At 31.3% G+C, this 57,671-nt stretch carries 54 protein-coding genes (1 of these 54 running past the window's edge); 35 read left to right on the top strand and 19 right to left on the bottom strand.

Going from position 1 to position 57,671, the window contains the following annotated elements:
- The 11 genes from B8978_RS15880 to B8978_RS15830 form a co-directional block, all read left to right on the top strand.
- Positions 1 to 635, top strand: the 3' portion of a protein-coding gene (locus B8978_RS15880; RefSeq protein ID WP_084117277.1) for a transporter substrate-binding domain-containing protein. Its footprint begins 181 nt before the window's first position; the window shows 635 of its 816 coding nt (coding positions 182–816); its start codon lies off the left edge, out of view; it ends in the stop codon at positions 633 to 635.
- A 30-nt stretch (positions 636 to 665) separates the two neighbouring features.
- Positions 666 to 1,352 carry an amino acid ABC transporter permease gene (locus B8978_RS15875; RefSeq protein WP_084117275.1) on the top strand — a complete coding sequence of 229 codons (687 nt, stop codon included), beginning with the start codon at positions 666 to 668 and terminating at the stop codon, positions 1,350 to 1,352.
- A 17-nt stretch (positions 1,353 to 1,369) separates the two neighbouring features.
- Entirely contained in the window at positions 1,370 to 2,080 is a 711-nt protein-coding gene (locus B8978_RS15870; protein ID WP_084117273.1) for an amino acid ABC transporter permease, read from the top strand.
- Positions 2,081 to 2,085: 5 nt separating this feature from the next.
- Complete coding sequence (locus B8978_RS15865; RefSeq protein ID WP_084117271.1) at positions 2,086 to 2,838, top strand: amino acid ABC transporter ATP-binding protein; 753 nt, start codon at positions 2,086 to 2,088, stop codon at positions 2,836 to 2,838.
- A gap of 27 nt (positions 2,839 to 2,865) precedes the next feature.
- On the top strand, positions 2,866 to 4,323 hold the full coding sequence (locus tag B8978_RS15860) for a nitrogenase component 1 (RefSeq protein WP_084117269.1): 1,458 nt from the start codon (positions 2,866 to 2,868) through the stop codon (positions 4,321 to 4,323).
- Positions 4,320 to 5,579, top strand: coding sequence for a nitrogenase component 1 (locus tag B8978_RS15855; protein ID WP_084117267.1), 1,260 nt, complete (start codon positions 4,320 to 4,322; stop codon positions 5,577 to 5,579). The genes B8978_RS15860 and B8978_RS15855 overlap by 4 nt, the downstream gene beginning before the upstream one ends.
- A 34-nt stretch (positions 5,580 to 5,613) precedes the next feature.
- Entirely contained in the window at positions 5,614 to 7,080 is a 1,467-nt protein-coding gene (locus B8978_RS15850) for a nitrogenase component 1 (RefSeq protein ID WP_084117265.1), read from the top strand.
- The gene (locus B8978_RS15845; protein ID WP_084117263.1) at positions 7,080 to 8,378 is read left to right on the top strand and encodes a nitrogenase component 1; all 1,299 of its coding nucleotides are present in this window, start codon (positions 7,080 to 7,082) and stop codon (positions 8,376 to 8,378) included. The genes B8978_RS15850 and B8978_RS15845 overlap by 1 nt, the downstream gene beginning before the upstream one ends.
- Before the next feature lie 45 nt (positions 8,379 to 8,423).
- Positions 8,424 to 9,323 (top strand): radical SAM protein, encoded by a 900-nt coding sequence (locus B8978_RS15840; RefSeq protein ID WP_084117261.1) that lies wholly within the window; start codon positions 8,424 to 8,426, stop codon positions 9,321 to 9,323.
- A gap of 63 nt (positions 9,324 to 9,386) precedes the next feature.
- A complete protein-coding gene (locus B8978_RS15835) occupies positions 9,387 to 9,557 on the top strand; it encodes a YezD family protein (protein ID WP_084117259.1) in 171 nt (56 codons plus the stop codon).
- Between the two features lie 187 nt (positions 9,558 to 9,744).
- Positions 9,745 to 10,065: a cupin domain-containing protein gene (locus B8978_RS15830; RefSeq protein ID WP_084117257.1), complete on the top strand. Its 321-nt coding sequence runs from the start codon at positions 9,745 to 9,747 to the stop codon at positions 10,063 to 10,065.
- A gap of 44 nt (positions 10,066 to 10,109) precedes the next feature.
- Here B8978_RS15830 and proC read toward each other — a convergent pair whose 3' ends face one another.
- Both proC and B8978_RS15820 read right to left on the bottom strand, forming a co-directional pair.
- Positions 10,110 to 10,916, bottom strand: a complete 807-nt coding sequence (gene proC / locus B8978_RS15825; protein ID WP_176212729.1) for a pyrroline-5-carboxylate reductase — start codon at positions 10,914 to 10,916, stop codon at positions 10,110 to 10,112.
- On the bottom strand, positions 10,906 to 11,619 hold the full coding sequence (locus B8978_RS15820) for an L-2-amino-thiazoline-4-carboxylic acid hydrolase (RefSeq protein ID WP_176212728.1): 714 nt from the start codon (positions 11,617 to 11,619) through the stop codon (positions 10,906 to 10,908). The genes proC and B8978_RS15820 overlap by 11 nt, the downstream gene beginning before the upstream one ends.
- Positions 11,620 to 11,916: 297 nt before the next feature.
- Here B8978_RS15820 and B8978_RS15815 point away from each other — a divergent pair, with 297 nt between their 5' ends.
- From B8978_RS15815 to B8978_RS15805, 3 genes are all read left to right on the top strand, one after another.
- The gene (locus tag B8978_RS15815; RefSeq protein ID WP_084117251.1) at positions 11,917 to 13,032 is read left to right on the top strand and encodes a YkvI family membrane protein; all 1,116 of its coding nucleotides are present in this window, start codon (positions 11,917 to 11,919) and stop codon (positions 13,030 to 13,032) included.
- Positions 13,033 to 13,152: 120 nt separating this feature from the next.
- Positions 13,153 to 15,351 (top strand): DNA topoisomerase III, encoded by a 2,199-nt coding sequence (locus B8978_RS15810; protein WP_084117249.1) that lies wholly within the window; start codon positions 13,153 to 13,155, stop codon positions 15,349 to 15,351.
- 149 nt (positions 15,352 to 15,500) lie between these two features.
- On the top strand, positions 15,501 to 16,376 hold the full coding sequence (locus B8978_RS15805; RefSeq protein WP_084117247.1) for a DUF2785 domain-containing protein: 876 nt from the start codon (positions 15,501 to 15,503) through the stop codon (positions 16,374 to 16,376).
- Positions 16,377 to 16,579: 203 nt separating this feature from the next.
- Here the strand turns inward: B8978_RS15805 and B8978_RS15800 are convergent, their stop codons facing one another.
- Complete coding sequence (locus B8978_RS15800; protein ID WP_084117245.1) at positions 16,580 to 17,608, bottom strand: ribonucleotide-diphosphate reductase subunit beta; 1,029 nt, start codon at positions 17,606 to 17,608, stop codon at positions 16,580 to 16,582.
- 21 nt (positions 17,609 to 17,629) lie between these two features.
- The gene (locus tag B8978_RS15795) at positions 17,630 to 19,921 is read right to left on the bottom strand and encodes a ribonucleoside-diphosphate reductase subunit alpha (protein WP_084117242.1); all 2,292 of its coding nucleotides are present in this window, start codon (positions 19,919 to 19,921) and stop codon (positions 17,630 to 17,632) included.
- 199 nt (positions 19,922 to 20,120) lie between these two features.
- Here B8978_RS15795 and B8978_RS15790 point away from each other — a divergent pair, with 199 nt between their 5' ends.
- The 3 genes from B8978_RS15790 to B8978_RS15780 all read left to right on the top strand — a co-directional run bounded on the left by B8978_RS15790 (position 20,121) and on the right by B8978_RS15780 (position 23,210).
- Positions 20,121 to 20,795, top strand: a complete 675-nt coding sequence (locus B8978_RS15790) for a response regulator transcription factor (RefSeq protein WP_084117240.1) — start codon at positions 20,121 to 20,123, stop codon at positions 20,793 to 20,795.
- A complete protein-coding gene (locus B8978_RS15785; protein ID WP_084117238.1) occupies positions 20,792 to 22,153 on the top strand; it encodes a HAMP domain-containing sensor histidine kinase in 1,362 nt (453 codons plus the stop codon). The genes B8978_RS15790 and B8978_RS15785 overlap by 4 nt, the downstream gene beginning before the upstream one ends.
- Positions 22,154 to 22,256: 103 nt before the next feature.
- Complete coding sequence (locus B8978_RS15780; protein ID WP_084117236.1) at positions 22,257 to 23,210, top strand: glycosyltransferase family 2 protein; 954 nt, start codon at positions 22,257 to 22,259, stop codon at positions 23,208 to 23,210.
- A 73-nt stretch (positions 23,211 to 23,283) separates the two neighbouring features.
- Here the strand turns inward: B8978_RS15780 and B8978_RS15775 are convergent, their stop codons facing one another.
- Both B8978_RS15775 and B8978_RS15770 read right to left on the bottom strand, forming a co-directional pair.
- On the bottom strand, positions 23,284 to 25,041 hold the full coding sequence (locus tag B8978_RS15775; protein ID WP_084117234.1) for a helicase-related protein: 1,758 nt from the start codon (positions 25,039 to 25,041) through the stop codon (positions 23,284 to 23,286).
- 21 nt (positions 25,042 to 25,062) lie between these two features.
- Positions 25,063 to 27,741 carry a sigma-54-dependent transcriptional regulator gene (locus B8978_RS15770; protein WP_084117221.1) on the bottom strand — a complete coding sequence of 893 codons (2,679 nt, stop codon included), beginning with the start codon at positions 27,739 to 27,741 and terminating at the stop codon, positions 25,063 to 25,065.
- Positions 27,742 to 28,009: 268 nt separating this feature from the next.
- Between B8978_RS15770 and B8978_RS15765 the strand changes: the two genes are divergently transcribed.
- The 5 genes from B8978_RS15765 (at position 28,010) to B8978_RS15745 (ending at position 32,019) form a co-directional block, all read left to right on the top strand.
- A complete protein-coding gene (locus B8978_RS15765; RefSeq protein WP_084117219.1) occupies positions 28,010 to 28,330 on the top strand; it encodes a PTS lactose/cellobiose transporter subunit IIA in 321 nt (106 codons plus the stop codon).
- Positions 28,331 to 28,350: 20 nt separating this feature from the next.
- Complete coding sequence (locus B8978_RS15760; RefSeq protein WP_084117217.1) at positions 28,351 to 28,659, top strand: PTS sugar transporter subunit IIB; 309 nt, start codon at positions 28,351 to 28,353, stop codon at positions 28,657 to 28,659.
- 39 nt (positions 28,660 to 28,698) lie between these two features.
- The gene (locus B8978_RS15755) at positions 28,699 to 30,099 is read left to right on the top strand and encodes a GH1 family beta-glucosidase (RefSeq protein ID WP_084117216.1); all 1,401 of its coding nucleotides are present in this window, start codon (positions 28,699 to 28,701) and stop codon (positions 30,097 to 30,099) included.
- A 140-nt stretch (positions 30,100 to 30,239) separates the two neighbouring features.
- Positions 30,240 to 31,622, top strand: a complete 1,383-nt coding sequence (locus B8978_RS15750) for a PTS sugar transporter subunit IIC (protein ID WP_084117214.1) — start codon at positions 30,240 to 30,242, stop codon at positions 31,620 to 31,622.
- Between the two features lie 112 nt (positions 31,623 to 31,734).
- Complete coding sequence (locus B8978_RS15745) at positions 31,735 to 32,019, top strand: hypothetical protein (protein WP_084117212.1); 285 nt, start codon at positions 31,735 to 31,737, stop codon at positions 32,017 to 32,019.
- 171 nt (positions 32,020 to 32,190) lie between these two features.
- Here the strand turns inward: B8978_RS15745 and aroQ are convergent, their stop codons facing one another.
- The 9 genes from aroQ to aroF all read right to left on the bottom strand — a co-directional run bounded on the left by aroQ (position 32,191) and on the right by aroF (position 41,045).
- Positions 32,191 to 32,625, bottom strand: a complete 435-nt coding sequence (aroQ, locus tag B8978_RS15740) for a type II 3-dehydroquinate dehydratase (protein WP_084117210.1) — start codon at positions 32,623 to 32,625, stop codon at positions 32,191 to 32,193.
- The gene (locus B8978_RS15735; RefSeq protein ID WP_084117208.1) at positions 32,622 to 33,131 is read right to left on the bottom strand and encodes a shikimate kinase; all 510 of its coding nucleotides are present in this window, start codon (positions 33,129 to 33,131) and stop codon (positions 32,622 to 32,624) included. Before B8978_RS15735 ends, aroQ begins: the two co-directional genes overlap by 4 nt.
- 596 nt (positions 33,132 to 33,727) lie before the next feature.
- A complete protein-coding gene (gene aroE / locus B8978_RS15730; protein WP_084117206.1) occupies positions 33,728 to 34,546 on the bottom strand; it encodes a shikimate dehydrogenase in 819 nt (272 codons plus the stop codon).
- A 12-nt stretch (positions 34,547 to 34,558) separates the two neighbouring features.
- Positions 34,559 to 35,722 carry a prephenate dehydratase gene (gene pheA / locus B8978_RS15725; protein ID WP_084117204.1) on the bottom strand — a complete coding sequence of 388 codons (1,164 nt, stop codon included), beginning with the start codon at positions 35,720 to 35,722 and terminating at the stop codon, positions 34,559 to 34,561.
- 20 nt (positions 35,723 to 35,742) lie between these two features.
- Entirely contained in the window at positions 35,743 to 36,825 is a 1,083-nt protein-coding gene (gene aroC / locus B8978_RS15720) for a chorismate synthase (RefSeq protein WP_084117202.1), read from the bottom strand.
- Positions 36,806 to 38,098 (bottom strand): 3-phosphoshikimate 1-carboxyvinyltransferase, encoded by a 1,293-nt coding sequence (aroA, locus tag B8978_RS15715; RefSeq protein ID WP_084117201.1) that lies wholly within the window; start codon positions 38,096 to 38,098, stop codon positions 36,806 to 36,808. Before aroA ends, aroC begins: the two co-directional genes overlap by 20 nt.
- A gap of 17 nt (positions 38,099 to 38,115) precedes the next feature.
- Positions 38,116 to 39,177, bottom strand: a complete 1,062-nt coding sequence (gene aroB, locus B8978_RS15710) for a 3-dehydroquinate synthase (RefSeq protein WP_084117199.1) — start codon at positions 39,175 to 39,177, stop codon at positions 38,116 to 38,118.
- A complete protein-coding gene (locus tag B8978_RS15705) occupies positions 39,170 to 39,970 on the bottom strand; it encodes a prephenate dehydrogenase (protein ID WP_084117197.1) in 801 nt (266 codons plus the stop codon). The genes aroB and B8978_RS15705 overlap by 8 nt, the downstream gene beginning before the upstream one ends.
- A 43-nt stretch (positions 39,971 to 40,013) precedes the next feature.
- The gene (aroF, locus tag B8978_RS15700) at positions 40,014 to 41,045 is read right to left on the bottom strand and encodes a 3-deoxy-7-phosphoheptulonate synthase (RefSeq protein ID WP_084117195.1); all 1,032 of its coding nucleotides are present in this window, start codon (positions 41,043 to 41,045) and stop codon (positions 40,014 to 40,016) included.
- A 535-nt stretch (positions 41,046 to 41,580) separates the two neighbouring features.
- Here aroF and B8978_RS15695 point away from each other — a divergent pair.
- The 7 genes from B8978_RS15695 to B8978_RS15665 all read left to right on the top strand — a co-directional run bounded on the left by B8978_RS15695 (position 41,581) and on the right by B8978_RS15665 (position 50,798).
- The gene (locus B8978_RS15695; protein ID WP_207651896.1) at positions 41,581 to 42,666 is read left to right on the top strand and encodes an ArsR/SmtB family transcription factor; all 1,086 of its coding nucleotides are present in this window, start codon (positions 41,581 to 41,583) and stop codon (positions 42,664 to 42,666) included.
- A 588-nt stretch (positions 42,667 to 43,254) separates the two neighbouring features.
- Complete coding sequence (locus B8978_RS15690) at positions 43,255 to 44,490, top strand: MFS transporter (RefSeq protein ID WP_084117191.1); 1,236 nt, start codon at positions 43,255 to 43,257, stop codon at positions 44,488 to 44,490.
- Between the two features lie 184 nt (positions 44,491 to 44,674).
- Positions 44,675 to 45,130 carry a MarR family winged helix-turn-helix transcriptional regulator gene (locus tag B8978_RS15685; RefSeq protein WP_084117189.1) on the top strand — a complete coding sequence of 152 codons (456 nt, stop codon included), beginning with the start codon at positions 44,675 to 44,677 and terminating at the stop codon, positions 45,128 to 45,130.
- A 19-nt stretch (positions 45,131 to 45,149) separates the two neighbouring features.
- Entirely contained in the window at positions 45,150 to 46,877 is a 1,728-nt protein-coding gene (locus tag B8978_RS15680; RefSeq protein ID WP_084117187.1) for an ABC transporter ATP-binding protein, read from the top strand.
- On the top strand, positions 46,874 to 48,856 hold the full coding sequence (locus B8978_RS15675; RefSeq protein ID WP_084117185.1) for an ABC transporter ATP-binding protein: 1,983 nt from the start codon (positions 46,874 to 46,876) through the stop codon (positions 48,854 to 48,856). Before B8978_RS15680 ends, B8978_RS15675 begins: the two co-directional genes overlap by 4 nt.
- A gap of 165 nt (positions 48,857 to 49,021) precedes the next feature.
- A complete protein-coding gene (locus tag B8978_RS15670; protein WP_084117183.1) occupies positions 49,022 to 49,558 on the top strand; it encodes a PadR family transcriptional regulator in 537 nt (178 codons plus the stop codon).
- The gene (locus tag B8978_RS15665; protein WP_084117182.1) at positions 49,551 to 50,798 is read left to right on the top strand and encodes an MFS transporter; all 1,248 of its coding nucleotides are present in this window, start codon (positions 49,551 to 49,553) and stop codon (positions 50,796 to 50,798) included. Before B8978_RS15670 ends, B8978_RS15665 begins: the two co-directional genes overlap by 8 nt.
- Before the next feature lie 17 nt (positions 50,799 to 50,815).
- On the opposite strand, the gene B8978_RS15660 is transcribed toward B8978_RS15665, so the two are convergent.
- Positions 50,816 to 51,682, bottom strand: a complete 867-nt coding sequence (locus B8978_RS15660) for an AraC family transcriptional regulator (RefSeq protein ID WP_084117180.1) — start codon at positions 51,680 to 51,682, stop codon at positions 50,816 to 50,818.
- Positions 51,683 to 51,881: 199 nt separating this feature from the next.
- Here B8978_RS15660 and B8978_RS15655 point away from each other — a divergent pair, with 199 nt between their 5' ends.
- Positions 51,882 to 52,508 carry a nitroreductase family protein gene (locus B8978_RS15655; protein WP_084117178.1) on the top strand — a complete coding sequence of 209 codons (627 nt, stop codon included), beginning with the start codon at positions 51,882 to 51,884 and terminating at the stop codon, positions 52,506 to 52,508.
- 647 nt (positions 52,509 to 53,155) lie between these two features.
- Entirely contained in the window at positions 53,156 to 53,845 is a 690-nt protein-coding gene (locus tag B8978_RS15650; protein ID WP_084117176.1) for a response regulator transcription factor, read from the top strand.
- Between the two features lie 88 nt (positions 53,846 to 53,933).
- On the opposite strand, the gene B8978_RS15645 is transcribed toward B8978_RS15650, so the two are convergent.
- Genes B8978_RS15645 through B8978_RS15635 form a run of 3 tightly spaced genes read right to left on the bottom strand, consistent with a single transcriptional unit; the run spans position 53,934 to position 54,996 of the window.
- Positions 53,934 to 54,506 (bottom strand): manganese catalase family protein, encoded by a 573-nt coding sequence (locus B8978_RS15645; RefSeq protein ID WP_084117174.1) that lies wholly within the window; start codon positions 54,504 to 54,506, stop codon positions 53,934 to 53,936.
- 10 nt (positions 54,507 to 54,516) lie between these two features.
- A complete protein-coding gene (locus B8978_RS15640) occupies positions 54,517 to 54,789 on the bottom strand; it encodes a spore coat protein CotJB (RefSeq protein WP_084117172.1) in 273 nt (90 codons plus the stop codon).
- A gap of 21 nt (positions 54,790 to 54,810) precedes the next feature.
- Positions 54,811 to 54,996: a spore coat associated protein CotJA gene (locus tag B8978_RS15635; protein WP_084117170.1), complete on the bottom strand. Its 186-nt coding sequence runs from the start codon at positions 54,994 to 54,996 to the stop codon at positions 54,811 to 54,813.
- Positions 54,997 to 55,345: 349 nt separating this feature from the next.
- Between B8978_RS15635 and B8978_RS15630 the strand changes: the two genes are divergently transcribed.
- The 4 genes from B8978_RS15630 to B8978_RS15615 form a co-directional block, all read left to right on the top strand.
- Positions 55,346 to 56,293, top strand: coding sequence for an NAD(P)/FAD-dependent oxidoreductase (locus B8978_RS15630; RefSeq protein ID WP_084117168.1), 948 nt, complete (start codon positions 55,346 to 55,348; stop codon positions 56,291 to 56,293).
- A 2-nt stretch (positions 56,294 to 56,295) separates the two neighbouring features.
- Positions 56,296 to 56,523: a glutaredoxin domain-containing protein gene (locus tag B8978_RS15625; RefSeq protein ID WP_084117167.1), complete on the top strand. Its 228-nt coding sequence runs from the start codon at positions 56,296 to 56,298 to the stop codon at positions 56,521 to 56,523.
- Between the two features lie 87 nt (positions 56,524 to 56,610).
- Positions 56,611 to 57,147 carry a peroxiredoxin gene (locus B8978_RS15620; RefSeq protein WP_084117165.1) on the top strand — a complete coding sequence of 179 codons (537 nt, stop codon included), beginning with the start codon at positions 56,611 to 56,613 and terminating at the stop codon, positions 57,145 to 57,147.
- Between the two features lie 431 nt (positions 57,148 to 57,578).
- Positions 57,579 to 57,671: rubredoxin (locus B8978_RS15615; RefSeq protein WP_139796068.1), on the top strand; the 93-nt coding region annotated here is incomplete at its 3' end.

Raw genomic sequence — 57,671 nt, 5'->3', positions numbered from 1 at the left:
CAGGTTATGAAATTAATGTCTTGAAGGAAGTAAACAAAAGATTACCACAATATAAATTTCAATTTCAACCAATGGATTTTACAAATGTATTACTAAGTTTACAATCTGGAAAAGTTGACGTTGGAGCACATCAGTTTGAAAAAAACCCTGAAAGAGAACAAAAATTTCTTTTCTCAAATGAGAGTTATACAACGTTTATTTTGAGAATAACTGACTTAAAGAATAGAACAGACATTAATTCAATTGATGATTTAAAAGGAAAAAAGGTTCAAGTAGGTAAAGGAAGTAATGATGCATATACTTTAGAACAATATAACAAAACTCATGGAGACGCAATTAAACTTGTATATTCATCAGCAGATATAGCAACGACAATAAAAAGTCTTGAAGCTGGTGATATAGATGCTTTTATATCAGTTACAAGATTAGTTGAACAATATAATAAAACTTTTGGAGATAAACTTAAAACAGTTGGAAGTCCAATTTCATCTTCAAGTACTTATTATTTATATAGAAAATCGGATACAACACTACAAAAAGATATAGATAAAGCATTAAAAGCTATGAAGGCAGATGGAACACTAGAGAAAATTTCAAAAGAAACATTGGGTGGAGATTATACACATAATGATTAACAATTAATAAAACGAAAGGAGGAATGTATAGTGACTCAGTATTTTGATGGTAAATTGGTATTTGAATATTTACCACAACTGTTATCAAGACTTCATATTACATTATTGCTTGTTTTCACAGCAACTATAGTTGGAATGATTTTGGGATCAGTATTAGCATTAATTCGTTTGCATAAGATTTTAATATTAAATCAAATTGTAGCAATATACATCTCCTTTATAAGAGGAACACCTATAATTGTTCAGATGTTTATAGTTTATTACGGACTGCCAGCTATACTTATGAATTTTGGAATCAACATAAACAGGTGGGATAAGCTTATATTTGTAATAATAACTTATGGATTAAACACTGCAGCCTTTATGTCAGAAATCATTAGATCAGCAATAACAAGTGTACCAATAGGACAATCCGAAGCGGCATATTCAGTAGGGCTTACTAAAATTCAAACTTTCTATAGGATTGTAGGACCACAAGCTTTAAAAACTGCATTACCAAGTATATCAACTACTATTGTAGGACTTCTTCAAGATTCTGCTATAGCATTCTCGTTAGGAATAGTTGATGTTATGGGTGAGGTTCAAGTTTTAGGTGCAAGAACCTATCATACTATTGAAGGATATGTAGCAGCAGGAATTATATTTTTCATATTAGGAGTAATTGTTGAAAAAGTCAGCGGGCTAATTGAAAGAAAGTCTTTGCTTAGTAAATTATAAATTAGGTAGGTGTTTAGATGGGTAGTCAATTTGATACAAATTTTATGGTTACAGTTGCACTCAAAGCGGCAATAAAGTATATACCAATAACATTAGAACTAGCATTAGTACCATTTATTGTAGGTACAATTTTAGGAACAATAATTGCACTTGTAAGATTGTATAATATAAAGTTTATTTCAAGGATATTGCAAGTTTTTGTGGTGATTGTAAAGGGTGTTCCTGTAGTACTACAACTTCTAATTGTATACTTTGCAGTACTTCAATGCTTTGATAGTATTGCTAAAGGCCTACATTTGGCAATACGTGCAAAAAACATAAATTCAGTTTATATAGGATTAATTGCATTAAGCTTTTTCGCAACAGCGTATATTTCAGAGGCTATACGTGGGGCACTTATAGCAGTAAAAGAAGGCCAATATGAAGCAGGTTATTCTGTTGGACTTACAAAAGCCCAAACACTAATAAGAATTATATTACCACAAGCTTTGCCAGTTGCAATGCCCATGTTATGTAGCAATTTAATAGGGCTTGTAAAGGGATCTTCTCTAGTGTTTATGATTTCAGTAACCGACCTTTTGAATGGAGCTCTAATAACAGCCAATTCAAACTACAAATTTCTTGAAGCTTATGTAGCAGCAGCAATTGTGTATTGGGTTATGTGTATAATAATTGAAAAAATATTTTATTCGCTAGAAAAAAGGTTTTATGCATTCAATAGGGGGTGATTTTGTTGATAGAAATTAGGTCAATATATAAAAAATTTGGTAAAAACGAAATTTTAAAAGGTGTGGATTTAAAAGTAGAAAAGGGTGAAGTTATTGTAATACTTGGACCTAGTGGTTCAGGAAAAACTACATTATTAAGATGTATTAATTTTTTAGAGAAGGCAGATGATGGAGAATTAATAATAGGAGAAGATAAAATCCATTTTCAACACGTCACTAAAAAGGACATATTTAATGTGAGAAAAAAAACAGCAATGGTGTTCCAAAATTATAACCTTTTTAATAATAAAACAGCCATTGAGAATGTAATGGAAGGTCTAGTAATAGCAAGAAAGGTTCCAAAGAAGGAGGCAGAACAAATAAGTAAAAAAGTACTTGATAAAGTTGGACTTTCAGATAAATATGATTTTTATCCGTGTCAGCTTTCAGGGGGTCAGCAGCAACGTGTTGGGATAGCAAGAGCACTTGCACTTAATCCAGAAGTGATTTTATTTGATGAACCAACTTCAGCATTAGATCCAGAACTTGTAGGAGATGTGCTTGAGGTTATGAAAAAGGTTGCTGAAGAGGGCATAACAATGATTGTTGTTACTCATGAAATGTCCTTTGCTTATGACATAGCCACTAGAGTTATATTCATGGAAGGTGGAGTTGTAGTAGAGGAAGGAACACCAAAAGAAATATTTACAAATGCTAAGGAGGAGAGAACAAGAACGTTCTTAAAGAGAATAGTTCCTGAATGGAGTTATACAATATAACTCAGATTAAACAGAAGGGGTGATAAAATGGCAGGCATTATAGCAAAAAATCGTGAAGATAGACCCTATGCACTTACAGATGGCGGTGGGTGCAGTAGTAATCTTTCTAATAAATTTAAAAAAAGATGTTTAAAAAACGCAGATAGAACTTTTGCTCAGGCAACGCAATGCCAGGAAACAAACAGCATTGCAGCACTTCTATCTATGGAAGATGCCGCTTTTGTTGTACATGCGCCAAATGGTTGTGTAGGCTGTGTTTCATTTATGAATGATAATTTTAAAGTTGGACAATTTCATAGAAAGATTGAAAAAATAAGAAACGCTAGATACATTGTCACTAATGTAGATGAAAAAGATGTGGTATTAGGAGGAGAAAAGAAGGTTAAAGAAGCTGTTTTAGAGCTTGAAAACAGATATAAACCAAATATAATATTTATATTTACTTCATGTGCTTCTGGAATTATTGGAGATGATGTTGACTCTGTTGCAAATATAGTTCAAAAAGAAGTTAATGCAATTGTTGTTCCAATTCATTGTGAAGGTTTCAAATCAAGAGTTCCAGCTACAGGTTTTGACACGGTATTTAAAGCAATTGAAAAATATATAATCAAAGGAGAAAAACCAAAGAAGGAAAAAGGATTAATAAATGTTTTTGCAACTACATCCATTGGTTATAAAGATCAACTTGAAATGGAAAATTTACTTGCAGTTTTAGGTTTGCATGTTAATTATATACCTTTTTATTCAAGTGTGGAAAAACTAAAGAGGATACCTGCAGCTGAATATTCTGTGGCAGTATGCCAAGTATTTGCAGATGAATTTATGGAACATCTTAAAGAATATTATGATATACCATATTCAAAAACAGGAATGCCAATAGGAATACGGAGTACAGACGAATGGTTTTTAAGTGTTGCAAGATTAGTTGGAAAAGAAGACATAGCTTTAAAATATATAGAGAAAGAGCATGAGAGAGTACTTCCTCAAATTGCAAAGATAAGAGACCACATTGGAGGAAAAAGAGTATTCATATGTGCAGGTACTGGTAGGGGTATTGCGGCAGCAACTTTAATAGAAGATTTTGGCATGAAGCTTGTTGGCATACAAACACCTACTTATGAAGAGGCATTAATTGAAAACTTTGAGCAGCTTGAAGAAATTCATGGTGGAGATTTTATTATTGATATTGCAAACATGCAACCTTTTGAACAATCTAACTTAGTGAATAAATTGAAGCCAGAATTATTTATTGGAATGTCAACTTGGGTTTCAAAATTAGGAGTACCTTCTACACACATTTTGGAATCGAAAAGACCAACTTTTGGATACAATGGACTGCTATATTTAGGGCGAAAAATAGAAAATGCGGTTGAAAATCCAAGCTTTAATATAAAACTTGCAAAACATAAAAAACTTCCATATAAAAACTCGTGGTATTCAGAAAATGCTTTTAAATATTTCAAGGAAGTAGGGAATGAAGAATGAGCAAATGTATAGAAAACCCAAGAACTTCCTGTGCACTTGGAGGAGCCCTTGCAGTGGCGACCGGAGTGGAGAGGGTTATACCTATTTTTCATGCGGGACCTGGCTGTGGACTACAAGTGTCAATAGGTCAAAAAACTGGGTATATAGGAGGAATAGGATGTCCTAGCACAAATATGTTTGAAAAAGAAGTTGTGTTCGGAGGAATTCAAAGGCTCAGAGAAACAATTGAGGGCTCTTTAGAAGTAATGGATGGAGATTTATATGTGGTTTTAACTGGTTGTACTTCTGGAATCATAGGAGATGATGTTGATAGTGTTGTTAATGAATTCAAGAGAAAAGGTGTGCCTATATTAAATGTTCAAACATCTGGATTTAAAGGAGATACCTACTATGGATATGAGATTACTTTAGATGCACTAGTAAATGCTTTAACTGAGACTTCACCAAAAAAAGAAAAAACAATTAATCTTTTTGGAATAGTTCCACATCAGGACATCTTTTGGCAAGGTAATTTTGAAGAACTAACAAGAATATTGAACAAATTGGGGATAAAAGTTAATACATTTTTTACTGAACATCAAGGAATTGAAACTATAAAAAAATCTTCTGAAGCAGCACTTAATGTTGTTTTGTCACCTTGGCTTTTAAAAGATTTAGCAGAAACTTATCAGAATAAATTTGATGTGGATACCTATAGATATCCTGGGCTACCTATAGGACCAACGGCTACCTCAAAATTTATAAGAGAGTTATCAGAAAAGCTAAATTTAGATAGAAATGATGTAGAAAAAGTAATTGAAGAGGAAGAGGACTATGTTTATAGCCATTTTGAGAGAAATATAGGTGTAGTTTCAAATTATAGATTTATCATAGTAGGAGATGCAAACACAGTAATAGGAGTAACAAAATTTTTAGCTAATGACTACAGTCAAGTACCATTACTTGCAGTAATAACAGATGATATTCCTAAAGTTTATCATGCAAAAATAGAAGAAGTTGCAAATTTAGAATATGGAAGAAAACCTAAGGTTGTTTTTGAAACTGATAAATGGAAAATAAGTGAATTAATAAGAGAATTTGAAGATGAAGCTACACTCCTTATGGGAAGTAGTTTTGAAAAAGAAATAGGAAATGAATTGGACATATTCACTACGCTAGTAAGTTATCCAAATACAGAAACGTTTATTATTAACAAGGGTTACGCTGGTTATAGAGGATGTTTAACATTTCTTGAAGATTTATATAATAACAATTAACAAAAAATGAAAAGAAATAAAGGAGGATTTTCAAATGGCATTTAATTTAAATGGATCAAATGTTCCAACGAGAGAAGCTAGACTAGGTTCTATAACAGGTTACAATGGCAACATTCATGATCTTGTAAAGAAATCGCAGTGTGGAGGACTTAAAAATAGAGACAGATGTTTTAGCCAGTCAAGCTCCTGTAATGCTGGATGTGCACTAGGTCAACTTTCTGGAATAAGAGATATAGCAATAATAAACCATGCACCATCAGGATGTACGGCTATAGCACCAGGAGTAACTGTATCAAATGATCAACTTGCAAAAAAAAGAGGAGTAACTAATGCTACTGTGTTTATAGGCACAGATATGAATGAGAAGGATACAGTATTTGGTGCAACAACAAGTCTTAGAGAAATAATATTAGAAACTTACAAAAGGTATAAACCTAAAGCGATATTTATAGGAACATCTTGTGTAACAGGCATAATTGGTGAAGATGTTGATAGCGTTGTTGATGAATTAAAAGCAGAACTTCCAATACCTATAGCGCCTGTACACTGTGAAGGATTTAGATCTAGAATATGGGCCTCTGGCTTTGATGAATCCGATCATGCAGTGCTTTCAAGTATTGTTAAACCAGCAAAAACCAAAAGAAACATTATAAATTTTAAAAATTTTTTTGAAAGTGCCAGGGAGGACATAATTGAAATATTTAAAAATTTTGATGTAGAGCCACTTTTCTTGTATCAAAATTCAACAGTAGAAGAATTGTCAAGGCTTTCAGAATCACTAGCTACAGTTTGCATATGTGGTACTTTAGGAACATATCTAGGAAATGGATTAGAAGAGAAATTTGGAGTACCTTATGTAAGAACAATAAATCCATTAGGAGTAACAGGTTTTGAAACTTGGCTTAGGCAAATTGGCGAGGTAATAGATAAAAAACAGCAAGTTGAAGATTATATAGCAAGAGAAAGAGCAGAGTATCTTCCTAAAATTGAAGAAGTCAAAAAAGAACTGAAGGGACTTCGTGCAGTACTTGGAATGGGACCAGGATACACTTTTGAAGTAACAAGAGTTCTTCAAGAACTTGGAGTTGAGGTAGTATGGGCAGCAGCATGGCATTATGATAAGAAGTATGATAATGCAAAGGTTCCACCAGCATTAGACTATCTATTGGAAAACTCACCAAATAACTTTAAATTAAGTATAGCGGATCAACAAAATTTTGAAATACTTAATATACTTAATGAATATAAACCAGATATATATTTTTCAAGACATCCAGGAACTACAGTATGGGCCATAAAGCAGGGGATACCAGCACTATATGTTGCAGATGAATATATGATTTTTGGGTATAAAGGTACATTAAATTTTGCACACTCACTCCTTGATACAATAAAAAATAGAAGTTTTGAAAAAAATCTTGCTGCAAGAGTAAAACTTCCGTATACAGACTGGTGGTACAAACAACAAAATGGAAAATTCCTAAGAGAGGAGCAAAAATAATGACAAAAATATTAGACCAACCAAGATATAAATGCGCAATGACAGCAATGCAAACAGTTCAAGCAATTACTAGGGCTATACCAATATTACATTCAGGTCCTGGTTGTGCAGAAAAGTTAAATGGTAGTGTAGGAAGTTCTGGATATTTTTCACCACATATATATCCATGTACAAATATAAGTGAAAAAGAAGTTGTGTTTGGAGGTGAAAAGAGATTAAAAGAGACTATAGAAAATTCCCTTAAGGTTATAGACGCTGACTTATATGTAGTATTGACTAGTTGTACGTCTGAAATTATAGGTGATGATGCATTTGAAGTAGTTCGTTCTTTTAAAGATTCAGACAAACCTGTAATATATGCATCAACTCCAGGGTTTAAAGGCAACAACTATAATGGACATGACTGGGTAATAAAAGCAATTATTGAACAGTATCTAAAACCTTCTGATGAAAAAATCACAGGACTTGTAAACATATGGTCAGGTCCTCCAATGCATGATCCCTTTTGGCTTGGAAATCTAAGAGCACTAGAAAAACTTGTGGAAGAGTTAGGACTAATACCCAATACAATATTTGGTCAAGGGAGAGGACTTGAAAACATAGATAAAATTCCAAAAGCAGATTTTAACTTATTAGTATCACCATGGGTTGGAATTGAAACTGTTAAACTTCTAGAAAAAAAATTTGGTACACCTTATTTACATTATCCTACTATACCAATAGGAGCATTTGAGACAACTAAATTTTTAAGGGAAGTAGGAAAGTTTGCGGGAATAGATGATGAAAAAACTCAGAAGATAATTGATAAACATGAGGATGAATATTACTACTATATTGAAAGGTTTGCAGATGTTTTTCTAGAGACACGTGTAATGTCAAAAAGATTTGTAGTTGTTTCGGATGCACAATATTCCCTTGCAGTTACAAAATTCTTAGTAAATGATTTAGGACTTTTTCCATCAAAACAGTATATAACTGATGATACGCCAAATGAATATAGAGATTGGATAAGAAATCAATTTAAAACTTTGAACTATGGTATAGAAGCAGAGGTGGAATTTTCAACGGATGGATATTTGATTCATGAGGAAATTAAGAATGCAGATTTCTTTGGCTATCCACTTATTTTAGGAAGTTCATGGGAGAAACAAGTTGCTAAAGAGACTAATGCTCACTATCTTACAATTTCATGGCCTATAGTTGAAAGACTAGTTATAAATGGTTCATATGTAGGATATGCTGGTGGTCTTAAGCTTTTAGAGGATATATATTCAGTAGTACTTACAAGATTTAATTAAGGCGCATTCAAAAAATATGTCTAAGTATAGGAAAGGGTGGTAAATATGTCTAGCAATACAATCAAAGTAAATAAGGATGATAAATTTAAGAAATTGTCCAATATACATCCATGCCTTGGGGGAGAGGCTCACACAAAATATGGCAGAGTTCATTTACCTGTAAGTCCAACTTGTAATATACAATGTAAGTTTTGCAAAAGAGATTGTAATGAGGATGAGGATAGACCAGGAGTTGCAAATGGAATTCTACATCCAAAAGATGCAGTAGCAACGGTTAAAAAAGCACTTGAACTTTGTCCAGAAATAACGGTTGTTGGAATAGCGGGTCCTGGTGATACTTTAGCAACAGGATATGCTATAGAAACCTTTAGACTTGTACATGAAGCATATCCAGATTTAGTTGAATGCCTTAGTACAAATGGACTTTTACTTGAACGTTATGCTGACGATCTCTATGAAGCTGGAGTTAGCACAATAACTGTAACTGTTAACGCTGTAGACCCTAAAATTCAAAGCCAAATAATTTCAAATGTAATATTAGATGGTAAAGTATATTTTGGGGAAGAAGCAGCAAAAATCCTTATAGATGCACAATTAAGGGGAATAAAAAAGATAAGTGAACTAGGTGTAATAGTAAAAGTTAATACGGTGCTTGTACCGGGAATAAATGATAAACACATAGAAGAAACAGCAAAAACTGTTAAAGAAGCAGGCGCAACACTGTATAATATTATACCACTGATTCCGCAACATGATCTTAGTCATGTTCCTGCACCTACTTGCCAGCAGCTTGATAATGCAAGACTTGAAGCAGAAAAATATCTAGAGGTATTTAGACATTGCAAACATTGCCGTGCCGATGCCTGCGGAATACCAGGGAAAAAAGATTTATCAAGTTTACTTTATGGAAAACGAAATGATCTTGAAACTTTTTCACACGGTTAAATCTTTATAAGACATAGGACTAATACTTAGAATTGACATAGTAATTTAATTGAGGAGGAAGATATGGTTGAAGATATAAACAGAACTTATAAAAAAAAGGACACTGTTTCACAATGTGATATAGAAAAAATATTGCAACTAGTAAAGACCATAAAGTATGGCTCAATAACACTGGTCATTCAGGATGGCGTCCTTATTCAAATAGAAACTAGTGAGAAAATAAGGCTTAAATAAAAAAGAAAATGTTAAGGAGCTGTTTATAGTGAATTGTAAAATTCCAATAAACAGCTCTATTAGCATTTATATTGGATTCCACATTTTAAATTAAAAAATGTGTTTTTTTATAATTTATGTAGTTATTTCTTTTAGAATAATTTAAAATAAAATTATATAGATATTAAAACAAAGGAGAGTTTTAATTATGATAGTTAAAAAAAGTGAAACTAGGATTGTCACTGGACCAGAAGGTTTTGAAAGGATATTTTTTGCAGGTGGGAAAAAGCTTATGTCTACGCAGGTAAATATGAAGAATGGAGTTGTCGGGCCAAGCCATTCACATCCACATGAACAAGTAAACTACATTTTGTCAGGTAGCTTAGAAGTAACTATAGCAGGTGAAAAAACAGTATTAAATGCTGGTGATTCTTATTATGTTGAACCTAATATAGAACATGGAGCAATAGCTCTCTTAGATACAGTGATGTTTGAGACCTTTACACCAGAGAGGGAAGATCTTTTATAATAAAAATAAAGAAAAATGGAGGTAATAGGAATACCTCCGTTTTTTTATTCTAATTCATTTGTCCTGTTAAGTGCACTTTTTACGCTAGACATAACTATGCCATGAAAACCAGCTTCACTTAAGTAGTGAAGACCATCGATAGTTATTCCTGCAGGTGAAGTCATGGAGTCTGTAATTTGATACGGATGTTTTCCTGTTTCTTTGATTGTAAGAGCAGAAGCAATAATGTTTTCAAGGGCAATAGAAGTTGCATCCTTACGTGAAAATCCAGATTGGACGCCAGCATCAATAAGACCAGCAATAAAGTACATAACATATGCAGGACCAGCACAGCTATAAGCAGTAAAGGCATTAAACATATTTTCCTGAAGGAACATAGTTTGGCCAAGAGAACTTAAAATAGTTTGAACTATAGCTTTATCTTCCTTACTAACTTTATCGTTTGTACTTACAGCACTATAGCCATGTTGTACATCAATCATTGTATTTGGCATAACTCTAACTAATTTATGATTAGCTCCAAATAGTTCTTTTAACTTTTCTAGCTTTATTCCAGCACATATTGAAATAATAGTAGTATTTTCAGAAATGCTGTCTTTTAAGCTTTCTGTAACCTTAAAAATATCTTGAGGTCTAACAGCAATAAAGAGTACATCTGCATTTTTAGCGGCATCAGCAGCTGTTGTGGAATAATGTACTTTATAAGTATTATAAAGATACTCTAATCTTTCCTCCAAAATGTCATAAACCTTTATGTTGTCACTTGATAATACACTTGTTGAAATTAAGCCACGGATTATGCCTTCCGCCATGTTTCCGCCACCAATAAATGAAATTTTATTATTTAGCATAAAAATATTCCTCCCCAAATTCACTTTCCAATACATCTAAATATTCATGGCCAAATAGCTTTACATAGTCATCTAAAACTTTAGAAATTATTAAATTTCCATCACTGGACAGTTCATTTCTTATTGTTTTGCTAAAGGAATATAGAAGATGTGCTGTATGAAAGTTAAAGTCTCTAGTACAGCTAGCTCCTAAATCTTTTTTCTTATTAGCAAGATCTTTTGCAGCTTTTTCAGTTAATGGAGTTTGCCAATGAAATTCACAATGATCATCACCAAAGCTTAAGTTACTAGTGGCACTCATGTGAAAATTACTGTTGAAGCCATTAAACACAGCGTCATCTATATTGATGCAATAATTTCTTCCATATTCTAAAAGGTCATGCTTTTTCCAAGCAGCACACCAAGGACATTTTGTAACGCCATTTATGAATTCGGGATTAGTGCTAATAAGGCACATTTCCATTTCACCTTTTTGGGGGGCCCATTCACCGTAGGCTTGGCTATTTACAAAATTAAGTGAATCTCCATTTTCTACGGCTCTTTCAGCCATTCTATTTCCACGTTCATGTCCATATATATCTACTGCTTTATAAATTAAACCAGATCCATTTTCTTTAAAGGTTTCAATAGTATGTTTTGAGAATAAAGCAAAGAGTGTTGCGTGATGCTCAATAGAACAGTATATAGGTTCATTTATACTCATGTAATCATACTCCCTTTCATAATTTACTAAAGTTAATAACATTGTATAGCAAAGAAGACTAAATTTCTAGTTATATAGTAAGGAGATAAGCATATTAAAGTCATAAAAAGTACACGTGAAAAAATATAAAATAATAATATTTGTCTAAATATAAAAATATGAGTAGAAATTTGTTGACAAAAGAAATAAGCTAATTTATAATCAAAAACAAATCTGATTACTAGGAAAAGTATAACGCAAAGAAATTAAATTGTAAATATAGCTTAGTAAAAAAGCTAAATAAAAGGAGTGATAAAGTTGGAAAAGGCATCAATTAATATCAAAAAAGTAGTACTATTGGCAGGAGCCTTGTGTGCATATTGGATTGGATCTGGTTTTGCAACAGGACAGGAAGTTTTACAATTTTTCGGAGCAAGTGGAACTAAAGGTATACTTGCAGCAATTATATTTCTAATTATAATGAGTTATCTAACTTATACACTATTTGGAATTGGACAAAAAAAGAAGTTTGAAAATCCATATAACGTATTTGAATACTATTGTGGAAAAATTATAGGACAAGTTTATATATGGTATAGCGTTGTGTTAGTATATGCTATATGTGTAGTAATGTTAGCTGGTGGTGGAGCGACAATAAATCAATACTATGGTGTTCCAACATATGTAGGGACAGGTATTATAGCAGTTTTGGCATTAGGTACAACACTACTTGGAGTGGAAAAGCTTATTGATATAATAGGGGTTATAGGACCGGTGAAAATTTTATTTGTAGCTATTGTAGGTATAGCAGGTGTTGCTACAATTTTTGCACATCCAGGTACATTAACAAATGCAAGTAAGCTTATGCCAACACTAGGCTTTAAAGCAGCTTCATCAAATTGGGCATGGTCAGGAGCACTATATGCATTTTTGGCATTGATGGTTAGTATACCTTTCCAAGTTGACTGCGGAGCATCTGCAGGAAGTGAAAAAGAAGCAAGAATAGCAGGACTTACAGGTACTGTTGCCTTTACCGTTGCAATAATATTTTTAACTATAGCTGAAGTTGTTTATGATAAGTTAATAGCAGGACAACAAGTTCCAACACTTACAATTGCAAAGCACATATCACCAGCTTTAGGATTAATTTTTTCAGTACTTATAGTTGTAAGTATATATTCAGCTGTGGCATCATTTCTTTTAGTTACAGTAAGAAAATTTGCAAAGGATAGAACTAAGAAGTTTAATATTATTGCTATAATATTAACAGTTGTTGCTACATTATTTGGTGGGATAATTCCTTTTGATAAGTTAGTAAATATACTATATCCATTAGCAGGATATTCAGCTATAGTATTTGCTGGCTTTATTGTTGTAAAGGGCATTAGAGAAAAAATTTCTAAGACTGATGATATGTTAGATGAGGCTAGCTAGCATTAAGCGAAAAACCAATAATATGATTGACTTCATTTAGCTAGACTAAATGAAGTTTTTTTATGTCCAACTGAGAAGTATGCTATAATCTATTTAGGTTAGCTTGAAAGGAGAGTTTCTATGACTAAATCATTAGTTCTAGCAGAAAAACCTTCAGTTGGAAGAGACATTGCTAGAGTTTTAAAATGCACTAAAAAGGGAAATGGATATATAGAGGGTGAAAAATATATAGTAACATGGGCACTAGGACACCTTGTAACACTAGCGAACCCAGAAGCTTATGATGATAAGTATAAGGCATGGAGAATGGAAGATTTACCGATGCTTCCAAAGTTTTTGAAACTTGTAGTTATAAAGCAAAGTGGTAAACAGTTTAATTCTGTAAAAGAACAATTAAACAGAAAAGATGTAAACGAGGTTATAATAGCGACTGATGCTGGGCGTGAAGGAGAATTAGTTGCTAGATGGATAATAGAAAAGGCACATATAAAAAAGCCGTTAAAGAGACTTTGGATATCTTCTGTTACAGATAAAGCTATTTTAGATGGATTTAAAAATCTTAGAAGTGGCAAGGAATATGAAAATCTATATGCTTCAGCGGTATCACGTTCAGAAGCAGATTGGTTTGTAGGGTTAAATGTAACAAGAGCTTTAACATGTAAATATAACGCACAACTTTCGGCAGGGAGAGTACAGACACCAACACTTGCAATGATTGTTGAAAGAGAAGAAGAAATAAAAGGGTTTAAGCCTAAAACTTTTTATAGTATTTCAGGAATTGCTAAGGGCGTTAAACTTCAATGGCAAAAAAAAGATGGAAACATAAATACATTTAATGAAGAAGAAGCTAAATCTGTAGCGAATAAGATAAGTGGAAAGATGGGCGAAGTAACAGATGTACATGAAAGTGATAAGAAAAGTTACGCACCAGGACTTTATGATTTAACAGAACTTCAAAGAGATGCAAATAGAATGTTTGGATATTCACCCAAACAGACCTTGTCTATAATGCAAAGACTTTATGAAAACCATAAGCTTTTAACATATCCAAGAACAGATTCAAGATTTATTCCTAGGGATGTTGTTGGAACCCTTGGTGAAAGACTTAAGGCAATATCTATAGGACAGTACAGCAAATTTGCGTCAGAAATACTTAGAAGTGGCATAAAAACAAATAAAAGTTTTGTAGATGACACTAAGATTTCAGATCATCATGCTATAATTCCAACAGAGCAAAGGGTTAGCTTAGGGGCACTTAGTGGTGAGGAATTAAAAATTTATGATTTAGTTATAAAGAGATTTCTAAGTGTTATGTTGCCACCTTTTGAATTTATGCAAACAACAATAAAGGCAGAGATTAGCGGTGAGACATTTATAGCACATGGAAAAGTAATTAAGTCAAAGGGCTGGAAAGCTGTTTATGATAGAGGCGAAAGCTTTGAGGACAATGAAGATTCAAATGAAGGAATTAAAGAACAGACTTTGCCGAAACTTAATAGAGGAGATAGCATAAGTTTAACTGGAGTTAATGTTCATAGTGGACAGACAAAACCACCAGCAAGATTTAATGAAGCAACGTTATTATCAGCCATGGAGAAACCACAAAAATATATAAATATAAAAAGTGAATATGCTAAAACGTTAGGAGAAACAGGTGGACTTGGAACTGTTGCTACAAGAGCTGATATAATAGAAAAACTTTATAAAACCTTCTATATTGAAAAAAAGGGTAAGGATATACACCCAACTTCAAAAGGAAAACAAGTTATAGAACTAGTTCCAGAGGATTTAAAATCACCAATACTTACGGCTAAATGGGAAAAAGATCTTGAAGCAATAAGTAAGGGGAGATTAAACAGTAAAACTTTTATTGGAAACATGAGAGATTATGCCACAAAGCTTGTAGATGACGTAAAGGGAAGTAAGGATAAGTTTAAACATGACAATCTTACGGGTAAAAAGTGTCCACAGTGTGGAAAATATATGCTTGAGGTCAGCAGTAAAAATGGAAAAATGCTTGTATGTCAAGACAGAGAATGTGGGCATAGGGAAAGTTTAAGTAGATTTACAAATGTAAGATGTCCTGAATGTCATAAGAAGTTAGAACTTCGTGGAGAAGGAGATGGCAGAATATACATTTGTACAACATGTAACTTTAGAGAAAAATATTCTTCCTTTGAAAAGAGATTTAAAGATAAAGGCAGTAAGTTAAATAAAAAAGATGTATCAAATTATATGAAAAAAATGAAAAAGGAAAATGATGAACCAATAAATTCAGCATTAGCAGAAGCATTAGCTAAGCTTAAATTAGATAAATAAATATATATATAGCCACCCAATAGGATAATTATATTGGGTGGCTATATATTTTAATGTGGATTATTTACACTAAAAGGGAGTACAATACATTTGTAAAGCTTTATGGAAAAACATGACGAGCTACAATTCAATAAAAAAGGAGAGAGTGTATGACTAAAGAGAAAGAAGAACTGATATTAAATTTAGAGAGGATTAAGCATAACCAGTATAAGCTTAATGAGGGCGAAAAGGCAATTGATTTTGCAAAATGTATGCTTAAATACATAGGAGATATTAATCCGGAATTAAGAGATGACTTGATTTATTTTACATTTTGCAATTGGATTTATGAAAAAGATTACTTTAATAATAAAGAACTTATTAATATACTAGATATAATATTAGATGAAAATCATTTGTTTTTTCATATAGGAAATGAATATGATAATACGGTATTTACAAGAACATTTTCAGTACTTATTGTAGATTTATTATTAGGGAAAGAAAGGCAAAAATCATTTTTAAATACGGAAAAATTTATAAAAATTAAAAATAGCTTAATTAAGTACTATAATGAAGAAAATGATTTGCGTGGTTATTTGGATAATATGGGATGGGCCCATGGAGCAGCTCATGGAGCTGATGCGATGCTCGAACTGGCAATAAGTAAAAAAACTGACGAAGTGGTCTTATTAGATATTCTAAAAGCATTAGAGAGAGTTTTATATAATGGAAAGTATTTTTTAAGTAATGAAGAAGATGAACGCATGACTAGAGTTGTTTTTGTGATACTAATAAAAGGTTTACTAGCTAAAGATAGGTTAATTCATTGGATTGAAGGGCTATCAAAGTGTATTGAGTCAGAGTATAGCCGTGAACAATATATTACAAGGGTTAACACAAAAAACTTTATTAGGTGTCTATATTTTTCATTAATGCATCTAAAAAATACAGATGATATTACCGATGTCCTATTCAAAGTAGAAGAAAGATTAAATAAATTTATTAAAACAGATAAACAGATATTAAAAGAGCTAGATTTATAAACGAGGAATATTAATTATGTATAGACATGAGAATAAAGCAACAGAAATATTAATACCACAGGTTACTCCTAAAGGCACAACCTGTGGTTAAAATACATATTTGAGTTATCTTTAAATAATAAGATGTATAAATTAAGTTTACTATTTTTCTGACGTAGTAGGAAAAATTTCCTTTTTCAATTCAACAAACTAATACAACTACTTTACTCTAAATCTTCAAAATCAAAAGCAGCAGATTTTGTGTAATTTGTAACTTTTGCTTCAAAGAAATCTGTCTTTGTACTGTTTAATCTTGAAAAAGCATCAATCCACTCCATTGGATGATTCATGTTGTCCTTATATATAGGCTCAATGCCAATAGCCATAAGTCTTAGATTTGCTAGGTACTTGATATAGCTATCAATTAGAGCATCGTTAAGTCCTAAAATTTCATTTCCAGTTACATACGTGCCCCAATTAATTTCATGTTCAACACCTATTTTCATCATTGATATAAATTCTTTTTCAAGCTTGTCATCAAATAATTTTTCATTTTCTTTTTTTAATTCTTTTATTATATTTTGAAAAAGTACCAGATGTGTTATTTCATCTCTATTTATATATTTAAAAATTGTACTTGTAGCTGTCATTTTTCCTTGTCTTGCAAGAGTGTAAAAAAAGCTAAAACCTGAATAAAAATAAATTCCCTCAAGAATATAATTTGCCATGATAACCTTAAAGAAATTTTCGTCAGTTGGCTCATCGCTAAACTGCTGATAAATTCCAGCAATATATTTATTTCTTTCTAAAAGATGCTCATCATCTCGCCATTCATCATATATCTTGTCACGAGTAACGGGATTTGTTACTGTATCTAAAATGTAGGAATAACTTTGAGCATGAATTTCTTCTTGAAAAGTTTGAACACTTAAAAGTGAAGAAACCTCTGAAGCAGTAATATATCTAGATATATTAGGTAAATTTTCAGATTGCACTGAATCAAGAAAGTTTAAAAAGGATATTATCTTATCAAAAGCTCTTCTCTCACCATCGGCAAGATAAGGAAACTGTTTTATATCCTCATTTAAGGCAATTTCTTCAGGAATCCAAAAATTATTAAGCATTGTTCTGTACATATCACTTGCCCAACTATATTTTATTCTGTTCCATTCTCTTAAGTTTGTGGTATTTCCGTTAATCATTGATTCAGTGCCGCGGACACCTGACTCATTAAATATTTTCTTTTTTAGCATATAATAATACTCCTTTATATATTAACTTGAACAGCTTGTGCATTCATCGACTTCTAAGGATCTATTCCGTATGTAATAAATAGTCTTTACTCCTTTTTTCCAGGATTCAACATACATATCAAGGATATCTTTTGCTTTAACTTCAGGTGTAATATATAAATTAAAGGACTGAGCTTGGTCTATGTGTCTTTGACGCACAGCACAAGCTTTTATGCTCCATTGTTGATCGATAGTATGAGCTTCTTTATAAAACCATTGATTATCAAAGTTTAAATCAGGTGCAGTTTTAGGAGTAAAGCTGCCTTTCTTTTCTTCAATGAAAAATTTTTTAAATACAGGGTCAATGCCAGCAGTTGTATTTGCAATGTTGGATGTACTGCCAGTTGGAGCCACAGCCATAATATATCCATTTCTTATACCATATTTTTTTACATCTTCTTTTAACTTAAGCCATCTATCAGAAGTATAATTCCTTCTATCAAAATATTTGCCACTCTGCCATTCTGAGCCTTTAAATGCAGGATAAGCGCCTCTTTCCTTTGCAAGTTCAATGGAGGCCTTTATAGCTTGATATGCAATTTCTTCAAAGAGTTCATCCGCAGAGGTTAGGTGTTCTTCACTTTCCCATCTGATTTTATTGTTTGCTAGATATTGATGATATCCACTAGTTCCAAGTCCAACCGCTCTGTATTTATTACTTGTGATTTCAGATTCTTTAACTGGAAGGCTGTTTAAGGTAATTACATTGTCAAGCATTCTAATTTGAAAAGGTATTATGTCTTTAAGCTCTTCTTTTTTAATCTTTCCTAAATTGGTAGAGTTTAGATTACAAGTAACCATATCTCCAGCTTTAACTTTTGTAATAACTTCATCATCACCACCATCAGATAAGATGACTTCTTCTAACAATTCACTTTCACTCATATTTTGAGCAATCTCATGGCATAAGTTTGAAGAATATATCATTCCTTTATGCTTATTTGGATTAGCACTATTTACAGTGTCCCTGAAGAATATAAAGGGTGTTCCAGTTTCAACAGCACTTTTCATGACTTTTTTCATTATATCGAGGGCTTTTATTGTTTCTCTTGAGATGTTTTCATTTGCCTCACATTCAAGATATCTTTTTGTAAAGGCTTTGTCATCGCCGTCGTCAAAAAAGTTTTCCAAACTATAGCCCATAAATTTTTTAACCATGTAGGGATCAAAAAGAGACCAAGTTTTTCTAGCTATAAGCCTTTCCATAAATAAGTTTGGAATGCTTAAAGCAGGAAATATATCGTGAGCTTTTCTTCTATCATCACCATTGTTCGTTCTAAGATCAAGGAAGTCATATAAATCTTTGTGCCAAATATCTAAAGTGATAGATGCACTGCCTTTTCGTTTTCCAAGTTGATCTACAGCAACTGCTGTATCATTGTACAAACGAACCCAAGGAATGACACCGCCAGAAGCATTTTTGTGACCACGAATCTCACTATTTAAAGCTCTTATTTTACCAGCATATATACCAAGGGCACCTCCGTGTTTTGAAACTTGTGCAAATTTTTGATTCACATCATAAATTGACCAAAGATTATCACCTACTACAGATATAAAGCAACTGCTAAGCTGAAAAAATGGAGTCCCAGCATTGCCTAAAGTTGGTGTTGCAACAGTAGCTTTAAGTTCACTTAATATGTCATAGAATTTTTTAGCGTAATAGAGCTTTTTATCTCCTTCTGGAATCGCTAGATGCATTGCTATGGTCATAAATCTTTCTTGTGGAAGTTCTAAAATTTCATCACTATAACCTTTTATAAGATATCGATCATTTAAGAGCTTTAAACCTTCATAATTAAAAAGATTATCTCTTGCTGGCTGTATATATAATCCAAGTTCCATTATGTCTTTTTCTGTATAGTTTTCTAATAAGTAGCTGCCATATAAATTTTTTTCTGTAAGAGTCTTTACTAGAGAAAAATAATTACCATAACCAAAATAATCATAATCTCTATTTATTCTTGCTTCCTTATATAAATCATATATTAAAAGTCTTGCAGCTACATATTGCCAATTAGAGTTAGCCTTTTTTATAGTATTTCCGGTAATATCACTTTCGGTTTGAATTATTTTTTCAATAGCAGTTTGAATTAAAATTTTCTGAATTTCTTTTGTAGTCATTCCATCTCTAAATTGAATTCTAGAATCCATTTCTAATTCCAGTGGATCACAATCGTTAATCCCGTTACAAGCAAAGCTTACCATCTTTTTTGTTTTTTCAACGTAAAGAGGTTCGAATTCCCCGTTTCTTTTTTTTATTCTAATATTCATAATACACACATCCTTAACACTCTACTAATGCGTTTTGCAGATAATTAATATTTTTTAATAATTACTTTTAATTATATAGCATTTTCATGTTAATAGCAACATTTCACATACTTTTCACATTATTGGTTTACAATATTTTAAAAATAATGTGGTAAAATATAAGTTATTGGATTAACAATATAACATTGAGGTGATAAGTTTGGACAAAATAATTTATCTAGTTGAAGATGAACGAAGTTTAAATATTTTGCTTGAAAAATATCTTATGAGGGAAGGTTATAAAGTAACAACTTTTCATGATGGTAATTCTGCTAAGGACAGGATAAAGGATATGCCTGACCTGTGGATATTAGATATAATGCTGCCGGGTATAGATGGCTATGAGTTGATTAAAAGCATAAAACAAAACAATAAAGATACTCCAGTTATATTTATGTCAGCAAGAAATGAAGAACTAGATAGAGTAGTTGGGTTAGAACTTGGAAGTGATGATTATTTGTCTAAACCTTTTTTACCAAGAGAATTAGTAATAAGAACAAATAAGCTTATGGAGAGAGTATACGGTGATACTGACAGTGATGAGAGAGATATAAGTGTTGGAGAATACATAATTAGTGAAAAGCAGAGATTAGTGTTTTTCAAAGGTGATGAGGTTCAGCTTACAAATAAAGAATTTGAGTTGTTAAGTTATCTTGCTGAAAACAAAAACAACTTGATTTCTAGAGAACAAATTTTAGTAAATGTATGGGGAAATGATTATTTTGGATCTGACAGAGTTGTAGATGATACAATACGAAGACTTAGAAAAAAAGTAAATAAGTTATCAATTGAAACTGTATATGGATATGGATATAAGTTGGTTATTAGGTTATGAAAATGCTTAAAATAAAATCGTTAACAATGAGAATATGGATGACCTTTACAATAATGATTTTAATAATAATATGTTGCATAACATTTTTATATTTATTCGCATTTAGAGCTTTTGATGAAAGTGCAAAAATACAGGATTTAAAAACATATCATGAGATGTTAATTAAAAATAACAATTTTAATCAACCTTTAAGATTCGATAAATTTAGAAATTTAATGGGGAGTGAAAATTTTGTTGTAAACATACAAGAAGGCAAATCTGAAATTAAAGATGTTAATAAACCAGTAGAAGGTCCACAACCTAGAAATAATGAAGAAAAAACATGGATGACCGGCTATGTAAAGGGCGTTACATCTGAAAAACAATTTAAAGAGTATCATAATAATATGAAATTTTTATTTATAATAAGTCCTATAAAGTCTGATACAGGACAGAAATCTTATTTTATAACATATATGCCCTATATGGCAGATAACGGAATTTTATACCAGATTATTATATTTGGAATTGCATTCATAATAATAGGTTTTTTTACAGCAAAAATTGTAGCGTCGTATATTTCAAAACCACTTAAAGAACTTGAAAATTATACAAAGAGAATAGCTAGTAAAGATTGGAATAAATCAATTGAAATTAAAAGTGATGATGAAATTGGTAGCCTTGCTAAGTGCATGAATAGTATGCAGAAAGAACTAAAACATGCTGAGGAAAATGAAAAGATGTTTCTTCAAAGCATATCACATGATTTAAAGACACCGGTTATGGTAATTATGAGCCATGCAGAAGCTATTATTGATGGAGTATATATAGATTCTGTTGAAAAGACGGCGGAAATAATAAAAGATGAAGCTATAAGTCTTGAAAAAAAGATAAGACAGATGTTATATTTAAATACACTTGATTATGTGCTAGAGAATAATATTGAAAATCAGGGTATAGATTTAAATAGTGTTCTTGGCAAAATGGTAGACAGATTTGAAGTTTTTAATTTTGATATAAAACTAGAGTTAAGTGAAAACAATGTTGTTGTGTTTGGTAATGAAGAAAAGATAAAAATATCTATTGAGAATATACTAGACAATGCTCTTAGGTATGCAAAAGACAAGATAATATTAAGGCTTAAAAAAGAGGATGATTTTGCCATCTTAGAAATTTACAATGATGGAAGTAATATTGAAAACAAAAGCATAGAACGCATATTTGATAATTTGTATAAGGATAAAACGGGAAATTTTGGCCTTGGACTTGCAATATCTAAAAAAATAATTGATTTTTATGGTGGAGAAATAAAAGCCGTAAATAGAGAAGTAGGTGTAAGTTTTATAATAAGATATCCTATTAAAAGCAATCAGCAGTGATGTTGACTGCTTTTTTATCACATAAAATTCACATAGACATTCTACATTGTAACTATAATTATTTATTATAATTATTTTAATAACATTAATTGAGGTGAATTTTATGGAAAACAATATAGTTTATAGCGTTGTAGTACCTTTATACAATGAGGAACTTGTTATTTTTGAAAGTTATAAAAGACTTAAAGAGGTTATGGATAAAACTGGAGAGAAATATGAAATTGTATTCGTAAATGATGGTAGCATAGATGCAACAAGAAAAAAAGCGGAACTTATTTGTAATAAAGATCGAGGAGTTAAGCTAATAAATTTTTCTAGAAACTTTGGACATCAAGCAGCAATAACGGCTGGTATGGATGTGGCCGTTGGGGACGCAATTGTGGTAATAGATGCGGATCTTCAGGATCCTCCAGAAGTTATTTTAGAAATGATTGAAAAGTGGAAACAAGGTTATGAGGTTGTATATGGTAAAAGGATTAAAAGAGAAGGTGAAAGTTTTTTAAAAAAGTTCACAGCAAAAACATATTATAGAATATTAAAAAGCATGACAAGTGTAGATGTACCTGTTGATGTTGGTGATTTTAGACTAATTGATAAAAAAGTGTGCGCTGCATTAGCATCACTTCCAGAAAAAAATAGATATGTACGAGGGCTTGTAAGTTGGGTTGGATTTAAACAAACCTACGTTGAGTTTGTTAGGCATGAAAGGTTTGCAGGTGAAACAAAATATCCACTAGGTAAAATGATTAAGTTAGCAATGGATGGAATAACATCTCTATCACATAGGCCACTTATATTTGTAAACTACATTGGTACGGCGTGTTCTCTTATTGGGTTAATTTCCACTATTGTAATAATTATGAGAAACATAATATACCAACATAACATTTTAGATTTATCTTTAATTTTATCATTGAACACTTTCATGTTTGGTTTAGTATTTATTAGTCTTGGAATTATGGGGCAGTATATTGGAAGAATTTTTGATGAGGCAAAAGATAGACCTATGTATATAATAGACAACATAATAAGTTATAGAGATGTAGATATAAAATAAAGTTAAACTAACACTCGTGTTGGTGATTTGACACCATCTGAGTGCTAGTTATATTAAGAAACATTTAACTTAATCAGATGCTTCTTAATATATTGTTTATGCTTTCACTTACGTTAAGTCTCTCTTCAGTTACAAAATTATTATCAAAGTCTAACTCAAAACACCTAGAAAATGAATAATATAAATTGATTTTTTGATAGTAGGTTTCAAGCTCATATAAGCTCTTTAAAAAGCATTTAGGTTTTGATAAATAAAGTCTCTTAGTCAAAAATACCTCATCAATGTAATTCAAAAATGCATCTAATAAATCCTTATTAGATATGTCAAATGGCACACTTAAAAGCTTCCATTGAATGCGCTCATCTAATTTATAGTCCCTGATGCTATCAAGTACCATTAGATATTCAGTTATGTCCATTTTTTTATAAAAATGAACCTTTTCAGCCTTAGTACTCCATAGAGCAAGTTTTTCTCTAAGAGATAATTCTTGAACCATTAAAATTTCATCACTTGGTCCCACAACAGCCTGTTCTATCTCTCTATCATTAACTTTCAAGTTTTCACTTATAAAATCCTGTACGTTGTTAAAGGTAGCCACGTAACCAATATCATAAATTCCTTTCCTACCAGCTCTGCCAGCTATCTGTTTTACTTCTCCTGAATTTAAATACCTAATTTCATTGCCGTCAAATTTTTTTATATCCATAAATATAATTCTTTTTATTGGAAGATTAACCCCCATACCTATGGCATCAGTAGTAATCAATATTTTATTTGTTCCATTTATGAATTGTTCATACTGTTTTTTTCTAACTTCAGGAGGCAAATCTCCATAAATTATACTGGCCTTTATGCCAAGTTCTGAATAATAAGATGCAAGACGCAATACATTTTTTTTAGAAAATGTAACAAGTGCATCACCTTCCGAAGCGTTACTGTATGAGAAAGTTTTGTAGTCCATTTTAAGTGGGATATTACGTCTGTATTCTTTAATTTCATATTCATCGGCACAATCATCAAGTATTTTCTTTAAAATTTTAATGGAGTTAATGGAACCACAAACATGGATCTCACTGCATTTTATACCTAAAACAGCTTTTGTCCAAGCCGCACCTCTTTGATCATCATCAATCATTTGAATTTCATCTATAACAGCAACATCATAATATTTATTTATGTTTAATTTTTCTATGGTACATGATATATGGTTTGCACCTTCCACAATAATTTCTTCTTCACCAGTTAATAAGCTACACTTAATACCCTCATTGTTTAGCTTTTCATAGTTTTCTAAAGCTAGTATTCTAAGAGGAGAAAGATAAATACCATTTGAGGCCATTTTAAGCTTTTCCATAGCATTATAAGTTTTTCCGGTATTGGTTTCACCAAGATGAAGTACAAATTTTCTTTTTAAACTTCTTGTAGCTTTATATTCATTTTTAGGATTTGAAGGAAAAACTTTATCAAATTCATTTGATATAATATCTGGAATATGTTCAGTGATTAATACACTTATAATCCCAGATTTCATGTAACTACTGTAATTATGCTCAATTACATCTTCAAAAATAAAGTTGGTACTATTTTGAAGATTATAATTCTTCAGTAGCACTCTTGAAACATCATTAAATAGAGATATATAATCCTCATAAACAGGCTGAAAATCTCTTAAATTTTCATTTTCTAATTCTTTTAACTGCTTAAGTTTTTTTCTTATTGCAGCTTCATGTTCCCAAAGAGAACCCGGCTTAGTATGTTTAACCACTTCCATAGTTTGACTAAACTGATTTTTTATCTTTCTAAAATTTCTTTCTATTGTAGCGGGTTTCATATTTAGGCCTCCAAATCAAAATTAATTTTGAGAATTACGATGAGAGAAAAAATTCATTATATAACATATTTCATTATCGTCTACATCAATAAAATACTTATTGTATATAAATATTAAATTTTCTTTTATAATATTATATATAATGATATTTTCTTGTATAAATTCAGTTTTGCCAGGATATTCAATTGAAATGTTCCCCTTTTTTAGTCTACTGATTGCAAAGGCTAAGTGTAGTGTTATCCCAATTAGAGTATCGTCCTCTAATTTAATCTTTAATTTACTTTCAGTATGACTTATAAATTGAGATATGTCTTCATACAATTCGTTACCATCAATATTATCAATGTTTTCTTTTATGATAGAAGACATTTTAAGTATAACCGATTTTGTATCAACACATTCTTGTAATTTATCCATGACTTTCATACTTAGCACATCATACATATTATACTGCTTAATGTCTACATCTATAGGGAAAGAGGTAATGATAAATAGTATTTCTTTTTTCTTTTGTATTTTAATCAGTTGTTCTTTAAAATATTTTTTATCTAAACAGTTTAACGGAATTATTTCGAATAATTCTTTGTCATATTTAAGATTATTCTTTAAAAAACTTTTTAATGCTAAAGACCCACCTTCACCTGTGAGACATGCAGTAATTATTACTATTTTATTTTTATCTGTAACGCTTTCCTGCAGTTTATTATTTACATAGACATAAGAGTTTATTGATGACACATCATCATATATGTCATCGATTGAAAGACCAAGTAAAGCCTTTCGTGTTGCTTCTATTACGTGCAAGGTAGATACAAGTGGAAAAACTTTTACAGGAACTTTAAACTCACTCTCAATTATTTCACCAAAAGTAGTTAGTGAACCCATATCAACTAAAAGTATATAACCACTTGTGGTAAAATTTTTTCTTACTATAGTTCTTAAATTCTCAAGTACTACTGATGGCTTAACTTCAATTGGTGAATTAATGCCAATAGCAAATTTTTCACCAAGCAAGTCATTGGCAACATCAGCCATAGAGGTTGCAGTTGATTTTCCATGAGCAATAAGGATAACATTAACTTTATCTATACCTTTTTGAGAATATTTGTCATCATCTACTAAAAATAAGGTTAAATATCCAGCTTCATCTTCTGGAATCTCATGGTGAATATGGTTTTCAATCTGATCTTTAGCGTGTAGTGCTATAGCATATTCAGCTGGATAAAGGGTTTTTATTTTATTAAGCTGCGGATTTACAATTGTTTTATTATTGTATACTCTTGTAATCAAAGTATTGATATGGAGTGCTAAAGCAGTATAAACATTATTGTTTAAATTTCTTTTTAGAGAAGTAACTATTTGATAAACTACTTTATCTACAAAGTCTAGTATGTCCTCACCTAATATATTTAAAAGGTTCTTTCTGTTTATTTCCTCAGATACACCAGTTATATATTTTTCAAAATACTTAGTTATATCTTTTTCTAAAATATTTTCAATATCAATATCAGGAATGCCCTTATATTTTAACTTATCCAATTTTTGTTCTATAATGTCATAGATACTATCATTTTCTCTATCAGAATGTTGCTGATTATTTTCATCATTAGTGCTAAATTTAAAGTATTCTATTTCCTCACTAACTAGCTTATTCCATAATATTCTATGCTCTTTTTCTTTATAAAGCCCTTCTTTAATATATAGTGGTAAACTATTGCTGTTTATTCGAACATCTGTCTTTATATTTGTTAATAATTCTGAGTAAGCCTTAGCACAAACAAGTTGAATGTCACTTTTAAGTTGGCCAATATTATTTGTACAATCATATGATAAAAAAGCTCTCATTGTATTTAAGGATACATGAATAACCCTATTTAATTTCTCACTTTCATATTTAAAAAAGCTTCGAATTAGATATAGTCTTTCTTCTAAAGTTCTTTCACTAAGAGAAGGAAGAGTGATACACATAGGTATTCTTCTTGTGAAGGTTTTCAAAAGGGATGAATTTGGATTTTCAGTAGTTGCAGATATTATTAGAACATCAGATTTTCTTAATTCATCATCTCCCATTCTTCTAAAGGTACCAGTATCAAGGAATACGAAAAGAGCTTCTTGGCCTTCAGGTGGAAGCCTATGTACCTCATCTAAAAATAATATACCACCGTTTGATTTTTCAATTAAACCAACCTTATCAGAATCTGCACCAGTGTAAGTTCCCTTCTTAACCCCAAAAAGTTGGGAAGTTAGGAGCTGAGAGTTATTTGTGTAATCGGCACAATTAAAGGTTATAAAGGGAGAATCTTTTGATTTAATATTCATTTCAATGGCATAGTCATGCATAAGTGAAGCAAACATGGACTTACCTACACCAGTGCCTCCAAGTATTAAACAGTTCATGCCTTTAGGTGGATAAAGTATGGCTGCTTTTAATTGTTCTACAGCCTGTCTTAGACTAATATTATTTTTTACAAACTCATCTAATTTTGTTTTATTTATAGTAGTGTTTATAGTGTTTGAAACAAAAAACAAAACAGGCCTTCCCGATGTTTTGTAAATTTTACCTTCTTTACAAAGAGTATTAAGCTCATGACTAACATTTGAACGACTTATATTTAAAATAGAGGCTAAATTTTGGGCATCAATTCCATTATTATCGGGTAATTCCAGTAATTTCTCATATATTAGTTCTTTTCTGTTCATTATGGACCTCCTATTGTTTATTAAATGTTAATAAAAACATTATATAGTATAAAAAATAATAATGCTATTATATGTTAAAATCATTGTGTTTGAACACTAAAATGTTTACATAGAAACACTACGTTATAAATTGAAACACTATAATAATTTAAAAAAATATAGGGTGAAATACAAGATTTAAACCATTAATAGTGTTTTGGCACGGTAATTGCTTATAATATTAGTGTAAGGAGAAAATAAATGACAATGGGAAAAGGAGGAGTACAAAATGGATATTGAACAGATAGTTATGAACATAATTATATATTCAGGTGAAGCTAGAGCTTATCTATATGAAGCCCTTAATTGTGCAAAAACAGAAAAATATGATGAAATAGATGGCTTAATAGCAAAAGCAAATGAATCAATTGGTAAAGCACATGATATACAAACTAAAATGCTTCAACAAGAAGCGGAGGGTAAACCTTTAAATGTATCAATATTATTTGTGCATTCACAAGATCACTTGATGACGACGATATCAGAAAAAAATATGATTTTGGAAATTATAGATTTAAGAAAGGTAGTTAATTCTTTATCAAATAAATAAAAAATAAAGGAGAGATTAGTATGACTAGAATTTTATTATTTTGTAATGCAGGTATGTCAACTAGTATGTTAGTTTCAAAAATGAGAAAAGAGGCTGCAAGTAAAGGCATTGACGCTACTATTAATGCATATCCAGAAGGACAGATGGCTAAATATATAGGTGAGGCTGATGTAGTATTATTGGGACCTCAAATTAGATACGTATTACCAAAGGCAAAGATTTTATGTGACAAGAATTCTGTACCAATAGAAATGATAAATACCGCAGATTATGGAATGATGAATGGTGCTAAAGTATTGGAGCAAGCATTAAAACTCGCTAGCAAATAACCAAAACATAAATTAACTAATGTGAAGAGGAGGTTCTATATGAAATTTCCAAAAGATTTTTTCTTCGGCGCAGCTTCTGCATCATATCAAGTAGAGGGTGCATGGAACGAAGATGGCAAAGGTGTTACTAATTGGGATGTATTTTCAAAAATCCCGGGTAAAACTTTTGAAGGTACTAATGGTGATGTTGCTATAGATCATTATCACAGGTATAAGGAAGACATAAAACTTATGGCAGAGATGGGACTAGATTCCTATAGATTTTCTATTTCATGGGCAAGGATAATACCTGATGGCCGTGGAGAGGTAAATGAAAAAGGAATTGAATTCTACAACAACTTAATCGATGAATGCTTAAAATATGGCATTGTTCCTTTTGCAACATTATACCATTGGGATATGCCACAAATTTTAGAAGAGGAAGGAGGTTGGTTAAATAAGAATACAATTGATGCTTTTGTAAAATATGCTAAAGTATGTTTTGAAGCATTTGGGGACAGGATTAAACATTGGATTACATTTAATGAAACAATCGTATTTTGTGGTCATGGATATCTAGAAGGATCACATCCACCAGGAATAAAAAATGATCCTAAAAAATATTTCATGGCAACACACAACGTGGTAACTGCTCATGCTAGGTCTGTTGAGACTTATAAAAAGTTAAGACAATTTGGCGAGATAGGAATTACTCATGTATTTTCACCAGCATTCCCAGTAGATAACAAGGAAGAAAACGTATTCGCTGCTTACCATGCAAACCAGTATGAAATAGCATGGTATTATGATCCAGTACTGAAAGGCACTTATCCTGAATATGTGGTGAAACAACTTAAAGAGCAAGGAATAGTTCCTGATTGGACTGATGAAGAACTAGCAGTAATAAAATCTGCTGCTCCTAAAAATGACTTTATAGGTTTGAACTATTATCAGCCTAGAAGAGTTATTAAAAACAATGATGTTGGAGAAAGTTCGAAGCAAACTAGAGATGGAGCACCTGGAAGTGCATCTTTCGATGGTGTATATAGGACCGTTACAATGCCTGATAAGAATTATACAAAATGGGGATGGGAAATAGCACCTGATGCATTTTTAGAAGGGGTAAGATTATTAAAGTCAGATTATGGTGATATTAAACTTTATGTTACCGAAAATGGCTTAGGTGATGCAGACCCAATAATAGAAGGCGAAGATGTAGATGTTGCTAGAATAAAATTCATAGAAACACATTTAAAAGCAATTAAGAAAGCAATTTCAGAAGGAATTAATCTAAAAGGATATTATGCATGGTCTGCAATTGATTTATTAAGTTGGCTAAATGGATATAAAAAACAATATGGCTTCATCTATGTGGATCAAAAGGATAACCTAAAAAGGAAGAAAAAGCTCTCATTCTATTGGTACAAGAAGATTATTGAAGAGAGAGGCGAAAATATTTAACTTTGTAGGAAGGATTACTCAATGTGAATTTCGCAATAATAGATATATTTCACGAAATATAGGGATTCTTTTTTCAATCAGTTAATGTATGTCTTAGGGTTTTTAGGCAAATAAACATATATTTAAGGGGGAATTATAAAATGAGTAGTAAAGTTGATTCGTTTCAAGAGAAAATCTTACCACCAGTGATGAAATTCGCTAATTCCAAAGTTATTATGGCAATTTCACAGGGCTTTATGATAACTATGCCATTTTCACTTATTGGTTCCATATTCTTATTGTTAGCCAACTTCCCAATACCAGCATGGAATTCTTGGATGACAGGTTTATTTGGTGCGGGTTGGGCAGCTCCACTTAACCAAGTTTCAGATGCAACGTTCAATATATTGGCAATTATAGCTGTATTTGGAGTAGCCTCACAATACGCAAAAAATGAGGGATGTGATTCACTCTCAGCAGGAATGCTTGGAATTGTAGCTTTTCTAGTTGTATCACCTACTTACTTAGCTATTAATGTTGGCGATAAAGTGGGCGGAGTTGTAATGAAACATGCCGATAAGCTTTCAGGAGTTATTCCTACTGGATGGACTGGTGGAAAGGGCATGATTGCGGCTATATTAGTTGGATTATTTACAGGATATGTTTATTCATGGTTTATTACGAGAGATATAAGAATTAAGATGCCAGACAGTGTACCAGAAGGTGTTTCAAATGCATTTTCTACACTTATTCCTGCTGCAGTAATTCTGACAGCTGCAGCATTAGTTTATATCTTCTTCGGTGTTGTTACTGGAGGTACTGCAATTGAATGGGTTTACAAAGTACTAGAAATTCCTATGCAAGGACTTACAGATTCACTTGGTGGAGCAATTGCTATACCATTTATAATTTCTTTCTTCTGGTGGTTCGGTGTTCATGGCGCAGTTCTTGTTAGTGGTGTTATGGGTGCAATATACCAGGCAAATGCTCTTGGAAATCAAGATGTTGTTAAAACTGGTGCAAAATTAATAGCATCTGGAGCAGGAAGAAATGCTCACATAATTGCTCAACAATTCCAAGATAATTTTCTTACCATGGGTGGTTCAGGTATAACAATAGGACTTGTTTTAGCAATGTTCTTCTTCGCTAAGTCAAAACGTCTAAAAACATTAGGTAATTTGGCATTAGTTCCAGGTTTATTTAATATAAACGAACCAGTGCTCTTTGGTTTTGCCATAGTACTTAATCCGTTTATGTTTGTACCATTTTTAATAGTTCCAATAATTTCTGGTTTACTTACCTACTTTGCAATATATAGTGGTTTAGTACCATGTTTTACAGCAGTACAGGCAATATGGACTACTCCACCAATAATATCAGGACTTATAGTTGCAGGTTGGAGAGGCGCAGTACTACAGATTGTTATAATTTTAATTGCAACAGCAATATACTTACCGTTCTTTAAAATTCAAGATGCTCAGTATCTTAAAGAAGAACGTGAGAGTGAATTAGCTATTGAAAGTGATGATAATTTACAAGTTTAAAATAGGGTGATTTATCTTTGAAATAATTTTCATAAACTAATGTAACGCATATGGATTGATGAAAATCAAATCTATATGCGCTTCATTAGTTAAAAATTTTGGAGGTGCAAAAGTGAAAACATTTAAACTAAAAGTTACAGGTACAGGAATTGATGATTTTAACATTGAATATAGTTATTCAACAAATTTTGGCTTTAATTTTGATACTTGTAAATATGAAGGTAGTGAGCAGGAAAGATATGATAAGTTTCTTGTTGATTTAAAAACTAATGGTGAATCTGGACCAGTTAATATAAAAGTTAATATGACCACTCAAAATACTGGGAGAGGTTTTAAGAAAAATGATATTTTAGAAATTAAAGATGTTAAAGCCTTTATTGAAAGACTGGCACGATGATATAGCAGTTCCCAAATAACTGTGAACATATAAGGAATAATTTCTGATTATGGCAGAAATTCAATTTAAGAACAAAAGGAAGGTAAAGAGATTTGTGTGACAAATCTCTTTACCTTCCTAATTTTTCGACTTTTCTGAGTCAGCAGAAAAATCTTCACTAACTTGTCACTTTTAACTCTTAACTGCTTCTATAAGTGCCATCATTGCCATAATATATCCATAAAAACCAAATCCACAAATTTGGCCAACACAAGCAGGGGCAGTTACAGATTTTCTTCTAAATTCTTCTCTTTTATGAATATTACTAATATGTACTTCAATAGTTTTAATAGATACAGATTTTAATGCATCAAAAATGGCGTAACTGTAGTGTGTATATGCGCCAGGATTTATAACAATTCCATCATATTTTTCATATGCATCTTGGATAAAATTAATGATTTCTCCCTCAAGGTTACTTTGAACAATAGTTACTTCTACATTCAAGGGTTTAGCTTCATTTTTTATATACTCACAAAGAGCATTATAATCCTTAGAGCCATACACAGCCTTTTCTCTAATTCCTAAAAAATTTATATTTGGTCCGTTTATAACTAATATTTTCATAAAAAATCACTTCTTTCTAAAAGTATATCCTTAATTTTAGAAACACTGTCATTAATGTTTTTATCATTTAAGATTTCATAATCGCAGTATGTTTTATATAATTTATATCTTTCATTATATAGGGTATAGACCTTTTTCGTCCCATCTTTTAAGAGTGGACGACTATCAGTAGCTATATCAGAAATTATATTTTCAATGGGTCTGTTTATGAAAAAAATCAACCCATTTTTACGTAAGGCTTTCATGTTATAAGGAGATTTAACAACACCGCCACCTGTTGAGATGATAACTCCGGTTTGCAAAGAAATTTCTTCAATAGCTTTAGTTTCAATAGTTCTAAAGTGTTCTTCGCCCAGTTCAAATATTTCAGGAATACTTTTATTCTCAGTTTTCTCTATAAAATTGTCTACATCATATAATTTAAGTTTCAATTCTTTAGAGAGTAGATCACCTAAGGTTGTTTTACCAGAACCAGGCATTCCAATTAGTACTAAGTTTTTATTCATATACTAACCATCCTTCTTTGTACATAATAGTGAGAAATTGCGAAGTACGGGCGAATGGTTTTCACCAATGCTTCGCGGTGAAAAGGCGAAGGGTCGCTAAAGCGAGGTGAAGGGTTTGACATGCGCTTTGCTGGTCAAAGGTGATGGGTTTTCCGTTGGAAAAAGCTAAGGAGGATTTTTTTCCGCGATGCTACGAAAAATCTTTGAACTTAAGTCTATAATCTAAAGTATTTTGTCCCTCATTTTTTGACCGAAGGTCGATAGTTTTCAATGAATAAATATTTGTTAGCGTATTAAACTATCATATTAACACCAGAGGCTATGCCTAAAAGCAAAACCTACGGTTAAAATATATAGTAGCGTTATCTATAAATATTAAGACATTTAAATTGATTATTTTTCTGACGTAGGAGGAAAAATTTCCTTAGCCTTTATGGATTTATCCATAAACACTTCACCTTTTATCCGCGCCTAGCAGGGATAAAACCCATCACCTCGCCATCTGGCGACCCTTCACCTTTTAACGTGCGAAGCAATCGTTAAAACCATTCACTTTACTTCGCAATTTCTTCATATTATGAACAATATTAAAAAATTCAGGAATTTGTATCTCTAATTAAATCTTTATATATCTCATCAATAATTTTATCATCAATTTTAATATGATTCCAAAGTTCCTCAGCTGAAATTGCCTGTGCCACAAGCATATATAGCCCATTAACAGATTGTAGTTTATTTTCTCGTGCTAGTTTTAAAAACTTTGTCTCAGATGGGTTATATATTAAATCAACAGCAACAGAAAATTTTGATATACAATCCTCACTGATAGGTGAATTATTTACATTAGGATACATGCCAACAGGCGTACAATTTATAACAACATCACCACAGTCTAAGTCGTTTAATTGATTGTAGTTCATAAATTCTACATTTTTAAAATTTTTTGAGACCTTAGATGGATCTCTGCTAACTAATATTGTTCTTTTGGCAGAGGTGTTTGAGATATATTGAATTACAGCTTTTGCAGCACCGCCAGCTCCAAGAATAACAACAACTTTGTCTTTAATTTTTATGGAGTTTTTGTCTAGCATTCGTGCAAAACCAAAATAATCTGTGTTATGGCCAATTATTTTATGATTTTCAAAGCAAACTGTGTTTACAGCACCAATAGATTTAGCTTCATTTGATATATCATCTAAAAAATCCATAACATCAACTTTATAAGGAATTGTAACATTTAAACCTTGTATTCCTTCATTTTTAAGTTTAATAAAGTTAGCTTTAAGGTCAGGTTTGTTTATTTCAAATAATTTATAGTCTGAATCCATATTTAGAAGTTTAAATAATTTTTTATGTATAATGCTAGACAGGCTATGCCCTAGCTTTTCACCTATAAGTCCATATAAAGTAGTCATTCAAAAAACCTCCTATAAAGTGGTACATTTATAATTGCCTAAAAGTTTAAAATAACTGGAATTCCCATCTATTAAAGATAAAGCTGATTGAATTTTAGTGTTAGCTATATTACCTTCAAAATCTATATAAAAAAAGTATTCCCATGGTTTACCTTCTATTGGTCTAGATTCTATCTTCATCATGTTTAAATTGTTTTCTGCAAAGTTACTTAATATGTTATAAAGAGAACCTGTTTTATGGGGTACGGTTATAACAACACTAATTTTATCACATTGTTTATTTATCTCAAGATTTTTGCTAACTATTATAAATCTTGTATAATTGTGAGTATTATAGTTAATATCTTTTGCAATTATCTCAAGATTATAGAGTTTAGCTGCTTTTTCACTGGCTACTGCGGAAATCGTACGTATATTTTTTTCTGAAACAAGTTTTGCACTTATAGCTGTATTATAGTATGGGATAAGTTTTAAATTAGGATGCTCTTTAAAAAAGGTGCTACTCTGTTCAAAAGCTTGAGGATGTGAATACACTTCTTTTATATCATCTATTTTTGTACCACTAACACCTAAAAGATTATGAGACACTTTTATGCACGTTTCGCCTACAATATACAGGCCATATTTTCTTAAAAGGTCATATACTTCATTTATACCTCCAGTAGAAGAGTTTTCTACTGGTAAAACTCCATAGTGAATTTCTTCATTTTTTAGAGCCTCAAATACATCTTCAAATTCATTAAAATTTTTAGATTGTACCGTTTCTCCAAAATAGGATATTAAAGCCTCTTCACTAAAGGATCCAGGAACGCCCTGAAAGCCAATTGTGTAATTACCCGTAGCTTCATCATCTTTTGTAGTATATTGAAATTTATCACATGAAGTTACACTATCATCTTCAGTATTAGAAAATATTTTCTTGGACTGAAAATTTCTACTAATAGTCATTATTGATTTTAATAGTTCTTCGGTAGGTTTTACGTACTCCATATTCTGAAGGAGTTTAAGGTTTTTCTTGATTACTTCAGCTTCTCTTGAGTCATTGAGTATTGGAATTGAGTGTTTGCTTTTAAATTCTGCAACACCCATTACCGCATCCATTCTTTGTTCATAAAGGGCAATTAATTGTGCATCTATAGTATCAATTTCTTTTCTTAGTGTTTCTAAATCCTTCATAGTATATCCCTTCCCTTAAATTATCTAATGTCAAGCATTAAATCAAGTATAGCGATAGCACTGGCAGCCTCTATTACAGGAACTGCTCTTGGAACTATGCAAGGGTCATGACGACCTTTTATTGAGAGCGTTGCATTTTTATGAGCTTCTATGTCAACGGTATGTTGTTCCCTTGAGATCGAAGCTGTTGGTTTAATTGCAGTTCTAAATACAAGAGGCATGCCACTTGTTATACCACCTAATATGCCACCATTATTATTAGTCTTTGTTTTAATAATATCATTTTCAATATAAAATTCATCATTTGCTTCTGAGCCCTTTAATGCTGATATATCAAATCCTTTTCCAAATTCAATGCCTTTTGTGGCTGGAATTGAAAATATAATGCTAGATAAATGGGATTCAACTGAATCAAAAAATGGAGAACCAATTCCAGAAGGTAAATTTAAAATTACAGTTTCAACTATACCACCAACAGAATCTAAATCTTTTTTTACCTTAAGTATAAGTTCTTGCATATTATCTCCTGATGACTTATTTATAACAGGAAAGGATTCGTAAGACAGCTTTCTTATAAGGTCTTCATTTAAATCAATTTCCTCAAAAGAAGCATCTTGGATCTTTTCAATACTCTTAATGTGGCTTCCTATTATTATGCCTTTATTAGCTAAAATCTGTTTAGCAATAGCACCTGCAAATACTAGAGGAGCTGTAATCCTCCCAGAAAAGTGACCACCACCTCTGTAATCATTAAAACCTTTATACCTAACATTCCCAGTATAATCTGCATGACCTGGACGCATCAATTTCTTTAAATCACCATAATCCTTTGAATGTTGATCAGCATTACGAATTATGGCACAAAGTGGAGTTCCCGTAGTTCTATCATTAAAATATCCCGATAGAATTTCAAAGGTATCGCTTTCTCTTCTAGCAGTTGCAAGAGGACTTCTACCAGGAGCCCGTCTGTCCATTTCTTTTTTTACAGCTTCAATGTCAATTTCAAGGCCAGGCTCTAAACCATCGATAGTAATGCCAATAGCACTGCCATGTGATTCACCAAAAATTGAAAGTTTAATGTTTTTACCCCAAGTTCCACTCATTTATCTTTCCTCCTAATTTTCTAAAGTCTTCCCAAAAAGTAGGGTAAGATTTATTTATACAACTACTATCTTTTATGATTACGTCATTTGTGCATTTAAGGGCAGCAACAGCGAGAGACATAGCTATTCTATGGTCATTCCAGCTATCAACTTCACCGCCGTTTAATTGAGGTTTCCCATTTATGATTAGACCATCATTTTTTTCTTCTATATCTGCTCCTAGTTTTTTTAGTTCTGTTGTAATTGCAGTTAATCTGTCAGACTCTTTGATTCTAAGTCTTCCTGCATTTATAATTTCAGTAGTTCCTTCACTTACTGAAGCAAGAACTGCAAGTACAGGAATTATATCAGGACATTGAGAGCCATCTATAATAGTATGTTTTGTAGAAGCTAATTTAGTGTTGATTTTATTATCATAAATACTAACATTAGCATTCATACGGTTTATAATATCTAAAACTTCTTTGTCACCTTGAAGGGAATTTGCATTTAAATCAAGGCAAGAAATATCTCCACCTATAGCACCTGCTACAAGCCAAAAAGCAGCTTGAGAAAAATCGCCTTCTACTCTGTAATTTTTACTTTTATATTCTTGATTGCCTTTTATGTAAAAACTATGGTAATTATCATTAATAACTTCAATAGAAAATTTATTCAAAATATCTAACGTTAAATCTACATAACCTTTTGACTCTAGCTTACCGATGATTTTAATAACAGAATTATCTTTAAGAAGTGGCAGTGCAAATAGAAGTCCAGTTATAAATTGTGAACTTACATTGCCAGCAATGTCAAACGCACCAGCTTTAAGGTGTCCATCAATTGTTAGAGGCAAATTACCAGAAGCATTAGTGTATTCTATAGATTGTTTCTCGAAAATTTTATAGTATTCATCTAAAGGTCTGGACACAAGTTTGCCTTTGCCGTTAAATGTAATATTGTTTTCATTAATTAAAGAAATAGGTATGAAAAATCTTAGAGTTGAACCCGATTCAAAGCAATCAATTTCATTTTTTTGTAGCTTAAAAGATTTACAACCAGTTATTTTAAGTGTATAAATATTATCACCAGTTTTAATTTTTTCTATGTTTACACCTAATGCTTCCATGCAACTACAGGTAGCAATTATATCTTGAGAAAACATAACATTTTCTATTATGCTTTCACCGCTTGAAAGTCCTGCTGAAATAACTGCTCTATGGCTTAAACTTTTTGATGGTGGTATCGTTACTTCACCTCTAAGCCTTGATGGACTTATTTTAACACAGTTCATTTTTCATATCCGCCTTTCTAAATATAATCTATCATAGAAGAACTTTTTATCTTCTTAATAAATGCATCTCCAATTTTGTTTAGTAAAATTATATTTATATTGTCTTTATTATTTTTTTTATCAAAAGCTATAGTTTCTAAAATTTTTGACTTGTCAAGATTTTTAACTTCATAAGGAAGTTCATATTTTATAAGCAAATTTTTAATTCTTTCAGCTGAATTTTTCTCAGTTATACCTAAAGCTTCACTTTTTGTTGTAATCAAATACATACCCATAGAAACTGCTTCGCCATGAGTATATTTTTCAAAATTAAAGTATTTTTCTATGGAGTGACCAATGGTGTGACCAAAGTTGAGCATCATTCTATCACCAGTATCTTTTTCATCTTTTTCTACCACAACTTTTTTTATGCTGCAACACGTATAAATAACTTCATCTATATTTGCTAGGAGATCATGATCGTCCTTAAAATTTTCTAATTTACGAAACAAGTCAGCATCTTTTATGGCACCGTATTTTATGACCTCGCCCATGCCGTCATGTAAAAATTTTGTACTTAATGTATTAAGTACATTTGGGTCTATAAACACAGCTTCTGGGTGGTAGAAACTGCCTATTAAATTTTTACCTTTTGGAAGATCCACAGCAACTTTGCCACCAATACTACTATCGATTTGTGCTAGTAGTGATGTTGGAATTTGAATAAAAGGTATTCCTCTTAGTAAAGTAGATGCTGCAAAACCAGTTAAATCACCAATTACACCGCCACCTAAAGCTATTATAATATCGCCTCTTGTTATACCAAAGTCCAATAGCTTATCGTAAACTTCTAATAAGGATTCTACTGATTTACTCCTTTCGCCAGGTTTTAGTACAACAGTTTTAATATTAAAACCACTGTTTTTTAAACTATCTTCTACTACTTTGCCATAAAGTGCATTAACATTTTCATCTGTTATGATTGCAATTTTTTTACCAGTATATATTTTTGCAATTTCATCACCAATTTGATTTATTAATCCTCTTTTAATATAGAGAGGATAGCTTTTATGAGAAAGATTTACTACAATATTATTCATTACTGTTTAGTTCACTCCTCTTTTTACTAGCTGAATCAAAAATTTCTTTTATTTTAATCATGTCTTCATTTTCGATAGCTGTTTTTAAAATTGATAGATTGCTTTGGAATTTATCAATTTGTTCTATTATGTTGTTTTTATTTGAAATAAACAGTTCAGACCAAAGATCTGGATTGATTTCTGCAATTCTTGTGGTGTCTCTAAAGCCCCCACCAATAAATGATTTTTGAGTATTTCCAAAATTGTTACAACTAACTAGAGATACAGCAATAAGATGTGGTAGACCGCTAGTATAAGCGATTATTTTGTCATGAGATTCTGGATCTACTGAAACCACATTTGAGCAACCTATAGTTAATGCAATGTTTTTTATTAAAGCAAGGTTTTCACTCTTGTTTTTTTCAGTTGGAGTAAGTATGTAGTTAGCATTTTTAAATATATCTTTTGAAGCATAAGAAAGACCTTTAGCTTCTCTGCCAGCCATTGGATGGCCTCCAATAAAGTCTAAGTAGTCAGGGAGGCAAGAGGATATTTCACCTACAACCTTGCCTTTAATACCAGAGGTGTCAGTGATTACTGCACCTCTCTTAAAATTTTGTATATTGCTTTTTATAAAATCTATTGCAAGTTCTGGGTATAGAGAAACTATGACTATATCAGAATTTTCTAAAGGAATCTTAGCATCTTTAAAACCATCATCTATAATACCCATATTTTTAGCAGTTTCAATTGTCTTAGCATCTATGTCAACACCCCATAAATTTTTAGGATTAAGCTCCTCCTTAAGAGCCATTGCATAGGAACCCCCTATTAGTCCAAGACCAACGATGGTTATATTAAAGTCCGAGTTCACTTATGTCAAATCTCCATTTGAATTTTTCTATTTCTTTTAATGATGACATTAGGGATTCGAATTTTTTAGGTTTTATAGATTGTTGACCATCACATAATGCATTTGCAGGATCATTGTGTACTTCAATTATAAGACCATCAGCACCAGCGGCAACCGCAGCTTTTGATAATGGTTCAACCATCCACCACATTCCGGCAGCGTGGCTAGGATCAATAATAATAGGTAGGTGACTTTGTCTTTTTATAGCTGGTATAGCACTTAAATCTAAAGTGTTTCTTGTGTAAGTTTCGAAGGTTCTTATACCTCTTTCACATAATATTACATTTTCATTTCCGCCAGCCATGATGTATTCTGCTGACATTAATAATTCTTCAATAGTTGCAGATAGGCCTCTTTTTAAAAGAATTGGTTTATTTGTTTTACCTAGCTCTTTTAAAAGTTCGAAATTTTGCATATTCCTTGCGCCAACTTGAATTAAATCAACATCTTCTACAAAACGTTCAATCATATCAGCAGACATGATTTCAGTAACTATTGGAAGACCTGTTTTTTCTCTTGCAATTTTTAAAAGATCTAATCCTTCTTGTCTTAAACCTTGGAAACTGTAAGGTGAAGTTCTTGGTTTAAAAGCACCACCTCTTAAGAGACCGGCACCAGCCCTCTTAACATCTTCTGCAATTCCAACAATTTGCTCTTCGCTTTCAACAGAGCAAGGTCCAGCTATTACAGTAAAATTTCCTCCTCCAATCTTAATTCCATTAACATCTATTAAACTATCTTCTGGGTGGAATAATCTATTAGCTTTTTTGAAAGGTTCTTGAACCTTTATTACTTTTTCAACAATATTGTATGCAGCAATTTGTTTAGGATCTATGCTGCTAGTATCCCCAATTAGACCCAATATACAGTACTCCTGCCCAAAATCTTCATGAACTATTAGCCCCTTGCCTTCTAATTTTGATTTGAATTCTTCAATTTCATTTTTTGGAACTCCTGATTTAATTACAATTATCATAGTAATTGCCCCCTTATTTTGTATTGTGTTTTAAAGTTAAGATAAATATTATCTGGATTAAGTAGAAAAAAAGAGAAGACCCGTAATGAGTCTTCTCTTTGTTAATCTATACTTTAAAATTAACGTATTTTTAAATGACCTGTAATTCTATTAACTCATCATGAAAGTATCTATTCAATTTTTTTGTGCAAAAGTAATAACCTGCGCTAAAATAGTAGCCCAAGCTAAAGTAAAAACCATATACAACTTTTGAACTTTTCATGATTAAGTTTGACATTACAACTCACCTACTCTTCCTTTTTAATAAATTTTATCAATTAGTAACTTTTTATCCATTATAACAAACTGAATATTTATGTCAATGGGTGAAAGGTTATTCTTATTAAAATAATGAAATAATTATAACATTGTAGTTATTTGCTACTTTAAATTATTAAATTAATATATTCTGCACCTATAAATAAAAAAATATTATGCATAAAATTGACATTCGATATATATCGAAATATAATAAATATATATACTATAAAATTATTTGGAGGCGATACCAATTAAAATTATTGATAATGTAGAAATCATTCATTCAGATGTATTTGATTTTTTGGCAAGTATTTTTAGGCTTAATTGCAATGAAAAATTTTTGAGAAATGATGTGGCTAAGTCAAAAAAATTAAAGTTTAATGAGGATATAATAAATTGGGTGAAAAATACTCGTGAAAAAATACCTGAAGAAATCTATAAAAGGATACGGATGTTTTTTGACTGGGAAACATTTTATGGTATGTGTTTGTTTAAGTTCATTATAGAAAATAAAACAGAGGATATACCAACTTTTTTAAATAATGTTAAGAAAATGACTAGTAGCAAAATTTTATCTTGTTTTATAAGTACAGGTTATAATTTAGAAGAATATGAGAAAGATTCAATTCAGATAACAGAAAAACTAATTACAGATGAGAAAGAGGCAATTGATTTCATTAATAATAAAATTTGTATACCATCAGATAAAAAATGGGAGTTACTGCAATTTTTTATTAATCCAGATAAAATGAAAGATGAATTTTTACAACTTTTAGATTGGTACTATAAAAATGTTTATATTGATATGCCCAAATTTATTAACACCAAATTAGAAAAGTACGAAAAGCTTATAATAAAGAATATAAAAAGATATGGCAAAGAATATGTAAAAATATTAACAAATGGGGATTACGATAGGTTACAACAAAATGTTTTTGGAATATCATATTTTTACGAGGCTGCATCATTAAGGTCATATATGGTGGGTAAAAATACTAGTTACTATTTAATTGGATATAAATATCAAGATTGTTTCCTAGAGGATAAACATTCTATATTATCAAATGTACAGATGTTTAAATCAATTGGAGATGAAACAAGGCTCAATATAATTAAATTGTTAAATGAAAGGCCTTATTATGGAAAAGAGATTGCACAAAAATTAAAACTTTCTAATTCAACCATATCATATCATTTAAATGCACTAACTTATAATAAATTTATAAAAGAATCTAAGGTAGAAAATAGAATATATTACACATTTAATTCAGAGAATATGAAACAAATAATATGTGATGCTATTGATAAAATGCTTGAATGAAGTACATAATGGTTAAAAATTGAGAAGTACGGGTGAAGGGTTTTCACTTATGCTTCGCGGTGAAAAGGCGAAGGGTCGCTAAAGCGAGGTGAAGGGTTTGACAGACGCTTTGCTAGTCAAAGATGATGGGTTTTCCGTGGGAAAAAGCTATGGATGATTTTTCTTCGCTATGCTTCGAAAAATCTTTGAATTTAAATCTATAATCTAAAGTATTTTGTCGTTCATTTTTTTGACCCAAGGTCGTAGTGTTCCATGAATAAATGTTATTGCATATTAAACTCTTGTATAAATACAAGAGGCTACGCCAAAGAGCAAAATCTACGGTTAAAATATATAGTAGAGTTATCTTTAAATACTAAGTCATACAAATTTAAATTCATTATTTTTCCGACATAAGGAGGAAAAATTTCCTTAGCCTTTATGGATTTATACATAAACGCTTCACCTTTTAACGTGCGAAGCAATCGTTAAAACCCTTCACTATTGCTTTACAATTTCTTTATATAATACGAAATAAATTTTTTTAACTATATAGTTCGATAACTATCGAATTCAATAAAGTTCTATAAGAATAATAGGAGGATTAAAATGATTAAAAAATTTAATTTGATTAACAACAAAGATTTCTTATTTTTATGGTTAGGCCACAGTATATCCATATTTGGAGATTCAGTGTATTCTATTGCAGTAATGTGGTATGTAATGCTTGTTACAGGATCTACAGTTCAAATGGGAATATCCTTAATATTTTCGCAAGTACCAATTGTACTTTTAAGTCCAATTGCTGGAGTAATTGCAGATAGATTTAACAGAAAAAAAATACTAATTATATGTGATATAATTAGCGGCATTCTAATAGGAGTTGTTTTTATTTTAAGTTTAAGCGGTTTACTGAAAATTTGGATTATATATGCAATATCATTTTCAATAGCTTCAATAGGAGCATTTTTCTCTCCTTCAATTAATGCGGTGATACCTTCCATAGTAAAAAAAGAAGACTTACCTATTGCAAATTCTATGAATCAATTAACAAGGTTTTCATGTGGAATTGTAGGACCAGCTTTGGCAGGAGTACTAATTGCGGTAACAGGGGTAAAAATATTATTTATAATAAACAGTATTTCATTTATTATATCTTCAATTTTTGAAATTTTTATTAATGTAGCAACGGTTTCCAAAGATAAAGAAAAAACAAACAATAATTTGATAAAAAGTTTTATTGAAGATTTAAAAGAAGGGTTTATATATTGCATTAATACTAAAGTTATATTTTTCTTTATGATTGTTGCAGGAATTATTGTTAATTTTCTTACGGCGCCTTTGGACATATATATACCAATATATTCATCTAAAATATTAAAATCAAATAGCAGTGCATATGGATTACTTATTGCAATTATAGCTGTTGGAGGTATAGCTAGTTCATTAATCTCTCCAATTATAACTAAAAAGATAAAGCATTATTATTTATTAACTATCGGTGTTGCTGGAGAAGGCATCTTTATGATAAGTTTTGCGTTAAGCAAAAACTTAATAACGGCAGCAATATCATTACTTTTATTGGGATGTTCATTTGGAATAACTAATAGTTCATTAAGTATTATTATGCAGACGCTTATACCAAATGAAATTATGGGGAGAGTGAGTAGTGTTTTTGGAATGATAGCAGGAGCAACAGTTCCTCTTGGATATTTCATAGGTGGGATCATATCTAAAATGTATGTGGTTACTTCCATAGTTTTAGCATCTGGAATTATTGTAACAATTGCAGGAATATCCACAATAAAAATTACGAATAAGGAAGTTAATAAAGGGATAATTTAAGCAATAGAATATGATATTTTTATGGTAACGTTTAAAATTATTAAAAAAATATTAAATAAATTTTTTGTATTGACTTTAAAAATAAAAAACAATATACTTAGGTATGTTAATAGTAAACAATATAGATTATTAGGCTACCTAATTAAACTATTTGAGGTATTATAGTGAATGCGGAGGTGAGAGAGTGGAAGAGGATATAAGTTTAACAGCACAAAAACTTTTAAAATCAATAAATGAATTTAGACGTATAAGCAAGCATGGAAGTCCAATTGAAGGACTAACTCATAGTGAGGCAATGCTAGTGTTTTGTATAAAAAAAAATATTAGTTCAGATGAAGCTGGAATTAAAACTTCGGAGCTAAGCCGTGTACTTAAAGTAGCATCACCAACAATAACTCAACAAATTAATAATTTAGAAGCTAGAGGGTATGTTGAGAGAAATGCAGATAAAAACGATAGAAGAGCAGTTAGAATTAAACTAACTGAAGCAGGTGAAGATGTCCTAAGGAAGACTTTTAAGGCATTTAATGAAATGATAGAAGGACTAGTAAGATATTTAGGAAATGAAAGAGGTAATGAGCTAGCTGATTTGTTAGCTGATGCAGTTACTTATTTTAGTGAAATTAAAATGAATAGTTAAAGAACGGAGATGATCATATATGACAAAATTAATTAAGTATTTAAAGCCATTTTTATTTTCAATAGTAATAGTAATAGTATTGTTTTTTATTCAATCATTAGCAGAACTTTATCTACCAACGTTGATGTCCGATATTGTAAATAATGGTATTGCTAAAAGCGATAACACTTATATTTTAAATACAGGGAAAACAATGATTTTGGTAGCCTTAGGTGATGGTATATGTGTTATAATAGCTAATTTTATAGGATCACAAGTTGCAATCAAGTTTGGAAAAAGACTTAGAAGTATGATCTTTACTAAGGCTGAAAATTTTTCTTTACATGAATTTGATAAAGTTGGAACAGCCTCAATGATAACAAGAACAACAAATGATATTGTTCAAGTACAACAACTACTAGTAATGATAATGCGTATGATGATAAGTGCACCACTTATGTGTATTGGAGGTATCATCTTAGCTGCACATAAAGATGCAAAGCTCACACTTATTTTTGCAGTATCACTGCCACTCTTAATTATTGTAATTGGAATTTTTCTTTTAAAAGGATTACCATATTTTACGGCTATACAGAAAAAGCTAGATAAATTAAATCTTGTTACCAGAGAAGGTCTCACAGGTATAAGAGTTATACGTGCTTTTAACAACATAAATAAGGAAAAGAAGAAATTTAATAATGCAAATATAGAGTTAAGGGACACATCACTTACAGTAAATAGAATAATGGCAGGGTTAATGCCATTTATGATGGTAATATTAAATGTTACACAACTTGCAGTTATTTGGTTTGGAGCAATAAGAATTGATAGCGGTAGTCTTCAAGTGGGAGATATGATGGCATTTATTCAATATGCTATGCAGATTATGTTCTCTTTCCTTATGCTAGCAATGATGTTTATCATGATTCCTCGTGCAGAAGCATCTGCTGTTAGAATTAGTGAAGTTTTAGATATGAAGCCAGAAATTGTAGATTCTAAAAACACAAAAAATTCAGGTGCTGAAAGAGGATATATTGAATTTAAAGATGTAACTTTTAGCTATCCAGGTGCAGAACAACCTGCCTTAAACAATATTTCTTTTAGTGCAAAGCCAGGAGAAATTACTGCAATAATTGGAGGAACTGGTTCTGGAAAGTCAACTTTAATTAATTTGATACCACGTTTTTATGATATTGATAGTGGAAGTATATTAGTGGATGGAGTAGATTCAAGAGAGCTTTCACAAAAAGAACTTAGATCAAAAATAGGATTTGTTCCTCAAAAAGCAGTATTATTTACTGGAACTATATCTGATAATATAAAATTTGGAAATAGAGAAGCAAGTAATGATGAAGTAGAACATGCGTCAAAAGTTGCTCAAGCATATGACTTTATTACAGACATGAAAGATGGTTTTGATTCAGTAATAGCCCAAGGAGGAAGTAATGTTTCTGGTGGACAAAAACAACGTTTGTCTATTGCACGTGCATTGGTAAGAAGACCTGAAGTATACGTATTTGATGATAGTTTTTCAGCTCTTGATTTTAAAACTGATGCAAAACTTAGAGCTGCATTAAAGAGTGAAACTAAGCAGTCAACAGTAATTATTGTAGCTCAAAGAATAAGTACAGTTATGGAAGCAGATAGAATTATAGTTTTAGATGAAGGAAGAATAGTAGGAATGGGAACTCATAGAGAACTTTTAAATAGCAATGAAGTGTACAAGGAAATTGCATCTTCACAGCTTTCAGAGGAGGAATTAGCATGAGTGAAAAGAAAAATACCAATCATGGTCCACAAAAGGGTGGACCAATGGGAGGCTTTGGCGCTCCAGTAGAAAAGGCTAAGGATTTTAAGGGAACAATAAAAAAGCTACTATCATATTTTAAACCTAATTTAGTTAAGGTAATACTTGTATTTGTAATGGCCATTTGTAGTACAATTTTTAGTATTGCCGGCCCTAAGATAATGGGAAAAGCAACAACCAAGCTTTATGAAGGTGTTTATGGTAAAATAGCACTTGCAAAATTAAATACACAAAAGGTATCCCTAGAGAAAATTGCAAGTATGAGTAAGACTCCTAATCCTAAGGTTTCGGGTGGACTTGCAGCTATTAAAGCAGGGATAGCAAAGGTTATAAGCGAAACTGGTGGAAAAATAGATTTTACTTATATTGGACATATATTACTAATGGTTATTGGACTATATCTAGTAAGCGCATTATTTACTTTTGTTCAGCAGTATGTTATGGCTGGAATAGCTCAAAACATTGTATATGACATGCGTGAGGATTTGAGTACTAAGCTTAACAAATTACCACTAAAATATTATGACTCTAAAACTCATGGTGAGATACTAAGTCGTGTAACAAATGATATGGATAATATATCAACAACACTTCAGCAAAGTTTGACGCAGCTTGTGTCCTCTGTTGTAACCATACTAGGCGTTATTATTATGATGTTAACAATAAGCCCAATACTGACACTTGTTGCAATAGTAACATTGCCAATTTGCGGTATAGCAACTAGTGGTTTTGCAAAAAAATCACAAAAGTATTTTGCTGGTCAACAAAAGGCAATAGGAGAACTTAATGGTCATGTAGAGGAAATATATACAGGTCACAATATTGTAAGAGTTTTTGGAAGAGAACAAGAATCTATTGAAAAATTTGAGAAAATCAATGATGAATTGTATGAAGTTGGTTGGAAAGCACAGTTTATATCTGGAATTGTAATGCCTGTAATGAATTTTATAAACAATGTTGGGTATGTTGTTATATGCGTAGTTGGTGGAATGTTTGTTATTAAAAAGAAAATCGAAATTGGAGACATTCAAGCATTTATACAATATTCAAAGCAATTTACAATGCCAATAGTTCAGACAGCTAATATAGCAAATATTCTTCAATCAACAGTTGCTTCTGCTGAACGTGTATTTGAGCTATTAGAAGAAGTAGAGGAAATTGCTGAAGACAAACAACCAAAGGTTATTGAATTACCAAAAGGTGAAGTTAAGTTTGAACATGTGAAATTTGGTTATAAGGAAAATGTAACATTAATAGAGGATATGAATCTTGAGGCTAAACCTGGTCAAACAGTGGCTATTGTTGGACCAACAGGTGCAGGAAAAACTACTCTTGTAAACTTGCTTATGCGTTTTTATGAAATAAATGATGGTAGAATTACAGTTGATGGAGTTGATACTAGAGAAATGACTCGTGCAGATCTTCGAGGCATGTTTGGTATGGTGCTACAAGATACATGGTTATTTAATGGAACTATCAGAGACAATATAGCTTATGGAAGAGATAATGCTACAGAAGAAGATATAATTAATGCTGCAAAGGCAGCGCATGCAGATCACTTTATAAGAACTCTTCCAGAAGGTTATGACACTATACTTAATGAAGAAGCATCAAATATATCTCAAGGTCAAAAACAACTTTTAACAATTGCTAGAGCCATACTTGCTAACCCAAGAATACTTATTCTTGATGAGGCTACAAGTAGTGTTGATACTAGAACCGAGATATTTATACAGAAGGCTATGGGAAACTTAATGAAGGGAAGAACAAGTTTTGTTATAGCTCATAGGTTATCCACAATACGTGATGCTGATGTTATTCTTGTTATGAGAAACGGAAGTGTTATTGAACAAGGTAATCATGATGAACTTATGAAGAAAAACGGATTTTATGCAGATCTTTATAATAGCCAATTTTCTGATGGAGAAGATGTAGGCTAGTACAAATTAAAATAGGGAAGTGTCGCACTAAGTAAATGATAGTGCGACACTTCTTTTTGTTTGATTTACAGGAAATCTCTTATTAATTAATTAGTAGTTGTAATTTGACTACTATTAGCAACAGTAGTACTATTAATAGTAGTATTAAACATAGGAGTGATAATAATGCTATCAGATGTAGAATTAATTTTAATTAAATTTATAAAGGATAAACCATATTATGCATATGAACTTGAACGTTTAATTGAAAAAAGACAATTAAGACACTGGGTTAAAATTTCAGGTACAGCTATATATCAAGTACTTGATAGGCTATGTCAAAAGGGTCTTTTAGAATATACTTTCGAAAAAGAAGGAAATATGCCTCAAAGAAAGAGATATCATTTGACTGAAGAAGGTAATAAGCAGTTCTTTGAGTCTACGCGGAAAACAATTGAAAATATTGAAAAATACTATTTTAAACTCAGTATAGGATTATCCTGTAGAAATTTTTTACCTAAAGATGAATTTGATAAGCTTATAGAAAACAGACTTAATAAACTAGAGGAGTTTTTAGATGAGTTCAACACTACCTTTGAAAAGTCAAAGGAACTATATCCAACGAAGCGGCATCTCATAAGAAAGTATTTATTAGCACATTATAAGCTTGAGGAGGAATTTTTAAACAAAATATTATCAGGAGATGAAAAGACAGATGAATAGTTTATCAAATCTAAGAAAGAGTATAGGAGAAAGCTTTCCTGCATTTAAGGAAAATAACTTTAGATACTTTTGGACAGGACAATGTATTTCTCTTCTTGGAACATGGATGCAGAGAACAGCACAGCAGTGGCTTGTGTATACCCTTACTAAGTCGCCCTTACTACTTGGACTACTAGGAGTTGCACAATTTACACCGGTTCTTTTATTTACACTTTTTACAGGAGTGTTTATAGATAGGTTTAATAAAAAGAAAGTCCTTATAATTACACAAAGCAGTCTAATGATACTTGCATTTATACTTGCATTTTTAGTATGGAGTAAGGAAGTTAGATATTGGCAAGTATTATTAATTGCTGTAGTAATGGGGTGTGTAAATGCTTGGGACATGCCTACAAGACAAGCATTTATACCAGAGATGGTAGGCAAGAGAAGTATTGTAAATGCAATAGGTCTTAATTCATCGGTTTTTAATGTTGCTAGAATAGCAGGACCTGCCTTTGCAGGATATATGATGGTGAAGTTTGGAACAGATGTATGCTTTTTTCTCAATGGAGCGAGTTTTATAGCAGTAATATTTGGGATAATTCTTATCAAACCAAAGTACTCACAAAAATCCAAACAAAGAGGAAGTATATTATCAGATGTAAAAGAAGGATTAAAGCATATAAAGTCAAATAAGATAATTTTAGCTACAGTGCTATCAGTGTTTGCAGTTGGGACTTTCTCTATGAACTCAGATGTTATTATTCCATCCTTTGCAACAGTAGTCTTACATGAAGGGGCAGCAGGATACAGCTTTCTACTTTCCATAATGGGAGTAGGTTCTTTTATAGCGGCAATATCAGTTGCAACTAGGGCAAAAAAGGGGCCTAGTAAGAAGATGTTATTTGGAAGTTCTGTTCTAGTGTGCATATTTCAAATATTACTGCTGTTTACTCATTCTTATGGCTTATCAGGTATAATGCTTGCAATAGTAGGATTTTTTACAGTAGCATTTTCCGCATCAGCCAATTCAACTATTCAAATTAATACTAGTGATGAATATAGAGGAAGAGTTATGAGTGTATATACTTTAGCTAATATGGGAACTACACCTTTTGGAAACTTATTTGCAGGTGCAATAACAGAAAAATTTAATCCTAATGTAGGTTTCTTTGGCTGCGGGTTTGTAGCATTAATTTGTATGATGCCAATACTAGTGATGGTAAAGAATACATCATTTGCAAAGAAAAAAGATTAATTTATTATAAAGCGATTCTATAAATTCTGAATGGCTTTATAATAGTTTTTTGGAGAAAGTTCAAACATTTTCTTAAAGGCACGAACAAAGCTTGAGTAGTCACCAAAACCACATTCTAGATATACTGTTGATATTTGAGCACCATTTCTTATAAGTGACACTGCATAAAGTAATCTTTTTTGTTGAATGTAATTATGAAGTGTAAATCCGGTTTGCTCCTTAAATTTATGCATTAGGTAATATTTGTTTATATAGAAGGTTGAAGATATCTTCTCAATGGATAATTCACCATTTAAGTTATTTCCGATATATTCTATTATCTCAACTATATGTTTATCGTATTCAACATCAATCTCATAATCGTCAATTTTATTTTTTAGAAATAGTCTGTTCATATAAACCATCAATTGAATCAATACTGAGTTCCTTAAAATATCGCTTCCAAAATCATGATTATTATTTTCAGTTTCAAGTGTCTGTAAAAGTATTTTTAACCTATTTATATTGTGTATATCTAGTCGCAATAAATTATGTTTTTTTTCCGAAGCAATCTTAAAGCATGTAAGTAATTCTGTATTCGCTGTATTATAGCTATTTAAAAATTTTTTGTTTATCCATATTATTATTCTTTCGTATTGATTATCAGGGCTTACAATAGGTCTATGAACCTCATTGGTATTTACAAAAATAATGTCCCAAGGTTTTAATTTATATGATTTTCCTTCAATTAAGTAATTTACTGTACCAGAAATAAATATTATAATTTTATTAAAATCATGATAATGAGATTCAAATTTCATATTCTTTTTATCTTTTAAATGAAAATATTTAAAATTTTCATTTAGATAACCTTTTTTAATCTTTAATATAGCTTCTTCATTCAAAATTTATCACCAACTTGTAGTTTATATAGTTTTATAATATATGACTTTGTAAAATGCATCAAGAAATTTTGTAAAGTTTAAATATTACGAAATAAGAAATTGTTGACAATGAATTGTTATTTTTAGTATTATACTTATATAAAGTAAGCACGTATAATTGGCAAATTAGATTTTAATTAATAGTAGAGGAGTTAATGATATGGGATATTCAAATTTTCATGAACTAATAAATGCAAGAAAATCGGCAAATAATTTTATTGAAGGTGTTGAAATAACAGAAAGTGAACTTAATGAAATATTTAGCGAGGTTATTCTAGGACCTTCATGTTTTAATCTACAACATACTAAATATCTTGTTATAAAGGATAAAGGAATGAAGGAAGTTTTTAGAGATAAAGCATGTCCACAATACAAGGTACATACTGCATCAGCTGCAATTATAGTACTTGGTAACAAAAAAGCGTATAAAGATACTGAAAGAATATACGAACCAATGAAAGTGCTAGGTATGTTAGATGAAATATCATATAGTAGAACTGTACAGGACATATACAATATGTATGAAGGCAGAGGAGAGAGTTTTACTAGAGATGAGGCTATAAGGAATGCTTCACTATCAGCTATGATGTTTATGCTTGCTGCGAAGGATAAAGGATGGGATACTTGTCCTATGATTGGGTTCAACATTAACGAGACAAAAAAACTATTTCATATAGAAGATGACTATGAGCCAGCACTTCTTATAACAATCGGGAAAGAAGATCCTAATAATATAAGACTAAGAGGATATAGAAAACCAGTTTCAGAGTTTGTTAAGTATATCTAAGTCTTTGATTTGTGGTAAAATAGTAGGTAGAAGTGAAAGTTCATAGTAGTGAGAAAGTTGGAAACAAAGACTAAAGAATTTTATCATAGCTAAAGCTATATAAAAAGATTAAAGAAAGCCTTCGGCTAGATGGAAGAATTGACGAGGCTAAAGCCGTCAAAGGTGAGAGAAGTTGCTTACGCATCCGGGAAAGGAAGATTTTCCTCCTACGTCAGAAAAATCATGAATTTAAATTTATAGGTCTTAATATCTAGAGACAACTCTACAATATGTCTTAACCGTAGGTTTTGTTTTTAGGCGTAGCCTTAGGTGTTCATATTATGGTTAATCATGTAATAAATACATATACATTGAGTACCACCACCTTAGGTCAAAAATGAATGGCAATATACTTTAGATTATATATTTTAAGTTCAAAGATTTTTCCCACGCATAGCGTAGAAAAATCATCATAAACCTTTTGCTGCAAGCAAATTCTCTCACCATTAACGGCCTTACCGTTAATTCTTCCATCTTGCCACTCAGGCAATCTTTCACCTTTTTACTCATGCAGTAGAGGAAAAATCTTTAACCAGTTGCCTCGCAATTTCTTTATATTAAGAATTAATATTATTTTATTTAATACTGTTAAGGACGGTTAATATTTTATGGATATAAAAGGTAACGAAGAAATTAACATTCTTGTTGTAGATGATGAAGAAAGTATAGTTGAATTTATAAAAATGGGATTAGAGGCTGAAGGGTATAGAGTTTACACTGCCTACGATGGAGAAGAAGCTATAACGGTAGCTATGGAGTTAAGACCTCATTTGATAATATTGGATATAATGTTACCAGGAAGAAATGGGTATGAAATATGTAGAGAACTAAAAGAAAACATTGAAACGTCAGTAATTATGCTTACTGCTAAAGGTGATATTGATGATAGAGTAAAGGGGCTAAATTTAGGTGCTGATGACTATATGATAAAACCTTTTAGCTTCAAAGAATTACTAGCTAGAATAAATGCTAGACTTAGAAATAATTATATATGTAAAAGCACTAAATTAAATATAGGAAAGTTCGCTATAGATGATGGGGCACATGAGATATATTTTGAAAATAAAATCTTACAATTGTCTCCTACGGAATATAATTTACTTAAGTACCTAATTGTAAATAACGGTTTAGTTCTTAGTAAAAATATTATATTGGAAAAGGTTTGGGGTTGTGACTTTGAAGGTGATGAAAACATTGTAGAAGTTTACGTAAGGTATTTAAGAGATAAACTGTGTGATAAAGAACATGAAATTATTAAAACCGTTAGAGGTGTTGGCTACAAACTAGTGATTAATTGATTAAAGTATTAAGAAGGTGACATTCGTCACCTTTAAGTAACTCTCTTTTTAAATATAAAATGTACATTTCTTTTTTATGTTGCTAAAATTAATAAAACTTCTTTTTATCTAGCAAATCGTATACGCCAACTAGCGCTTCACCAAACCGTTGATAATGAACAACCTCTCTGGCCCACAAAAATTTTAAAACGTCTTTTACATCATAGTCATCTGTAAGATCTATTAGATGCTCATAAGTTATTTTAGCCTTTTGTTCAGCGGCAAGATCTTCATGTAAATCTGCAACTGGGTTACCTAAAGTTGCAATGTAAGTGGCAGTCCAAGGAACTCCATTAGCATCTGTTGGAAAAGGAGAATTATCATGCTGTACATAATTAGCACCAAGTCCTGCTGCTGCTAATTCGTCAGGAGTAGCTCCTTTTAGCAACTGATATATCATAGCGCAAATAATTTCAACATGAGCTAATTCCTCGGTACCAATGTCTGTAAGAAGTCCTTTAGTTTTACCAGTTGGCATAGTATAACGTTGATTTAAATATCTTAAAGCGGCTCCAAGCTCTCCATCAGGTCCACCATATTGAGCTACTAAAAATTTTGCCATTTTTAAATCTTTGTTTTTTATTTTAACTGGATATTCAAGTTTTTTGTCATAATTCCACATAGCAATCCTCCTATTCTCCAATTTCCCAAGGCCAAGGCTCATCCACCCATGCCCATGGATGTTTACTCTCAGATCCTCCAAAATTTGTTTGAGGACCATATTTCGATTCGTAAAGATCTATAGCAGCAATCAATCTTCTTGTTATAGTATTATAATCATCTAATGCTCTTTTATTACCAGGGTGATTATCTAAATACAAATTTAAATCCACAGCAGCAAATTTAAGCTGATGAATTTTTGTTATTAGCTCTTTTTTAGGTAAATCATTATAAGTTTTCTCCATTTTACATCCTCCAATTATTAACTAAATTCTTGGGTAAGTTACATCCAGATTAGGAAATACTGTGCCTCTCTTAAAAGCTACATCAAGTGGAAGCAAACCTATAAACGGCTGATCTGGGATATATGCTCTAGCAAGGACCATGTTTGATGGTTTGGCTTGCATGTGATCAGAATGTTTTCTATTATGAGAATTGGAATCTTCATACATTATTAAACTTCACCTCTTATTTTTTAACTTACAATAATATGATATTCATGAATAAATTATTCGTGTTATATATGATTTAAATATGTTGACAATAATGATTCTATATGATAATTTATAGATAATTAGATTGTATAAAATTCAATTGATACAAATTAAATATATTTATATGTTTTGTAAATACTAAATAAAATATTTCAAAAAATATAAAATTTAATATTGCATTTGTTTTCCAGAAGGAATATAATAATCTTAAAGATAATTATTATTAATTAATAATGATTATAAAGAAATGAATTAAAGAAAGTTGTTCTATAAATTATCATCGGGTTAAGGAATGGTGGTGTATGTTATGAAAGAAGAAAAACAAATTGATCTTGTAATAATAGGTGCAGGTGCAGCAGGGCTGACAGCTTCAATATATGCTGTAAGATCTAAACTAGATACGATAGTTCTTGAGGATGAATTAGTGGGTGGACAAATAAAAAATAGTTATAGCGTAGAAAATTTTCCTGGGTTTGATTTTATATCAGGAGATGAACTTGCTAGTAAATTTGAAAACCATGCTTTAAAACTTGGAGTAAATATAAACGAATTTGGTTATATTAAATCTGTAAATTTAACAGACCATGAGAAAATTATTGAAACTGAAGATGTAATTTACAAAGCTAAATCGGTTATTATTGCTACTGGAGCAAAGCCAAGAGAACTTCCAATTGAGGAGGAAAAAGCTTTGCATGGTAAGGTAATTCATTATTGTGAACTTTGTGATGGAGCCTTATATGATGGTAAGGACATTGTAGTAGTAGGCGGAGGAAATTCAGCAATTGAAGCAGCTACTTATCTTACAAGATATGCTAAGAAACTTACTATAGTACATCAGCTAGATACACTTCAAGCTGAAAAAGCAAATCAAGAGGAACTGTTTAAACATGAAAATGTAGATATTATTTGGAATAGTGAAATTAGGCATGTAGTTGGAGATAAGAATATAGAGAAAATATTAATAGAGAATGTTAAAACTGGAGAACAAAGTGAAATACATTCAGATGGAATATTTGTTTATATAGGTTATGTACCTAAAACAGATTTGTTTAAAGATTATATTAATATAAACAAATGGGGTTATATTGAAGCAAATGAGAATATGGAGACAAATATAAAAGGTGTTTTCGCAGCTGGAGATGTAAGAAACAAGCAGATAAGACAACTTACCACAGCTGTAAGCGACGGGACTATAGCAGCTTTAAATGCTGAAAAATATATTGTAGAATTAAACAAAAATAACGGAGGTAGATAATTATGATAAAAATTTATTCAACACCAACTTGCTCATGGTGCAAAAAAACAAAGGAATATTTAAAATCAAAAAATATAGAATATGTTGATGTAAATGTAGCTGATGATATGGAAGGCAGAGAAGAAATGTTTAAATTGTCTGAGCAATCAGCAGTGCCAGTAATAAATATAGATGGAAACATTGTATTGGGTTTTGATAAGGCTAAAATAGATAAATTAATTCAAAAATAATGGTATGGGTAATGAGAAATTTTAATGAAAGGTGTAATGAGAGCACCTTACGTATTTCAACTATGGTATAAATGGGAGGTTATTTTTATGGAAAGATTAGTAGGAAAATTAGCACCAGATTTTAAATTAAATGCAGTTAAAGGTGATGGAAGTGGTTTTACTGAAGTAAAATTAGGAGATTATAAGGGAAAATGGTTAGTTTTCTTTTTCTATCCTTTAGATTTTACATTTGTTTGCCCAACAGAAATAACTGGATTTAGTAAGAGAATCGATGATTTTAAGGCATTAAATGCAGATGTTTTAGCTGCTAGTTGTGATAGTCAATATTCACACGAAGCTTGGATAAATAAAAGTAAAGAAGATGGTGGATTAGGTAAGATTAATTTTCCTATCGCATCAGATAAAACTTATGAAGTAAGCAAGAAATATGGAATCCATATTGAGGAAGAGGGAATAGCTCTTAGAGGATTGTTTATAATAGATCCTGAAGGAGTACTTAAATATTCCGTTGTACATGATTTAAATGTTGGTAGAAGTGTGGATGAAACATTGAGAGTATTAAAGGCTTTACAATCCGGTGGTATGTGTGCAGTAGATTGGCAGGATGGAGATGCAAATCTTTAATAAAGTTTTTAAGTAATATGAAGAAATTGCGAAGTAAAGACTAAAGAATTTTATCATAGCTAAAGCTAGATAAAAAGATTAAAGAAAGCCTTCGGCTAGATGAAAGAATTGACAGGGCTAAAGCCGTCAAAGGTGAGAGAAGTTACTTACGTAACAGGCAAAAGATGAATTTCAGCTAAGTTCAAGGATTTTTCGTAGCATAGCGTAGAAAAATCATCCTAGTCCTTTTGCTGAAAGCAAATTCTCTCACCATTAACGGTATCATCGTTAATTCTTTAATCTTGCCACTCTGGCAATCTTTCACCTTTTTACTCACGCAGTAGAGTAAAAATCTTTAACCAACTTGATTCGCAATTTCACACTATTATGAATAAATTTCGTTTATTTTTATAATGTATATAACAAAATAATATGAGGTAGGAGGAGTTAATATGAAAAAATATGTTTGTGTAGTATGTGGATATATTTATGATCCTGAGGACGGAGACCCAGATAATGGGGTGGATCCAGGAACTGCCTTTGAA

It is taken from the genome of Clostridium acidisoli DSM 12555 (assembly GCF_900176305.1).
Classification (GTDB): domain Bacteria; phylum Bacillota; class Clostridia; order Clostridiales; family Clostridiaceae; genus Clostridium_I; species Clostridium_I acidisoli.
This window is presented reverse-complemented; position numbering and strand designations above follow the sequence as displayed.

Coding starts and splice junctions, on each gene's coding strand:
- B8978_RS15870 (WP_084117273.1), top strand. CDS start 1,370: ATGGGTAGTCAATTTGATACAAATTTTATGGTTACAGTTGCACTCAAA.
- B8978_RS15860 (WP_084117269.1), top strand. CDS start 2,866: ATGGCAGGCATTATAGCAAAAAATCGTGAAGATAGACCCTATGCACTT.
- B8978_RS15855 (WP_084117267.1), top strand. CDS start 4,320: ATGAGCAAATGTATAGAAAACCCAAGAACTTCCTGTGCACTTGGAGGA.
- B8978_RS15850 (WP_084117265.1), top strand. CDS start 5,614: ATGGCATTTAATTTAAATGGATCAAATGTTCCAACGAGAGAAGCTAGA.
- B8978_RS15845 (WP_084117263.1), top strand. CDS start 7,080: ATGACAAAAATATTAGACCAACCAAGATATAAATGCGCAATGACAGCA.
- B8978_RS15840 (WP_084117261.1), top strand. CDS start 8,424: ATGTCTAGCAATACAATCAAAGTAAATAAGGATGATAAATTTAAGAAA.
- B8978_RS15835 (WP_084117259.1), top strand. CDS start 9,387: ATGGTTGAAGATATAAACAGAACTTATAAAAAAAAGGACACTGTTTCA.
- B8978_RS15830 (WP_084117257.1), top strand. CDS start 9,745: ATGATAGTTAAAAAAAGTGAAACTAGGATTGTCACTGGACCAGAAGGT.
- proC (WP_176212729.1), bottom strand. CDS start 10,916: ATGCTAAATAATAAAATTTCATTTATTGGTGGCGGAAACATGGCGGAA.
- B8978_RS15820 (WP_176212728.1), bottom strand. CDS start 11,619: ATGAGTATAAATGAACCTATATACTGTTCTATTGAGCATCACGCAACA.
- B8978_RS15810 (WP_084117249.1), top strand. CDS start 13,153: ATGACTAAATCATTAGTTCTAGCAGAAAAACCTTCAGTTGGAAGAGAC.
- B8978_RS15805 (WP_084117247.1), top strand. CDS start 15,501: ATGACTAAAGAGAAAGAAGAACTGATATTAAATTTAGAGAGGATTAAG.
- B8978_RS15800 (WP_084117245.1), bottom strand. CDS start 17,608: ATGCTAAAAAAGAAAATATTTAATGAGTCAGGTGTCCGCGGCACTGAA.
- B8978_RS15795 (WP_084117242.1), bottom strand. CDS start 19,921: ATGAATATTAGAATAAAAAAAAGAAACGGGGAATTCGAACCTCTTTAC.
- B8978_RS15785 (WP_084117238.1), top strand. CDS start 20,792: ATGAAAATGCTTAAAATAAAATCGTTAACAATGAGAATATGGATGACC.
- B8978_RS15780 (WP_084117236.1), top strand. CDS start 22,257: ATGGAAAACAATATAGTTTATAGCGTTGTAGTACCTTTATACAATGAG.
- B8978_RS15775 (WP_084117234.1), bottom strand. CDS start 25,041: ATGAAACCCGCTACAATAGAAAGAAATTTTAGAAAGATAAAAAATCAG.
- B8978_RS15770 (WP_084117221.1), bottom strand. CDS start 27,741: ATGAACAGAAAAGAACTAATATATGAGAAATTACTGGAATTACCCGAT.
- B8978_RS15765 (WP_084117219.1), top strand. CDS start 28,010: ATGGATATTGAACAGATAGTTATGAACATAATTATATATTCAGGTGAA.
- B8978_RS15760 (WP_084117217.1), top strand. CDS start 28,351: ATGACTAGAATTTTATTATTTTGTAATGCAGGTATGTCAACTAGTATG.
- B8978_RS15755 (WP_084117216.1), top strand. CDS start 28,699: ATGAAATTTCCAAAAGATTTTTTCTTCGGCGCAGCTTCTGCATCATAT.
- B8978_RS15750 (WP_084117214.1), top strand. CDS start 30,240: ATGAGTAGTAAAGTTGATTCGTTTCAAGAGAAAATCTTACCACCAGTG.
- aroQ (WP_084117210.1), bottom strand. CDS start 32,625: ATGAAAATATTAGTTATAAACGGACCAAATATAAATTTTTTAGGAATT.
- B8978_RS15735 (WP_084117208.1), bottom strand. CDS start 33,131: ATGAATAAAAACTTAGTACTAATTGGAATGCCTGGTTCTGGTAAAACA.
- aroE (WP_084117206.1), bottom strand. CDS start 34,546: ATGACTACTTTATATGGACTTATAGGTGAAAAGCTAGGGCATAGCCTG.
- pheA (WP_084117204.1), bottom strand. CDS start 35,722: ATGAAGGATTTAGAAACACTAAGAAAAGAAATTGATACTATAGATGCA.
- aroC (WP_084117202.1), bottom strand. CDS start 36,825: ATGAGTGGAACTTGGGGTAAAAACATTAAACTTTCAATTTTTGGTGAA.
- aroA (WP_084117201.1), bottom strand. CDS start 38,098: ATGAACTGTGTTAAAATAAGTCCATCAAGGCTTAGAGGTGAAGTAACG.
- aroB (WP_084117199.1), bottom strand. CDS start 39,177: ATGAATAATATTGTAGTAAATCTTTCTCATAAAAGCTATCCTCTCTAT.
- B8978_RS15705 (WP_084117197.1), bottom strand. CDS start 39,970: ATGGCTCTTAAGGAGGAGCTTAATCCTAAAAATTTATGGGGTGTTGAC.
- aroF (WP_084117195.1), bottom strand. CDS start 41,045: ATGATAATTGTAATTAAATCAGGAGTTCCAAAAAATGAAATTGAAGAA.
- B8978_RS15690 (WP_084117191.1), top strand. CDS start 43,255: ATGATTAAAAAATTTAATTTGATTAACAACAAAGATTTCTTATTTTTA.
- B8978_RS15680 (WP_084117187.1), top strand. CDS start 45,150: ATGACAAAATTAATTAAGTATTTAAAGCCATTTTTATTTTCAATAGTA.
- B8978_RS15675 (WP_084117185.1), top strand. CDS start 46,874: ATGAGTGAAAAGAAAAATACCAATCATGGTCCACAAAAGGGTGGACCA.
- B8978_RS15670 (WP_084117183.1), top strand. CDS start 49,022: ATGCTATCAGATGTAGAATTAATTTTAATTAAATTTATAAAGGATAAA.
- B8978_RS15665 (WP_084117182.1), top strand. CDS start 49,551: ATGAATAGTTTATCAAATCTAAGAAAGAGTATAGGAGAAAGCTTTCCT.
- B8978_RS15655 (WP_084117178.1), top strand. CDS start 51,882: ATGGGATATTCAAATTTTCATGAACTAATAAATGCAAGAAAATCGGCA.
- B8978_RS15650 (WP_084117176.1), top strand. CDS start 53,156: ATGGATATAAAAGGTAACGAAGAAATTAACATTCTTGTTGTAGATGAT.
- B8978_RS15645 (WP_084117174.1), bottom strand. CDS start 54,506: ATGTGGAATTATGACAAAAAACTTGAATATCCAGTTAAAATAAAAAAC.
- B8978_RS15640 (WP_084117172.1), bottom strand. CDS start 54,789: ATGGAGAAAACTTATAATGATTTACCTAAAAAAGAGCTAATAACAAAA.
- B8978_RS15635 (WP_084117170.1), bottom strand. CDS start 54,996: ATGTATGAAGATTCCAATTCTCATAATAGAAAACATTCTGATCACATG.
- B8978_RS15630 (WP_084117168.1), top strand. CDS start 55,346: ATGAAAGAAGAAAAACAAATTGATCTTGTAATAATAGGTGCAGGTGCA.
- B8978_RS15625 (WP_084117167.1), top strand. CDS start 56,296: ATGATAAAAATTTATTCAACACCAACTTGCTCATGGTGCAAAAAAACA.
- B8978_RS15620 (WP_084117165.1), top strand. CDS start 56,611: ATGGAAAGATTAGTAGGAAAATTAGCACCAGATTTTAAATTAAATGCA.